The following is a 52389-nucleotide window of genomic DNA, read 5'->3' on the forward strand; positions in this document are numbered from 1 at the left end:
AGACAGGCGGCGGCACGGTCATTACAGACCAGTCCCATATCACAACCGGCGTTTAAGGCCGCTTGAATGCGGGCATCGGCACCACCTGCCACACAGGCGGCCTGCATGCTTAAATCATCCGAGAACAGCACGCCATCAAAATTCAGCTGTTGACGTAGCACGGTCTGAATCCAGTACGGAGAGAAACCGGCCGGGTTCGGATCGACCTGATCATAAATTACATGCGCAGGCATTAGGGCATCCAGTTGGGCTTGCAGCTGGATAAAGCTTTGCATGTCTTTTTGCTGAATCTCTGCATAAGAACGTGAATCAATCGCAGCGGCCACATGCGAATCGGCCTTGACCGAGCCATGACCGGGGAAATGCTTGCCGGTGGTGGCCATACCAGCGCGCTGCATGCCACTTAAGAAGGCGCGTGCCAGTACGATAATATCGTCCATATTGCGGGCAAAACTGCGGTCGCCAATGACATCGCTGATGTCATTTAAATCCAGCACCGGGGCAAAACTGAAATCAATACCGACCGCTAATACTTCGGTGGCCATCAGCCAGCCGCACTGTTCAGCCAGCTCGACCGCCAGTTCCGGCTGCTGCTGATACAGCTCGCCAAAACGACCCATGGCCGGCAGTAGGGTGAAACCCTGTTTTAAACGCTGCACCCGGCCGCCTTCCTGATCGACTGCAATTAAAATATCCGGACGTACCTGACGCATATGATCGGTCAGGGCGCGTACCTGCCGCGGTGATTCGATATTTCGACCAAATAAAATGACGCCACCGACTTGCGGAGCTTGTAAGAGTTGAATATCTTCTTGAGTAAGTGCTGTGCCAGCGATGTCGAGCATCAATGCGCCAATCATATCGGTTCCGGATTCAAATTTTTATCGAAAAACAATACCTGAATTCTGCAATGATTTGCTACATTTTGTCAGCACAGAATATGATAAAACTACACGACATAAACAGATTAAGTTGTTTAAGATTTTGAATCTGCTTGATTCGTCGCTAAGCAACCTTGTACTACTGGTCGAAAACCAAGGAAATACACATTATTTATGAAACTTCAAACGATAGCTTGTGCAGTTGCCGTGGCAACTGGGGGATTCTTCTTTAGTCACGCAATCAACGAAGCCATTGCTGCCAATAATACTGCTGCTGTTTCCAATACCATTGTTCCAACCCGGGAACAGGCCTTGGTGTCACGCCAGTTAGCGACCTTGGTTGACCGTCAGCATTACCTGAACCAGCGTTTAGACAGCAACACTTCCAATCGCATTTTTGATTTTTACATCGATAGTCTGGACCCGGAGCACACCTTGTTCCTGGCCGATGAAGTCGAACAGTACAAGAAAAAATATGGCGCCAATTTTGGAGCCGCCTTAAAAGCCGGTGATTTATCGGGCCCGTATCAGATTCATGCGCATTATCGTGAACGCATGCAGGCCTTTTATCAGTTTATGCTGGCCGAGCTGAAAAAACCGCAGAATTTAAAACAGCCGAATGTCACCATTGAGCTGGATCGTGAAAAAGCGCCGTTCTTTAAGACCCAGGCCGAGCAGCGTGCCCACTGGCAAAAAATGCTGGTGTCCCAGCTGATTAACCTGACCATCAGCAAAGAAGAAGAGCAGGCCAAACAAAAAGCCCTCAAGGAAAATCCAGAACTGGCCAATGGGCAAGATTTATCCGGCCCGGAAGATATGACGCCGGTGGAAACCCTGACCAAGCGTTATACTCGTCAGCTGGAACGCATGAGCCGTCTGAAAAGCGACGATGTGCTGGACAAAACCTTAAATGCGATGATGCTGACCTATGATCCGCACAGCAACTATTTCCCGCCTGTTGATGCAATGGAGCTGAACCGTCAGACCACCTTGCAGCTGGAAGGGATTGGGGTGTCGATTCGTCCGGATCGCAGCAATGAAGATTACACCAAGATTGAAACCATTGTTGAAGGCGGACCGGCGAGTAAATCTGGTCAGGTCAAATCTGGCGACCGGATTATTGGTGTCGGTCAGGATGGCGAGAAAATTGTGGATGTGATTGGCTGGCCAAGCAATGAAGTGGTCGGTCTGATTCGCGGTAAACGTGGCACCAAAGTGACCTTGCGTTTACTCGGTCCGGGTGCCTCGATGAGTCAGGCACGTACCGTGACGTTGGTACGTGACATTATTCAGGAAGAAGATGCCGGGGTGCGTAACCGAACCGTGCAAATTCAACGTGATGGCAAAACCTATACCTATGGCGTGATTGAAATTCCATCATTTTATCTGAACTATCGGGCGCGCCGTGCCGGGGTGGAATACCGTTCGGTATCGGAAGACACCAACAATGCCTTGAAAACGCTGGCTGCCAAAAATGTCGACGGGATTATTGTCGATTTACGCAATAACCCGGGCGGCTCACTTGAAGAGGTGGCACGTATGCTGGGTCAGGTGATTAAATCGGGTCCGGTAGTACAAATCCGTGATGGCAATGGCAACGTGAGCGTGTTTGAAGACAATGATGGCGGTGAACAGACCTATGCTGGCCCGCTAGCAGTCCTGATTAACCTGGCTTCGGCTTCTGCCAGCGAGATTTATTCAGCCGCGATTCAGGATTATGAGCGCGGTATTGTGATTGGTAGCACAACCACCGGTAAAGGGACAGCACAGGTGCAGCTGGATACCTTGGCCTATGGTCAGGCCACGCTCACCCAGCGTAAGTTCTACCGGATTACCGGCGGCAGTACCCAGAACAAAGGGGTGATTCCGGACATTAAACTGGTAGATATCTACAATGAAGAATTTGGTGAGCGTAAGGCCAAGAATGCGCTGAAGTGGGATACCATTGCCACCGCACCATTTAAACGTGAGGGTGTGGTGCAGTCTTATGTGCCGCAACTGGCCAAATCTTCGCAGACCCGGGTCAGTATTGATCCGCAGTTCAAGTATCTGACTGAGCGTAAAAATATTGCCAAACAGGCAGAAGAGCGCAAAACGGCGGTGCTGGATTTAGATCAGCGCCGTGCCGAGCTGATTGAGCTGGAGCGTAAAACCTTAGCCGCTGAAAACGTACGTCGTCAGGCGACCGGTTTGGCGCCGTATCCAAACTGGGAAAGCTATCAGGCCTCACTGGAAGCGCAAGCCGAGTCACGGGCCAAAATGAAAGCCAACCAGCGTCCACCACTGCCGGAAGAAGAAGTCTTTGTGAGCGAAGCGGCCAATGTGTTACTGGATTATAGTCAGTTACAATCAGGCACAGCCAAATAAGACCTTGGATGTGAGAAAAAGGCCGGTAGATGTACTGGCCTTTTTTGATGCTTTTGAGTTGAATAACTCAAGATCCAGATGAGCCGGCAAATCAACATAAAAAATGACGGTTTTCAGGGCGGAAAAACCGCATTTAGGCTTGACCTCAATGCGATAGTATAAGATTCTAGTTTGAGTTTTAATTCCTTGTTTTATTGTTATCTTTTAAAGCGGCAAATTCATGAGTATTTAGCGTTGAGTATAGTAACAACAAAAAAATAACCTATACGGAAGCTTTTTATGGTTCATATTCATTATGACTTTAGCCTGGTGGTAGGTTCAATTGCGGTTGCAATTCTGGCCAGTTATCTGGCTATTTCAACCCAGCAGTTCCTGCTCGGGGGAATCCGCCAGAAATCTGAAAAAGCCATGCTCTTGCTCAGTGGCCTATGCCTTGGCGTTGCTATTTGGGGTATGCATTTTGTCGGGATGCTGGCTTGCCAGTTGCCGGCCAATTACGCATTTAATCTGCCGCTAACCATTTTTTCTGGCGTTATTGCCTTTATTGCTTCCACCTTTGCCATCTGGCTGACCACCAAACCCACCCTGCCTTTTGCCCGTCTGATGATTGGGGCGGTGTTAATGGGACTCGGCATTTCCGGCATGCACTATACCGGTATGCTGGGCATGGTCGTAGAGAATCATCGGACCTATTATGATCCGCTACTGGTGGTGTTTTCGGTGCTCATTGCCATTAGTGGTTCCGGCCTGACCTTCTGGCTGGCGTTTCGTTTTAAAAATACCTTGCTTTACCATCGTCACTATAAGGTGATGATTGCCATTATGATGTCGCTGGCCATTGTCGGGATGCATTATACCGGCATGGCCTCGGTGTCTTACTATCCGATTGATACAGAACGTCTGGATGCGATTTATAAAACCGGTAATGGCATCTTGCTGTTTACCGTGATTTTTGTGACCAGTCTGGTGATGGTTGCCGCCTTTAGTGTGGCCGTGCTGGAGCAGCGTCTGGAAGAACGTAACCGCCAGCTGTCGCTGGTTAACCGTGAGCTGGCCAATCAGGCGGTGCAGGACAATCTGACCAAATTACCGAACCGTTTATATCTGGCTGAATATGCGCATTTGCTGTTTAGCGCCCAGCGCATCAATCAGCAGAATGTCGCGTTTTTATATATTGATCTGGACCGTTTTAAGGCGGTGAATGATGTATTTGGCCATCATGTTGGTGATCAGTTGCTGATTCAGCTGACCACACGACTGCATCAGCAGCTGAAATCGCAGGAAAAATTATTAAGAATTGGCGGTGATGAGTTCTTGCTGGTGTTGGAGCAGGCCACGGTTGAGGATGCGATTCAGGCGGCAGAAAATGTGCTGCACAGTGTACAGGAGAGTTTCCTGATTGCCGGCAAGAGTATTAATATTTCGGCCAGTATTGGTATTGCCATGTACCCGGAGCACGGCAACAACCTGCAAGATGTACTGATGAATGCCGATGCCGCCATGCTGACTTCAAAATATCAGGGCCGTAACACCTATTCGGTGTTTAATTACAGCATTGACCAGCAGGAAACCAAAAGCCAGACCAAGCTGTTAAATGATTTATATAAAGCTGTCGATGAACAGCAGTTTATTCTGTTTTACCAGCCCAAATTTACCACCAGCACCCAGCAGATTTGTGGCGTTGAAGCATTAATTCGCTGGATGCATCCGGTGCATGGTCTGCTGACCCCGAATATGTTTATTAAAGGTGCGGAGAAGTCCGGCCTGATTATCCAGATGGGCTATTGGGCCCTCGAGCAGGCCTGCAAACAGATTCAGCAATGGGAACAGCAGGGACTGAAGCTGTTTCCATTGGCAGTCAATCTGTCGGCGGTGCAGTTCGAGCATAAACATTTGTTTAGTACCTTGGAAACCTTATTCTGCCGTTATGCGATTGACCCGAGTCATCTCATGATTGAAATTACCGAAACCACTGCCATGCATCATGTGGAATCGAGTATTCGCAGTTTTAGGCGCTTAAGAGAAATGGGCGTGAAACTGGCGATTGATGATTTTGGCACGGGCCATTCCAGTTTCCTGTATTTAAAAGACCTGCCGGTGGATGAGCTGAAAATTGACCGCGCATTTATTAAAGACCTGTATCGCGATTCCAAAGAAGAAATGATTCTGGAAAGTATTATCCAGCTGGCGACCAAACTGGGATTGACGGTTACCGCAGAAGGGGTGGAAACGCCATTACAGGCCGAAATTCTGGCGCGTTTGGGTTGTCAGCAATTACAAGGTTATTTGCTGTCGATGCCGGTTGAGGTCGAGCGTTTGGAAGACTTGCCGCAAGTACAAAATGAAATTATCGGGTCTGATTGAGGTACTGTTTTTAGATAGCCAGATGTTAAAAAAATCACGGTCGATGTTGCAAGAAAAAATGGTTTAAAAATGGATGTCAAGTGACATCCATTTACCTCACATATTAAAACGATAACGAAGTGCGAGCTGCGCATTCAGTGGGTCGCCCATCATATTGGAATCGTTCCCTTCACCATGTCCTGAGACAAAATAATCACGGTCAAACAGGTTGTTCAGATTTAGTGTTACATCATACTGCGCGGTCTGATAACCCAGCGCGGCATTGAAAACCGCATAGCCCGGCAAGACATTTTTATTGTCCGGCGCACTGAAGCGGGAGGATTCTGCCCGGCCACCCACGGCTGCAAACCAGTGCTCATCCAGTTGATACTTTAACCAGAGATTGGCGCTGTTTTTTGGGCGTTAACGCGGCCTGTTTGCCAGCCAGACCGATGGTCGATTTTTCAATTTTTCCATCCATATAGGCATAACCCGCCAACAGGGATAATTGATCGCTGAGCTGACCGGTCAAGGACACTTCAACGCCTTGCGTGCTTTGTTCCCCAGCCAGCATCGCCAGCGGCGGATTACTGTCCGGAATTTTATTTTGGATATTGCTCTGCGTCATTTCAAATACGGCCAGGGTCATATTCAGCCGATCATTGATGTCCCATTTGGTCCCGACTTCCAGGTTTCTGGTTTTGGTTGGTTTCAGGTCGGCACTGTTGCTATAAAACACGAATGAATCTGCAAGTAGCTGAAACGACTGATTATAGGCGGCATATAAGGATAAATTTTTGGTCGGTTGATAGACCACGCCCAGGCGAGGGGAGAGGGTCTGGTCATCGCGCTGGATGCTGCTGTTATTTTTCTGATCATGCCTGTATTGGGAAAGATGATCATAACGTACCCCGGCTCAAAACCTTGAGCTGTTCATTCAGGCTGATCAGGTCTTGTACATAGACGGCATAATTTTCAAATTCGCTGGCGGTATTGACTCTTGGAGTGGCGGAGGTATCGACCGGTGACCAGTGCGGCAAGACCGGATCATACAAATCGGTCGTGGCTTTTGACCCTAACCAGAATATTTCATCTTTGTGCTGCTGGCTGTATTCCGTGCCGATTAAGGTGTCGTGTTTGATTTGACCAGTATGAAAGACGCCAGATAATTCATTCTGCAAGAAGATGCCATCTTCATCGCGCATGCGTTTAATCTGGCTGAGCGTGACCTGATCTGCTGCTGGACTGGCGTTGCTGTATTCCCGGTCCAAGGCATAATTATAATGCCGGGCGACACCGCGATATTTCAGCTGATCATTGAACTGATGTTCTAGCGTAACCGTCTGGCTGGACACTTCAGTATCGACATTGCCTACATCTTTTGCGTTGGATGCGCCATAGAATGTTTTTGGATTGGTACGTACCGGTTTACCGGTCAGCGGGTCCATGGGAAAGCCCTGATCGGCCAAACGGTCATCGTGCAGGTAATCGGCTTGCAAGAGCAGAGTGGTTCGATCTGAAATATCCCATTGCACAGACGGTGCTACAGTTTCCCGATTGACGAAACTCTGATTGCGATAGCCATCTGAGTGTTCAAGCGCACCGGTCAGACGGACTTTGAGCTGGTCATTGAGAGCATCGGCAAAATCAAGTTCGGCACGTTTTTGCCCCAGGCTGCTGCCGATCAGGCTGATTTCATGCAGTGCTTCATCCAGGGGTTTCTTATTGATCCGGTTGATCAGACCACCTGCTGAACCCCGGCCATATAACACCGAGCCGGGCCCTTTTAGCACTTCCACCCGTTCTACATTTGACAGATCACGATAATACAGCGCGTCATCGCGTACCCCATCGACATACTGATCGGAAATGGCTGAAAAGCCGCGAATCATGACCTGATCACGCTGGCCATCTCCGACACTAAAACTTAAACCGGTCACATTCTGCAATGCGCCTTGCAGGGAGGTCACATTCTGTTCTTTTAAGACTTGTTGAGGAACCTCATTCACAATTTGAGGAATATCTTTCAGTTGTGCCATACCTTTGCTGGCGGTGGAGGCTTGCTCTTGTGCCATACCTTTGCTGGCGGTGGAGGCTTGCTCTACTTGCGTTTTCAGGCTAAGGCTTGCCTGTGCCGAAGAGTTGAGTGTGGGTAAAGTCACAGCATTGGCTGTTTCGTTGGCATAGGCTTGCGCTGTCATCAAGCTGAGTGAAGACAGCAAAAAAAGAGAAGATTTCATAACATGCTCTGGATGGACCCCGAAAAAAGTGCATGCAGTGTGGGGAATAAATAGCCTGCCGTAAATGATATTGAATATCACTCTCTATTGATAGTAATTATTATTTAATTGGCTTTAATGAGATATTTAAATCAAAAATATCCGCAGAGAGGATGCTGATTTTTCCTGATTTTTCCAAATGATAAAGAAATATGGGGAGTTCTGTTCTGCGGTGAAAAGCCTAAGTCTTTTAAAACTAAATAGATGGTGATTTTGAAAACTTTTATCGCAAAGTCGCGATCTCCAGATACTTTTATTTTCCACTTAAAATTTAAACCGATTCCGGCCCAAGTGCTCTAATGATTGTTGGCTGAAATCTGCTACAATTGCGCCAATTTTAAGTTATCCCTTCACGGCTTGGATTCACATGAAAATGTGTGTCGCAAACTGTGTATATATTGAAGATTTCCCTTATGTTTAAAGATCAACTCGCGAAAGAAGTCGCGGCGCGCAGGACCTTTGCGATTATTTCCCACCCCGATGCCGGTAAAACCACCATGACAGAAAAACTGCTGTTATGGGGGCAGGCGATTCAGGTGGCGGGAATGGTGAAAAGCCGTAAATCGGATCGGGCGGCGACCTCGGACTGGATGGAAATGGAAAAAGAGCGTGGGATTTCGATTACCACCTCGGTCATGCAGTTCCCGTATAAAGACAAGATGATCAACCTGCTCGATACCCCGGGGCACGAAGACTTCTCGGAAGATACCTACCGGACCTTAACCGCGGTAGACTCGGCACTTATGGTGATTGACGGGGCCAAAGGTGTCGAAGACCGGACCATCAAACTGATGGAGGTGTGTCGTATGCGTGACACGCCAATTATCTCTTTCGTCAACAAAATGGACCGTGAAATCCGTGAGCCTTTAGAGCTGCTGGATGAAATTGAAAACGTCCTGAAAATTAAATGTGTACCAATTACCTGGCCGCTGGGCACCGGGCGTGATTTTGCCGGCGTGTTTAACCTGCTGGAAGAAAAGTTTTACGTGTATAAAGCTGGTTTTGGTTCAACCATTCCTGAAATTGAAGTGCGTGATGGCTATGACCATGCTGACCTGCGTGAAAAAGTCGGTGAACTGGCCTGGGCGGCATTTGAAGAATCTTTAGAACTGGTGCAAATGGCCAATGAACCGTTAGATCGTGCAGAATTCCTGGCAGGTCGTCAAACTCCGGTACTGTTTGGAACTGCACTGGGTAACTTTGGTGTTGACCATGTCCTGAATGCTTTTAGCGACTATGCACCGCCGCCAAAAGCGCATCCGACTCAAGACCGTGTGGTCGAAGCGACTGAAGAAGGTTTCACGGGCTTTGTCTTTAAAATCCAAGCCAATATGGACCCGAAACACCGTGACCGGATTGCCTTTATGCGGATCTGTTCAGGCAAATATGAAAAAGGCCTGAAGATGAAGCATGTGCGTATTGGTAAAGACGTGCGTATTTCTGATGCTTTAACCTTCCTGGCCGGTGACCGTCAGCATCTGGAAGAAGCATGGCCGGGCGATATTATTGGTCTGCACAACCACGGTACCATCCAGATTGGTGATACCTTCACCTCGGGCGAAAACTTGCAGTTTACCGGTATTCCACACTTCGCACCGGAAATGTTCCGCCGTGTACGTTTAAAAGATCCGCTAAAATCGAAGCAGCTGCAAAAAGGCTTAAAAGAGCTGTCGGAAGAAGGGGCGACCCAGGTATTTATGCCGCAAAACAGCAATGACCTGATCGTGGGTGCGGTGGGTGTGTTGCAGTTTGAAGTGGTGGCCTATCGTCTGAAAGAAGAATACAAGGTCGATTGTATTTATGAGCCGGTCAGCATCAACACGGTACGCTGGGTATCTTGTGAAGATGAGAAGAAATTCAACGAGTTCAAGAAAAAAGCCCATGACCAGTTATCGGTGGATGGTGGCGGTCATCTGACTTATCTGGCGCCAAGCCGCGTTAATTTGCAGTTGATGCAGGAGCGTTATCCGGACATCGTGTTCCGTAACACCCGCGAACACTAAAGGGTCATCGCCGTTAAAACAGCTTCTTCGTGAAGCTGTTTTTCTAGGATGGGGAAAATTTCAGGAAGAGAGATTAACAATGCAAACAAGAATCAGTTTTATCGCTTGTGCCGTGCTGGCACTGTCTTTGGGGGGCTGCGACTCATCTTCCCAGAACAATGAATCGGCTGAAGATGCACGTCCTGAAAAAAATATCTTCCAGCAGGAAAAGGCTGAGGTGCTGCCATTCCTGCAGATTAAGCAGCAGCCGGCAGAGATTGCTTTGCCATTTTGTGAAAAGAAAAACTGTATTGATCTGGATATTCAAACCATTCAGACACAGGATCCATGGCTGAACCAGTGGATTGCCAAAAGTCAGGCCAAGGTGATTCAGGACCAGATCGGGCTGAAACAGGACATGAGCCTGCAGCAGGCGGTGAATGCCTATGTGAAAAAATCTGATGCCTGGCAGGCCGAGTTTGCCAAAAATCCGGCCTATGAACTGGCGCTGTATACCCGGCTGGCCTATCAGCGTAACCAGTATGTGTTATTGCAGATAGGGGTGGATAGTCATCAGGAAACGGTAAAAGTTAAAGAGCGTTATTATTTTTTCGTGGCTGATCGTCAACAGCAGCAGGCTTTAACCGCACTGGATATTATTCAGCCCGAGCAGCAAACCGCGATGCATGCAATCGTGCAGCAGGCCTATCAGCAATGGCTGAAAGAACAGAGTACAGAGGTGCAAAATACCGCACCGAAAACCCTATATTGGGGACAGGCCGACTGGTTCTTTGATCATGAAGGCATGGGGCTGCATTATCGCACCCATGAAATTGTGAAAGATGGAACACAGCTTGATATTTACTTAACGAAAGCACAAACTCAACAAGTTGTAAAAGCTGAAATTTATTCGCGCATGTTTTAATAATTAGAACATCCGCTTTGAATCTGGGATGCACAAAAGGCAATAAAGGTTATTCAATGTTAAAGCAAAAAACAGCATGGGTGATGAGTGTCTTGGCCGTGTCCATGGCATTGACCGCATGTCAGCCCAAAAATAATGAACCGAAACAGGAACAGCAGGCGCAGGCCGCAGAAGTTGAACAGCAGGCGCTAAAACTGATTGGCGAGCCGGAAAAGCTGCAGCTGAACTTGCCGGAATGTGAAGGTAAAAACTGCCCGGAGCTTTCTGTTGAGCGTTTACAGAGTAACCAGCCTTTTGTCGATGAGCAGATTGATCAGTACATTCTCAAAGAACTGAACCAGACCCTGGAAATTGCCCCGGCAGATAAACCTCTGAATGTTGAATCACCGGCCTCTGCGGCAGAGCCAGCTTCCTCGGCACAGGCACTAACGCAAATTCCAACGCCAAAACAGAAACTGGAACAGCAGGTGCAGCCCTTTATTGCGGCCTTCTTGAGTCTGGATCAGGAAATCAAGGCGCTGAGTGCCAATCATCAGATTAGCCTGATGATTAAACCAAAAATTTTAAACTCGGAAGGGCCGCTGGCCACCGTGGTGGTAAATAGCAGCAGCTATCTGGGCGGCGCACATGGCGCTACCGCACAAACCTATTTTAATTTTGATCTGGAGCAGAAAAAGCAGGTCAAACTGGCTGACATCTTGCAGCCGCAGCAACGAGCTGCATTGGAAGCTGCCGCCTATGACGCCTTTAAACAATGGGTGGTAGACAGCAAACTGGCCAATAATGTTGCCGAATATGAGCAGGCCTGGAAATTCAAGCTGTCGGATAATTTCTATCTGGGGCAGCAAGGCCTGATTCTGCAATATGCCGAATATGAAATTGGACCGTATGTGGTCGGTTTGCCACGGCTGATGATTCCTTATGCAGAGCTGCAGCAGGTGCTGAAAAAACCATATTTGCCGGCACCTGAAGCGCCAGCCAGCGAAGCCACTACAGCAGCTGCGTCCAGCGCTGACGCGAAAACCATCTAATGGCATTGGCACTGTTTGATACCCATACCCACTTTGATGTGGCGGATTTTGATGCCGATCGGGAGCAACTGGCCTATCAGGCGAAGCAGGCGGGTGTCGAACAGCTGATTTTAATTGGCTTTGTGCAGTCGCGTTTTCAGCAGTTACTGAATACCCATCAATGGCTGAACCGTTTAAGCCAGGCGCCGCGAAGCCATCTGGCACCGGGATTACATCCGTTTTATATCGAGCAGCATCAGCCGCAACATCTGCTGGATGTAGAACAGTTATTGCGTAAACAGGACTGTGTTGCGGTTGGTGAAATTGGCCTGGATACCTTTTTAAAGCAGCATAAACAGCCCGAGCTGTATCAGAAACAGCAGAAGTATTTTACCGCCCAGCTGGAGCTGGCACACCAGTTTCAGCGTCCGGTATTGCTACATATTCGTAAATCCCATGCCGATGTGCTGGCGCTGCTAAAACAGCAGAATTTTAGCTATGGCGGAATTGCCCATGCCTTTAGTGGCGGTGTTGAAGAAGCCAAAGCCTTTATCAAACTGGGTTTTAAAATTGGCGTGACCGGACAAATTACCAATCCGAATGCCAAGAAACTGCATCGGGTGGTGCAGGAATTAGGCCCAGAACATCTGGTGCTTGAAACCGATTGTCCGGATATGACACCGCTGTGCTGCCAGTCCTCGACCGAGCAGCGCACCCGCAATACGCCGGCCAATTTGCCTTATGTACTTGAAGGGCTGGCGCAAAGCCTGCAGATGGAGCAGACAGCACTGGCTGAGATGATCTGGCAGAATTCGTTACAGGCTTTACATCTGGCCTAAAATTTAAATCTCTCGCTGCTGTTGCACCATGCAAAAATCCTCCAATCTCACACGCCATGTGAAAAAACCGTTAAAATAAGCCCTTCTGTATAAGATTTGATTGTGCAATGACTGAACTGCTCCAAGATGATGAATATGACCGCCGTTTTGCCGGTGTTGCCAAAATTTATGGTGAGGACAGCTTTCAGTATTATGCCAACAGTCATGTCATGGTGATTGGTATCGGCGGGGTCGGTTCCTGGGCGGTTGAAGCCTTGGCACGAACTGGTATTGGTGAGCTGACCCTGGTGGATATGGATGTGGTGGCCGCTTCCAACATCAACCGGCAATTACCGGCCATGAGCAGCACTTTGGGCCATGAAAAAATTGAAATTATGGCCGAGCGTTGCCGTGCTATTAATCCACGCATCAAGATCAACCTGATTGATGATTACCTGACCCCGGACAATGTCAAAGACCTGCTGGTGCATACGCCCGATGTGGTGCTGGACTGTATTGATGATGTCAAAGCCAAGCTGGCGCTGATGCTGTATTGCCGCTTTAATAAAGTGCCGCTGATTGTGTCCGGCGGTGCCGGCGGTAAACTCGATCCGCTGAAAATTCGTGTGGCCGATTTATCTAAAACCGAACAGGACCCGATGCTGGCCAAACTGCGTGCCCAGTTGCGTAGCAAAGGCATCTGTAAAAAGCCGAAAGAGAAGTTCGGGATTACCTGCATCTATTCAATTGATAATCCGTTTTCCAGTGCTGATGTCTGTGCCAGTGCCGGGCTGCGCTGTGGTGGCTATGGTTCGGCGGTAGTGGTTACTTCCAGTTTTGCGATGGTGGCCGTGGCCGAAGTTCTGAAAAAACTCGATCAGCTAAAAGCCAAACAGGCATAATCCGGTTACGATCTGATTCTAAAAAAAGCCCTCAATTGAGGGCTTTTTGTTGATCTTTTAAGGCTGAACAGCGTGTTCCTGCAGATAGTTTTCAGTACGCTGCATCGCGGCCTGAATATTCTGAATGGCCACTTCCACATCTTTTAAGGTTTTGGCATTACCACCACTTAGCGCCTGACGCCATTTGCGTGCGCCCGGCAAGTTTTGGAACAGGCCCAGAATATGACGGGTGATAATCGACAGTGGTGCACCTTCAGCCACGCGCTGTGCGATATATGGCATCATCTGCTGCATAATCTCGAAACGGTCTGGGAGGGGCAGATTCCAGAAATGTCCCAGCTCGGCCAGTAAATACGGATTGTGATAGGCTTCGCGGCCAATCATCACCCCATCGACATGCTGTAAATGCGCCTGTGTTTCTGCCAGGGTTTTAATGCCGCCGTTAATTTCAATGATCAGCTCCGGGCGATCCTGCTTTAAACGATAGACATCTTCATAGCGTAAAGGCGGCACTTCACGGTTTTCTTTGGGTGATAGGCCTTGTAGCAGCGCAATGCGGGCATGCACGATAAAATTATTGCAGCCGGTTTTGGCAACGGTATCGACGAAATGCAGCATTTCTTCATACGAATGCATGTCATCAATCCCGATCCGGTGTTTAACCGTCACTGGAATATCCACCGCATGGCGCATTTCTGCAATACATTCTGCCACCAGATCAGGCTCGGCCATCAGGCAGGCACCAATTTTATTGTTCTGCACGCGGTCACTTGGGCAGCCGACATTCAGGTTAACTTCATCATAGCCCCAGTCTTGCGCCATTTTGCTACAAGTGGCCAGATCTTGAGGATTGGAACCGCCCAATTGCAGCACAATTGGATGTTCTTCCTGATTAAAGTCCAGATGGCGTTTGGCATCACCATGAATAATGGCACCAGTGGTGACCATTTCTGTGTATAAAATCACGTTTGGGTTAAACAGGCGCGCAAAGAAACGATAATCCCGGGTGGTCCAGTCCATCATGGGGGCCACGGAAATTCTTGGCAGTTGGATATTTTCAAGCGTATTTACATTTGACATTCAACAGCAAACCTTGCAACGACGGGAAACAAAACTGAGGCGCTATTCGCACAGATCGGGCAGCACAAGGCAGAGGGTTTTACTCACATCCACCGGGCGTGCAGGGGCGAGATAGTAGCACAAAATCCGGCTGACGAAAAAAGATTGTTGTTGGCTGTCCGAAGGTGGGAGGGTGAATATCCATATTTTAGCTTGCTGCTATTTTAACTGTTATATTGTTAAAATATAAATTATAATTATTGATATTAAGTTTAAGTTATTTTATAAATTAAATGAATACTCCCGAAAATGATCTTTAAATTCAATTAGAATATATAATCAAAATACATATATAATCTTCCCAGCTAGAATAAAAATAATAAAATTAATTCACTGGAAAAATTGATAATCAATTCACAAATTATAGTTATTCTTTGATTTGTTTAAAAAAATATGTAATTCCAATGTAACAAGAAGCATTTTTCTTGCAAAATACCTATTAAATACTACATAAAATTACGCAAAATCCTTCAATATTACTATATTCAGAATAATAAATGGATGATCGTATGCCCCAGTATATTAAACTTGCTGAAATAATCTATAGAAATGTCGAGCAAAATAAGGACTTTAGAGGAGATATTATCAATGATTTAAATATGTTAATGATTGAGCTGCGTGCTGAAATCAAAAAAACACGTCTTAAATTATTGGTCAATTGCATCGACTTTAATGAGCTGATGGTCAACCCTTTATATGCCAACGAGCTGAAACTGGACTTGAGCATTGTGCCGAAAAGCAGCAATAAAGAAGAGTTTATACTCTGGTTGGCGACATTTATTCAGAAAATTACCGTTGATGAAGATCAGCCGAAGACCCCAAAGGGAAAGAAGATCAAAGTGCCCTTAATGAGCTTAGAACCGCTGGATATTGCAGCCCCTCCACAGATCTCGAGTGACAAGGAGCTGGAGCGGTATCAAACGGCGCAGATTGCAGATTAAGGTGAGAGGAAAGCACTATGTACATCAAGTTTTAATCTGAATCTCATCCATCTATTCAAACAAAAGGGAAGCCATTGGCTTCCCTTTTGTTGGTTTGGCTTGTATGAGTGCAGAACAATTAAGCCGGAATAGATTCTGCAATGGCTTCACGTGCCCAGACCCGGTTGTGACGAATCGCTTCTTTAAAGCCTTCCGCCACATTCTGGAAACTGGCATCGCTAAATACGCCTTCATCTGCCGGCAATCGCAGATGTTCCAGCAGCTCGGCTTTATCCCCTAACAGTACCACCGGTTTTAAATGTTTATAGGCTTCAATCACATAATGGCAGGCCACCCCATCGCGCTTAAAGGCATCCAGATTGTTGCCATCCAGCACAATCACTGCATCATACAGCACTGAGGGTTCGGCCTGCTGCATCCCATCAGATGGAATCATGTCATCTTCAATGGTGGTGGTTGGGGCAGGGGTGGGTGTCAGAAAATCCAGCATCACATTTTCTTTTAAGGCCCATTGATGAATCGGCTCAATATTGTCGGTGGCGGCATGGGGATGTACCAGTACCGCGATTTTACGGCCTTCAATATTCGGCGGTAAAAATGCCGTCATGGATAACTTGGCTGAGGTTTTTTCCTCGGGTAGATCAGGCGGCAGCTGGCTTTCATCTAGTGCAATGCCGAGTTTATCGGCGACCATTTTGGCCAGATTGGCATCAATATTGGCCAGCATATTGTGCACCACACGCTCACGGATAGGTTTGCGCTGCACTTTACTCAGCTCAAAGACATAGGCATCGACCACGTGTTTCTGTTCAGGCAGGCTCAGGCTTTTGAAATACAGACGCACCTGCGAAAAGTGATCGCTAAAGGATGGACTGCGCTGACGGATTTTATGCCCGTCAATGCGTTCTTGATAGCTTTCAAAACCGCCACCTTTGGCCGCGGGTGGGGTTTCTCGTGGCCAGTCATTGTCAATCGAGTTGGGTTGATACGCCGCCTGACCGCGATGAACCCGGCTTTGATGGATGCCATCGCGCTGGTTATTGTGAAACGGACACACGGCCTGGTTAATTGGCAGCTGATGGAAATTTGGACCCCCTAAACGGCTGAGCTGGGTGTCGGTATAGGAGAAAATCCGCGCCTGCAGCAGTGGGTCATTGGTGAAGTCGATTCCCGGCACAATATGCGCCGGACAGAAGGCGACCTGTTCGGTTTCATCAAAGAAATTGTCAATATTGCGGTTGAGCACCATCCGGCCAATCGGAATGACCGGTACCAGTTCTTCTGGAATCAGCTTGGTCGGATCAAGCAGGTCAAAGTCAAAGCTCATTTCATCTTCCTGCTCCACAATCTGTACGCCCAGTTCCCATTCCGGGTAGAAACCGTTTTCGATGGCCTGATACAAATCGCGGCGATGATAATCCGGATCTTTACCGGCAATTTTCTGTGCTTCATCCCAGACTAAGGCGGCCATGCCCTGTTTCGGGGTCCAGTGGAATTTCACAAAAACCGATTTATTTTCGGCATTAATAAAACGATAGGTATGTACGCCAAAGCCCTGCATACTGCGGAAGTTTTTCGGAATACCACGGTCGGAAATGGCCCAGATCACCGCATGTGAGGTTTCTGGCACCAGCGAAACAAAGTCCCAAAAGGTGTCATGTGCACTGGCACCGGTCGGAATTTCGGTATCTGGTTCCGGCTTTAAGGCATGCACAAAATCCGGGAATTTCATGCCATCTTGGATAAAGAACACCGGGGCATTGTTGCAGACCATGTCATAAATGCCTTCTTGGGTATAGAACTTGATGGCAAAGCCGCGAATATCACGTACCGTATCTGCCGAGCCGCGCGGCCCCTGTACCGTCGAGAAACGTACAAAGACTGGTGTTTTATGCTCTGGGGTGGTCAGAAAATGGGCTTTGGTATATTTTTCATTGCCCGGATAGGCTTCAAAATAACCATGCGCACCGGTGCCACGCGCATGCACAATACGCTCCGGAATCCGTTCATGGTCAAAGTGGGTCATTTTTTCATGAAAAATAAAATCTTCGAGCAGGGTGGCCCCGCGAATACCGGCTCTGAGGCTGTTCTGGTTATCGGCAATTTTAACGCCCTGATTGGTAGTGAGCGCCTGTTGTGTCGCATCACTGCGATACGGGTCTAATTGGACGGATTTATCATTACTGTTCTGTCGGTTTGCCGCATCTGCACCGGCCATTTCACTCGGTTGTTGATCTTTTTTCATTGTTGCTGTTCTCCGTAATTAACTTTTATGATTCATTGGGTCGAGCGCCTGCGACAGCGCCGGAAAAAGGGCCTGGCTGTATTGCTGGGTACACCAGCGTCCGGCATCGCTGGCAGATTTATGCGGGGCCAAATAAGGCAATAGCTGCCGGATTTTGTCGTTAAAAGATGATGCCTGGGCGTATTTGAGCTGAATCTCTTCCAGCTCCAGCTCGGCCATATAATTAAAATAATCGCTGGTTTTAAAATGGTCTGATGTACTTTGCAGCGCAGATGGGGCAGGATGCTGTGCTGCGGCATCTCCCAGAATCCAGTCATAAATAAACTGCTGTTCGGTACGGTTAAACAGCCCGAACATCTGGCTTTCCTGCTGATGAATCAGACGCCAGAATTTACTCTGCTCCGGGTCCTGACCTAAACGGATCCAGTCGGTTTCCAGCAGCTGCTGGATAAAACCATCCACGCCTTCGACGGTTTCCAGCCATTGGTTGATGCTGCGGTTGGTAAAAATACATTTATTGTCATGAATGAATTTGCCCATCAGGGCTTTATGCTGGAAAATTTTCTGGATAATGTCGTGCAGATGCAGCCGCTGCAGGATTTTTTCTTCGTTCATGCCTTGCTGGCTTAAGGCATAGCCCAGCTGAATCAGGCGCAGATATTGAGCCTGCTGTTTTTCGTCCGGGGCCAGACTGGCAATGGCATGTAGCACGGGCGTATGCCGTGATGTTGAACGCTGCTGTGGCTGAAAACAGCGGGTGTGAATACCGAGTTCTTTTAGTTCATGCGCAATGATCAGCTGATGCAGCGAGCACAGGTGTTTGCCAATATGAAACCCTAAGGTCAAAGGCATGAAATCGGTAGGGCAGTACGCCAGTGCCAGCTGAATTGCAGCCTGATGAAAATAGCCATCGTCCAGACCGAGTACAAAGTTATCTAGCTGCAGGGTTTCAAGCAGTGCATTGAACTGATACAGCTGATGCTGCTGCGTGTGACCATAGGCCAGAGCTTGCAGATACAGCTGAATCAGCTCGGTATAGCGCCGGTCATCCCAGTGCTGGCTAAAACTGTAGAGCCAGGCTGCCTGCGCACGCTGGGTCGGGGCAATCTTGATCAGAAACTCATAAGCATCGGACAGGCAGTGAAAATATTCGCGTGGCTGTCCCCAGGCACGGCGCTTTAAATAATATTCAAATTCGAGCTGGGCTTGCTGTTCATGCTGGATCATCCAGTGCTCCAGCTGATCCAGCTGGCGAGGGAAATCGGGTAGGGCCAACGGCAGGGTTTCAATTTCATGTTTTAAACTGAACAGGGCTTTTTGTTGTTTGGCGGTGGGAGCAATATCGGCATCTAAATAAAAGGACACCAGATCAAAATAGGTTTCAGGCACATCATTGAGTATGTCTAATAATCTTTGTTTGACGACCGTTGGCATTATTCTGCTCCATGATTTAACCCTAGAAAACAGTAATCTAGTTGGCTGTAAACTTAAGCCTGAGTTGTGTGCCTTCATGTAAAGTATGTATATGGGCAATTAACCTATAGGTATAAAAATCAGAGGGTTATACTTTTAGTTTTAAAAAAATAAATGAAATGTTACTTTTCAGAAAAAAGCACTGAAAAAGAGCTATGTTTAAATCGGAAGGAATAATTATATTCAGGATGGGTATAAATGAATAAATGCTGCCAGTTACTTGCCAAAAAGAAATTAAAAGTCACCTTTATTGAAAGTGCTTCGGCAGGGTATCTGGCCTATCGTTTTTCATTAAATAAAAATTCAGGCGATATTTTAAATGGCAGCTTGGTTTGTTATGACGCCAATTTAAAAGTCAGTATTTTAAAAATTTCAAAGAAATTCCTGGAAAAATACTCTCCTGAATCTGCCGAAGTGACAGAACAGCTGGTTTTAAAAGCCAAACAGATCATTGATTCTGATATTTTTGTTGGCTGTACCGGTTTATTAAAACGTGGTGGCTCTGAAACTAAGGAAAAACCGGTCGGAACATTTTTTTACTGTATTTCGTATCAGAATAAACTGCATCATTATCGCTGTGTATTTAATGGCACCAAAAAGAAAAAACTGGAACAGCTGTCGCGGGCAATTAGTCAGAGTATTATTGAAGTAGTCAAGCAAAAATAATAGGGATATATAAATCAAATAGACAACCCAAAATAGAAAATCTGCAGAGATAAAACCCTTAGATATAAAAAAGTTATAGGTCATAATGACCTATAACTCTGAACCGTATTAGAACCAGACTGAGGGCAATCTAGTTTCTATCCCAGGCATCTTTAATCGCGTGCTTGGCCTGTTCCCATTTTAAGCGAGAATCTGCTTTGAACTCTTCCCAGCGCTGTTTCAGGTCGCCTTCAGAACTTTCAAAGTCGCGATCTGTGCCATATTCACTGCGGGCACGTGTACCGAGGTCATAAGCAGAAGATAAGTCCCGATCATAATCAATATCTGGGATATCTCTTTTAAAATCACTGTAGTAAGGACGGTCTGCATGGTTGTCACGCCAGTACCCATGTGGATCATTTGCATTGTTGACCATGATCATCTCCTTCGATTATTTATAATAAAAATAAGTGAAAAACAAAAAATGGTTTTACATATCTTCATCATCTAAGAGATTGTTTTGCTGCTGCGCATTCTGGTTATGGCGTTGTTGACCATATTGCTGCGGTTGTTGCTGTTGCTGCTGGCGGTTTTGTTGCTGGCCAGGCTGTTGCTGTTGTTGGCGCAGCTGATCCTGTTGCTGATCATTTTGCTGGCGCTGTTGCTGGTTTTGTTGTTGCTGCTGGTTGCCCTGATGTTGAGGCTGTTGCTGCTGTTGATCTTGCTGGCGTTGCTGATTGCCTTGTTGCTGGTTATTTTGCTGTTGTTGAGGTTGCTGTTGCTGCAGACGGTCTTGTTGCTGCTGCTGATTGCCTTGCTGTTGAGGCTGCTGTTGCTGTTGGTTTGAACCATTGTTTTGATTTTGCATTTGAACACCTCTTTTATAGATATCGACGCTATCGCTAGCGCGCTGAAATCATCTGAGAAAAACAGATAGCTTCTTTTTAACATGAAACATCTCATGAAAAACCCTGGCTCTGTTACATCTTATTTAGTTGTAAGCGGTGATTTTAAGCCGGCATTTTTAATTGGCTGTCCTACATAGGATTTTTAAGAATGTAATCTTTTGTGTAATTACATTTTTCGTGATTTTATATATAACTTTACATTTCTTTATTTTAAGTAGCTGCTAGATAAAATGTGTTTTAAATATATTTTAAGCTTTCAGATTTTTTATTTATTTTATTTAAATAAAAGGAAAATACTCAGATTTATTTTTGCTGGAAAATAGACGGGTAATAAATAAATTGAAGGATCAAAAGGTTGAGACAAAATAAAAAAACCATTACATTGATGCAGTAAGACAAGAAAAAGGATAACAAAGATGCTGGTGGTTGAGGAAATTTACCGCAGTAAAAAGAATGAAAATTCGGTGCATTTTAATCTGAAAATACAGCGCAGCCTGAGCTGGTTTAAAAAAGCCCTGAGTCTGGATCAGGAGTTGGATTTCAAGTTTATGAGTTTATGGATTGCCTTTCAGGCCATTTACCGTGAAGATGCGGCCAGTCCATCCGCTGCGCAGTTACAGCAGTTTTTTCAGCTTCTGCACCAGCAGGATGAAACCCGAAAAATTGATTATGTGTTATGGGAAAAATACCAGCAGCAGATTCAGGCTCTGTTGGCACATCCCTATACCCATCCGGAATTCTGGGCCTATCAGCATTTACAGCTCACGCGCGATGAATGGCAGCAGCGCGCTGCCCAAGAGCAGATTGATCTGCAACAGACCTTGCAAAATAAACAGTCGGTGGCCTTGCTAATGGCGGTGTTTAAACGTTTTGACAGTCTGCGTCACCAGTTTGCCAGCGGCGGTGCCAACTATAACAGCCTGCTAAACCGTGACATTCTGGCTGGGGCAACCAGTATTTTTGCTGCCTTAATTCCATCCTTTATTCAGATTCTGCTGGAATATCCGGCCAGTATTGATTCGGCCCAGCCACATTATCCGATGGTGCAGGTGTCTTAAACCTGTCTGCACGATTTATACAGTTTTAAGCCAGTTGCTGGCGGCGCAGATGTTGCTGATCTAACCAGGCAAAACAGGCCGAGCAGAGCACCAGGGTTAAACCAACCAGACAGCTCATGCTCCAGCCACCATGATGCCAGGCGTAAATGCCCAGTGCCGAACCGCAGGCGCCGCCAATAAAATAGCTGGTCATATAGACTGCATTCAGGCGTGATTTGGCATCGGGGCGTAAATGGAAAATCACGTTCTGGTTGCTGGTATGCACACTGGCCAGACCTAAGTTAATTAGGCCAAAACCAATAATATAGCTCCATAAATACTGCGCGCCGAAATACAGGAAACTCCAGCTGACCGCCAATAAAGAGAGGCCGGCCCAGGTGATCAGTTTGCCATGGCCACGGTCGGCAATTTTGCCAATTTTTTTGGTAGAGAGTGCGCCGAATACCCCAATTAAGGTGACTAAACCGACGGCCACATCTGGCAGACCAAAAGAGGAGCCAAGTAACACTGCAATGGTGGAAAACAGCACGCTCATGGCGGCAAAGGCACTGGCACCAATCAGGGCGCGATAGACCAGCCGTTTTTCCTGGCGGATCAGTTGCAGCATCGAATGCAGGATTTTGCCATAGGCCATGCGCACCGTCGGAATATGTGGCAAGCGTTTTTTCAGAATAATCGCCAGTCCCATCATCAACACGCCACTGATAATATAAATCAGCTGCCAGCCATATAAATTGGATAACAGTCCGGCCAGACTGGTCGACAGTAAAATCCCAACCAGTAAACCACTCATCAGCAGCCCGACCACTTCGCCCATTTTCTCCGGCTTGACCGACATGGTGGCAAACGGAATCAGAATCTGCGCGGCCACGGAAAATAGTCCGGTCATGATGGTGCCAATCCAGAGCATTGGCAGATTCACTGAAAAAGCACATAGAAACAGGCCAAACGCGGCCAGAAACATCAGCAGTGGAATGAATTTGGTTTTATTGACGGTATCGCCAACCGGCACAATAAATAACAGCCCCAGCGCATAGGACACCTGGGCAAACGTCACTGTGAGCGCGACTTGGGATTCCGGCACCTGAAAATAAGTATGAATCGAGTTAATCAGCGGCTGGCAATAATAGTTGGCCCCTGCACATAGACCACAAGCCAGCGCCATAAGCCAGAGCAGGGTTTTATCCTGACTAATATCGGGAGAGGTATTCATACAAGGTCCAGTTCAGGTTAATTCATTCAATCGCATCTTCGGTAATATTCAGCATGACGGCCAAAGACCACCATTTGCAACATTCTTTTTGCACGTGCGAGATACATGCGTAGCAGTCCGGAACAGGCTGAGCTGACTGATCATGGATCAGGCCATCAGCTTTTTCTTGGACAGGCTAATCATCATCACCCCAATGATATTGAGGGCGCAACCCAGCCATTGCCAGGCATTTAAATATTCATCTAAAAACAGGGTGGCCAGCACAATGGTCAGAATCGGGCCGATAGAGGCGATCATGGCCGAATGAGCGGCTCCCAGGCGTTCGATACTTTGCATTAATAAAATGGTTGGCAACACCGTGACCAGAATACCCAGTCCAATGCCATAGGCATAGACGCTGCCCGGTAATTGACTCAGCCGTTGCAGTGGCTCCGGTACGGCCAGCAGATAATGCAGTAAGGTGCCGAAACAGGCCACACTTAGCGCCAGGCCGGTAAAATTCCAGCTGCCAAATTTCTGGATCAGCCGCGGCGTCACCAGTAAATAGGCGGCAAAAGCCACCGCACTGGCAAATACCAGACTGGCACCAAGCCAGAAGGAATGGCCATCTGGCATGTTTTGCTGTTCTTGTAACATCACCAGTACCGTTCCACCATAACTGAGCAGCAAGGCCAGTATCGTTTTCAGGCTTAAGCGCTGCTTGTAGATCAGGCTGCTGGCTAGAACGGTTAAGGTGGGATACAGAAACAGGATAATCCGTTCCAGTGAGGCGCTAATAAACATGAGCCCCAGAAAGTCGAGCCAGCTGGCAAAATAATAGCCGAGCAGCCCGGCAGCCACGAGCAGTATCCATTCGCGCAGCTGAATCTGGGTATTGCGATGCCGGTTAAACCAGCAGATCAGCAGGAAAAACGGCAGTGCGCTGGCCATCCGCAGGGTCATTAAGGTGGTGGCATCCACCAGAGGTGAAAGTGCGTAGGCTTGCTTGATAAAAATAGCTTTGGTGCTAAATAAAAAGGCCGCGCATAGTGCAAACAGTGAACCTAACTGCGTTCTGGTCAAGGAAATGGACATATTCAGAGCAATTTAATCAATAGAGTAGGTGTCACCAGATTTTCATGTGTTGAGTATAAGCTGTCTGCTCGAAGAAATGAATGTGTAAAGATAGGCTTTATTCTCATTTTATGAAAATTTTAAGATGGTTTATTTCAGGCAAAGATCTATTGATGTCTTGCGGGCAATTGTTGCACAAAAATAGTGCAAAATACGCAAATTTAAGCAGTTGCACTGCTTTATTCATCATCAGGCAAAATGATCAATAAAAAAACTTTTAATTTTTTATCGCGCTTTTACCGCCAGATGTATAGGTTAAGGCCAGATCAGCGGGCAGGAAATCATTTAGCCAATCGGTGCATTTGCCGCAGGATTTACTTTTCTGCCCGAACATTGGGCAGTTTTGACCAATTTATCCCGGATTCTTCTGTGATTAAGATGTCATTTCAGCCAATCATGAACTGGATGTTCATTTTTTGCTGCGAAAAAGCCGTTCATTATTGGTATTTATCAGCCTGTTGTAAGCCGGCTCTACACGATAAGATTTGTCAAAACAATCAATTTTAAGGAAAGAAAAAACAGAACAGGACGTAATTCGCTGTAAAAAGTCAGGAGCTGTGCTGAAAATTTATACATATTATTTCCAGATCAGGGCCATGAAGAATATAAAGCCAAACTGATCAATTATATCTGCCACCCTTCTTTTTATGAATCATCAGTTCAAAATATGGGTATTTATTAAATAAATATTGGGTGGTAATTTAAAAAAGTTCAATTAGAATCCAAAAATTCAACAAGAACATAACCTGAGGGGAAGCATCGTTTTGGCGATGTTTACTTAAGAAAAATTAGCTTGAGGAACGCTCATGCAGATCGGAATCCCAACCGAAACTGTCGTCGGTGAAAATCGTGTCGCTGCAACGCCAGAGACAGTAAAAAAGTTGATCAACGCGGGTCATAGCGTGGTTATTGAACGTGGTGCAGGCTTAAAAGCTGCCTATATCGATAGCGCCTATGAGCACGTGGGTGCCAAAATTACGGATGATGCCTATACCGGCAGTCAAATAATTTTGAAAGTTCGCGCACCGAAAGGTGAGGAAATTCAAAAACTTGCTCCTAACTCTACCGTGGTGGCAATGTTTGACCCATACCGCAATACTGAACTTGACCAATTTGCTGCACAGCAGGTGTCTGCATTTGCCCTGGAATTATTGCCACGAACTTTGTCCCGTGCGCAAAACATGGATGTGCTGTCCTCACAAGCCAACCTGGCCGGTTATAAATCGGTATTGCTGGCTGCAGCTGAATACCAGCGTATGTTCCCGATGCTGATGACCGCAGCAGGGACAGTCAAACCTGCCCGTGTCGTGATCATGGGGGTGGGTGTTGCCGGCTTGCAAGCGATTGCGACCGCAAAACGTCTGGGTGCGGTGGTGGAAGCCACTGACCTGCGTCCAACTGCCAAAGATCAGGTTGAATCTCTGGGCGGGAAATGGCTAGACGTGCCGATGTCTGAAGAAGAACAGCAAAAAGCTGCTGATGCCGCCAAAAACGGCTATGGCTGGATGCCGGGCGAACAGTACATCAAAGATCAGGCCATTATTGTCGATAAAGCCGTTTCCAATGCTGACATCGTGATTACCACAGCGTTGTTACCAGGTCGTGATGCACCGCGTTTAATCAAGGCGGAAACTGTGGCCAAGATGAAACCGGGTTCAGTCATTCTGGATATGGCGGTAGAAACGGGTGGTAACGTTGAAGGTTCTCAATGCGGTGAAACCGTGGTGACCGACAACGGCGTGAAAATTCTCGGTGTACCGAATATTCCATCAACGGTCTCTACTGAAGCATCGGCGCTGTATGCACGTAATGTGCTGAATTTTGTGGAAACCCTTTTTGATAGCGAAAAGAACTTTGCCATCAGTCAGGACGATGAAATTCAAAAAGCCCTACTGGTTACGCACGGCGGCCAAGTGCTGTTGAAACGAGGTTAAGGAGAACAGTCATGGTTGAAACAATTACAATTTTTGTCCTGGCCATTTTCGTAGGTTACTACGTGGTTTGGGGGGTTACACCTGCATTGCATACGCCACTGATGGCAGTAACCAATGCGTTGTCTTCGATCATTATCGTGGGGGCGATGATTCAAACGGTTGGCTTGCCTGTGTTAGGTGTGGATGCCAATGTGCAGTTTCAGAGCATTAATGTGGTGAGCGTACTTGGTGCGATTGCAGTATTCCTGGCCAGTATTAATATTTTCGGTGGCTTCGCAGTGACTGCGCGTATGCTGGAAATGTTTAAACCAAAACAAAAGAAAAAAGAGGGCTAATTGATGGAATTTATTCGAGACTATGCGGATTGGTTCTACCTGATTGGGGCTGTCCTCTTTATTTTAACTTTACGAGGCCTGTCTGGGCCAAAAACGGCGATTGCTGGTAACCGTTACGGCATGATCGCCATGGCGATTGCCGTATTGACTACCTTCTTTGTGGCGGATCATCCGGTTATCTGGATGATTGTGGGGGCGATGATTCTGGGTGCCATTGTCGGGATTGCCCGTGCGCGTACCGTACCGATGACGCAAATGCCAGAAACCGTAGCACTGATGCACTCACTGGTCGGTCTGGCAGCGGTGTTAATTGCAATTGCAGCGATTATTCATAACAACAAGCTGGTTGAACTGGGTCCAGAGCTGTTGGCAGCCAATGGCGTCAGCTTCCATGAAATGAGCAAAGTGCATTTGTTTGAATTGTTCGTGGGCTGTTTTGTTGGTGCGATTACCTTTACTGCATCGGTATTTGCTTACGGTAAACTGGCAGCGAAAAAATGGGCCAAGACCATTTCGGGTGGCTGGGTTAAACCGGTTCAGGCACTGATTTTCATTGCCATGCTGGGCTTTGGGATTCACTTCTTCTTAAGCGGTAGCATGACCTCGTTCTGGGCCATGACCGCACTGGCTTTAGCCTTTGGCTGGGTCTGGATTGCCCCAGTCGGTGGTGGCGACATGCCGGTGGTGGTATCACTGCTCAACTCCTTCTCGGGCTGGGCGGCAGCAGGGATTGGTTTTACCTTGGAAAACAACATGCTGATTGTGGCGGGTTCACTGGTTGGTTCATCAGGTGCAATTCTGTCGTACATCATGTGTAAAGCCATGAACCGTTCAATCATCAACGTTTTGTTTGGTGGTGCGATGGGTGGGGCGGCAGCGCCTACCGCAGGTGCGGGTGAGCAGGTACAGCGTAACTACCGTTCAGGTTCTGCAGATGATGCTGGCTTCTTAATGTCCAATGCGGACAGTGTGGTGATTGTGCCGGGTTATGGTATGGCACAAGGCCGTGCGCAAAATGCGGTGAAAGAACTGGCCAACTTGCTGAAAGAGCAGGGTGTAACGGTGCGTTTTGCGATTCACCCGGTGGCGGGTCGTATGCCAGGTCACATGAACGTCTTGCTTGCTGAAGCCGACGTGCCGTATGAAGACATTCTGGAAATGGACGAGATTAACTCGGACTTCCCGGCAACGGATGTGGTATTGGTGATAGGTGCCAACGACGTAGTCAACCCGGCAGCCAAAGACGATCCAAACTCGCCAATTTACGGTATGCCAATTCTGGAAGCACATAAAGCACGTACCATTATGGTGATCAAGCGCTCAATGGCGACTGGTTATGCAGGTCTGGACAATGACCTGTTCTATAACGACAAGACTATGATGGTCTTCGGTGATGCCAAGAAAGTGGTTGAAGACATGACCAAAGCGATTAACGGTACGGGTCACTAAGACGTCCGATACCCGCGTTCAAAATCCCCCTCGATTGAGGGGGATTTTTTAATATCTGTGACTAAATAGAATCTTTTATTACATACGATTCAATCTTTGGGTTGGGGGGAGATCGAGAAGCACTGCCGAGAGGTTTAAGTTCAGCTATTGGGAAGTGGAAAAATCAGTCGGTGTCTGGATTCAGCTGTGACCAGCTCTTATTTTGACCCAATAAAAAAGCGACCTTCAGGTCGCTTTTTGGGAAATCTTAGTTTACAGATTCAGGTGCTGTACGCCATAAGCTTTCTAGGTCGTAGAACTTACGGGCAGTTGGAAGCATGACATGTACCACCACGATACCCAGATCAATCAAGATCCATTCAGCATCGCGTTCACCTTCCATACCAATCGGGCGGAAGCCTGCTTTACGTGCTTCTTCAGCAACGTTATCAGCAAGAGATTTAACATGACGGGTTGAGGTGCCGCTAGCAATCACAATAGCATCTGCAACATTGCTGATGCTGCTAACATCCAGCTCAACAATTTCTTTGGCTTTTACATCTTCAAGGGCATCGCGCACAACTTGCAGGCAAGCGTGTACGTCATTGTTTGGGGAAGTCATTGCGAGATCGTGAGAATTAGAAGCGCCGGGCGATGGTTCTAAATTCATAAAGGGTATAATTTCCTGACAATTATTCATTGTCTAATATAGCGGCTTTGAGCCTAAATTTCAAATCTATGACAGTGCCGAATTATTGATATTCGGCAAAGTATTTGTTTTTCCACGCAAAGGAATTTGCTGAATCTTTGCTCGGTCGATATTCCGCCGCCACATAGCCTGCATAGTCACTGTGTTTGAGCCAGTCAAACACTTCCGCAAAGGCAATATCGCCGGTATCCGGTTCATGACGACCCGGGCAGTCGGCAAACTGGATATGGCCAATCTGTTGGATATTCTCGATCAGTCCTTCCAGTACGTTTTCACCCATCATGGCCATGTGATAGCAGTCATACTGCATTTTTAGCGCCGGATGTTGCACCGCTTCAAGCATCTCTTGGGCCTGGGCAATGTTCTGTACTAAAAAGCGCGGCATGTCGGTGCCATTAATCATTTCCATTACCGGCTGGATCTGCTGGCTGCTAAGCATATGGCTGGCCATTTTCAGGTTCTCGGCCAGTGTTCTGAGGCAAGGCAGCAGATCGGCATCCTGAGGCTGTTTACCAGCCAGAATATTGACACTTGGCACTTTGAGTGCAACCGCGTATTCAATGGCCTGTTCAACGGCATGACGAAACTCGATTTCCTTGCCCGGCACACCGGCCAGCCCGTTGCCGCCTTGCATTAAATCTCCGGCCGGAACATTAATCAGGCACAGCGTCAGTTCATGCAAGGTTAGCTGGCTTTGAATCTGCGCAATGCTCAGTTCATACGGAAACTGGATTTCAACATGCTGGAAGCCGTGTTGTCTGGCCAGTGCAAAGCGCTCAAGTAGCGGCACTTCAGTAAAAATCATAGAAAGATTTACGGCAAGTTTCGTCATAAACAATGTCCTGCATTCCCTGTGCAAAGGGTGAAATTAAGTGGTCTGTTCCACCTGTTGAATGACCGTGGATAAATCTGCTTCCGCAAAGCCTTTGGCCTGATGCGCTTGCAGTTGTTGCAAAGCCTGCTGTGCCACCGGAATATTCAGCTGATAATGCGCGGCCAGGGTCAGGGCATTGTTCAGGTCTTTAGACAGGGTCTGGACTTTCCACTGCACCGGTTCAAAGCTATGACTGGCCATGCGCGGGGTTAGAATCTGAAATGGTTTGGAGTCAGCAAATCCACCAGCCAGTGCAGGTGCCAGTAAAGTGGTGTCTACCCCAGCTTGAGCTGCAAGCGCGACAGCTTCGGCAATCAGGGTACTGTTGGCTGCGACAATCAGCTGGTTGCAGATTTTGGTGGCCTGTCCGGTGCCACTGGCCCCCATACGGGTCACGCGCTGTGAGAGCACATTATAAATCAGGGTTAATTTTTCAATGGTGGCGGCATCACCGCCGGCAAAGATCACCAGGGTGCCTTGTTCTGCGCCCGCTGTACCGCCCGACACCGGTGAATCAATCCACTCCACCTGCTGACGGGCTGCCTGTTCGGCCAATGCCAGGGTTTTATCCACAGACAGGCTGGAGAAATCCACAATCACCTGCTTGGCCTGCAAATGCGGCTGAATCTGCTCAAAGACCGCTTGGACTGCATTGTCATCAGCCAGGCAGCTTAAAATTACCGGATATTGACCAATCTTTTCTAGGGCCAGCGCTTCAGCGCCCATGTCCAGCAGTTCCTCACAGGCAGCAGCAGTGCGGTTCCAGACGGCGACCCGAAAACCGGCATGAATCAGACGTGCTGCCATGCGTGTGCCCATTAAGCCCATACCCAGAAAGGCGATGGGCGTATTGCGATCAAAACTCATGCTTCTCTTCCCGATCTTGATGCTCTGTGCTTAGTTAAATTGACGCGGTAAAAAACTGGTGTCAGGTTGCTTGTCTTTTTTACGCGCCAGTTGACTGTTTTTGCCAAGCAGTAATTTCAGCTGCCAGATTTTTTCCAGACGTAAGGATTTTTGTGGATTATGTTCCATGGCATCTAGCACCTGTTTGGCCGCAGCCAGCGCATCCGGAGAACGCTGCGCCAGTTCCTGCGCCAGAATCTGGGCATGATCCAGTGGTGTGTCACTTAAGTGGGTGACTAAGCCAATTTCTTTGGCATATTGTGCTTCAAAAATGCGGGCAGTGAGGGTCAGTTCTTTGGCCAGGTCCAGGCCAATCAGGCCTTTTAAAGAGCGGCTCAGACCCATATCCGGTACCAGCCCCCAGCGGCTTTCCATAATTGACATCTGGGTTTTAGGATGGGCAATACGAATATCTGCTGCCAGTGCCAGTTGCATCCCCGCTCCAAAACAGTAACCTTCAATCGCAGCAATCACAGGGACGGGCAATTCCTGCCAGATCAGAAAGGCTTTTTGAAACAGGCTCTGGCCGGGTTTGAGTAATTCCCAGGCGGCAAAGGCACGATTTTGCGGATTGTTTAAATCGGCCAGATCAATACCGGCACTAAACACTTCGGCTTCACCAGTCAGAATGACGCAGCGCAAGCTACGGTCTTTTTTTAGCTGCCTGGCAGTTTTGACCAGCTGTTTTAATAATGCAAAGCTCATGGCATTGCGTTTTTCCGGGCGATTCAGTCGCACAATGGCAATGCCGTTATTTTTTTCTACCTGTACTATGGTCATGGTCTAAACTCTTATTTTTCCTCTGTTGAGCATAGCATGCAGATACGCATGATACATGACAGGGCAGTCACATCCATCTTTCAACACCCTGACTTTAGTCGAGTCAGACTACTGCGTGTGCTTGTTTAGAATCTGCTCGGCGGCATGTTCAACCTGAGCAATCACGGCTTGTAATTCATCAAAGCGTCTTAGCACTTCCTGAATAAAGGCATCATCGGCTTTACGGCGTTCTTTACGTAAGGTCGAAACAAACTGCTCAAAAGAACCGGTGGCTTCCTGCAGGCTTGGGGTGCCGACATAACGGGTGGCGCCATACAGGCGATGCAGCACATGCTCCAGTTGCGGGAAATCTTCCAGTTCAATCAGCTGCTGCATTTCATGCAGTTCGGTGGCAAAGCTGTCGAGCAGCATACGCAGCAGATCCAGTGCCAGATCTTCCTTGTTGGCGGCCAGCATCAGGCTTTGCTGCCAGTCAAGAACCAGCGGATCAAGCGCTTCAATCACCACGGCTTTTTCCACTGCCGGCACCTTGTTAAAGTTTTCAGTGGTCCAGTGGGTCAGAATCTGGATGATCTGTTCAATCTGGATTGGCTTGGTGACGTAATCATCCATGCCGACCTTCAGCAGATTCTGTTTTTCATCGGCCAGCGCATGTGCAGTCAGGGCGATAATTGGCAGGCGTTTATGCTTGTCGAGGGTGGACTCCAGCGAGCGGATGGCGCGGGTGGTATCAATCCCGGACATCACCGGCATCTGAATATCCATAAACACCAGATCAAACGGTTTGGCATCCTGTTCAATCCGCTCTTGCAGGATATTCAGGGCTTCCTGACCGCTCAGCGCTTTGGTGGTGGTGACATTCAGTTCACCTAACAAGGCTTCTAAAACAATCAGGTTTGGCAAGTGGTCATCTACCGCCAGCACATGCAGCCCCTGTCCATCAAAGACTTCGGTGCCTGTATCTTCAAACGGATTTTCATTGTTCAGTAACTGAATCAGCGCGCCACGGCTTAAAGGCTGATACAGCGGGCGGGTGCGATATTCATTCAGCATGCTTGGATCAAGCGCCATCTGGTAGCCGTAAATGGCCAGATTGCCCTGATAGCGGCTGCGAATTTCTTTCAGTAAGGCTTCGGTGTCACCGCTATGATCGACAATTAACCAGGTGTCTTCTTCCGGTGTAGACAGGTGATTGAGTCGGCTGAATAAGTCCAGAATCGAAGTGGTTTCGGTATGCTGGACCTGATAATTTTCCAGATAGTGACGCAGCACATTGGCGGTTGCCGGATGCGCCAGATAGGATACCACATGCTTGTTGGCAAAGCGTGGGTGCACAATAATTTCATCTTCATCAATGCTGAATACGGCAGTAAACCAGAAGGTCGAGCCTTTTTCAGTCGGTGCGCGTTCCTGGTTGTCTTCAAAGCCAATCTGGCCCTGCATTAAATGTACCAGCTGCTTGGAAATCGCCAGACCCAGACCGGTCCCGCCAAACTGACGGGTCACAGAAGCATCGCCTTGCGAGAAGGATTCAAACAGTTTTTTCCGGTCGGTGCCGCTTAAACCAATACCGCTGTCCTGCACGCTAAAATGAATCATGCTCTGACCGATATCTTCATGTTCAATGCGCGCACGTACAATAATTTCACCATCCGGGGTGAATTTAATGGCATTGGAAATCAGGTTGGTCAGCACCTGCTTAAAGCGCAGGGCATCGCCAATCACATGCTTTGGCACGTTGTCAGCATAATAAAAGGCCATCGCAATCTGCTTCTGCGCGGCCAGCGGCGACAGCATGTCCATTACATCATAAATGGCTTCTTCCAGATCAAAAGGTGCGGTTTCCAGTTCCAGTTTGCCGGCATCAATTTTCGAGAAATCCAGTACATCGTTAATCAGCGCCAGCAGATGCGCCGAGGATTTGCGAATGGTTTGCAGATACAGGTTCTGCTCATTGCTGAGATTACCCTGGCGCAGTAATAAATGGATAAAGCCATCAATACTGTTCAGCGGAGTACGTAATTCATGGCTGATATTGGCCAGGAAGACCGATTTGGACTGGTTGGCTGAAATCGCCTGGTCACGTGCCTGACGGTAAGTAATGTTCTGGACTTCCAAGGTATCTAGGGTGCGGCGCAAGTCATCTTCGGTCTGTTCGGTATGTTCTTTTAGTTCCAGAAAGCTGAAATGCAGACGCTTGACCACATTGGCAATATCACGCTGCAATAAACGCAGCTCGCCGGTACTGTTAATTACCATGTGCTGATCTAGCGTGTCGGCATTCAGGCGTTGCAGTTGCATACGGATTTCGTACATTGGCGCAATCCAGCGGCGCGAATAGAAATTTAGACACAGCAACAGAAGCATCAGGGTCAGCAGGCCGGTGGTAATCAGCACGGTCATGACCCGATAACGGGCAATTTCCAGGGGTTGATTGTCTAGTTCGATTAGCAGCCAGGCATACTGGCTCTGGCTTTCATCAATACGTAAACCATAGACATGGCTGTCTTTATGCTGAATGGGGCCAAAGAAGGCGGCATCGCGCGGAAAACTGGGCCAGCCGGCCTGATCTTGATAGCCCATACTCAGGCGACTACGGCCTTGGGAATCAATAATGGCAGTCCGAAGTAAATGCTTTTCATTGAGCAGGTTTTGCATATAGCTGCGCGCCTGCTCATATTGCCAGGGAAAGGTGTTGAGCTGCTGCAAGGCCACTTCAGACAGCATTTCATAGCGGGTTAAAATCGCAATCGCCATCTGCTTTTGCTGGGCGCGCGCTGCATTCGAGGTTTCGGTCAGAACCAGTCCTGCACCGACTGCCGCCAGCACCATAATGGGCACAAATATCAGGGCAATCAGTTGCCCATAAGCATGATTTAAATGTAGGCGCTTAAATAACTTTTTATTGATATTTGACATGGTTAAAGCAGTTTATTCGTTCTGCCGAGCAGTTTAGCACGCTTTATTTTAAAACTGACTGTGCTTTAAGCACTTTCACGAAAAAGCTGGTGAAAAGAGTGCAGGCGGGTGGTTTTTTTCATACAATATGCGCACCTAGAGAAAGGTGCAAATAATGAGTAATACCACCCCTGATTTCCAAGCCGATGAATTTCTATTAGATCATTATGTGGGCAAAACGCCATTGGTACGCTTGCAGCGTCTTGCAAGTCATACCCAAGCCACGGTGTTGGCCAAATTGGAAGGCAACAATCCGGCAGGTTCAGTCAAAGACCGCCCAGCGTATAACATGATTATGCAGGCGGAAAAGCGCGGTCAGATCAAACCGGGTGATACCTTGATTGAAGCCACCAGCGGAAATACGGGGATTGCACTGGCCATGGTGGCTGCCATGCGTGGTTATCAGATGAAGCTGATCATGCCGAACAACATGAGTCAGGAACGTAAAGATGCCATGCGTGCCTATGGTGCCGAACTGATTGAAGTGACCAAAGAACAGGGCATGGAAGGAGCGCGTGATCTGGCCCTGCAAATGCAGGCCGAAGGTAAAGGTCTGGTACTGAACCAGTTTGGTAATCCGGACAATGTCGAAGCGCATTACCTGACCACCGGGCCGGAAATCTGGCAGCAAACTGGCGGTAAAATTACCCACTTTGTCAGCTCGATGGGGACCACCGGTACCATTATGGGGGTATCCAAATACCTGAAAGAAATGAATCCGGATATTCAGATTGTTGGGTTACAGCCTTCAGATGGTTCCAGCATTGCCGGTATTCGCCGCTGGCCGGAAGAATATTTACCGACCATTTTTGATCGTAGTCGTGTCGACCGGATTATTGATATTCCGCAAATTGAAGCCGAGCGGACCATGCGTAAACTGGCACAAAAAGAAGGTATCAGTGCCGGGACGTCATCGGGTGGTGCGGTCTGGGCTTCGCTGAAACTGGCAGAAGAAAACCCGGGTGCGGTGATTGTCTGTATTATCTGCGACCGGGGTGACCGTTATTTATCGACCGGTTTATTTTCAGTTCAAGATCCTGAATAAACCACTGTCAAGCTGTAGAGAAAATTATGCGTCTACCGGTGTTGGTATTTGATATTGAAACATGGACCGACCTGAAGTCGGGGGCGCATCTGTATGGTCTGGATTTGCCGGAGGCAGATCTGGAGCAGGCACTGATGAAGCTGCGCCGTCAGGAATCAGGTATGGATTTTCAGCGTTTGCCGCTGCATGAAATTGTCTGTATTTCCGGCCTGTGGATTGATGAAACCGGCTTAATGACCCTGTTTTCTTTTAGCCGGGAACAGTATACCGAAGCCGAAATCCTGAAAAAATTTCTGTCGATTTTTGACAAGCGTCATCCGACTCTGGTGAGCTGGAACGGTTCGCAGTTTGATTTGCCGGTGATTTTATATCGTGCCATGTATCATGGCCTGTCTGCGCCAAGTCTGTTTGATCAGGGCGAAATTGACACGCAAAAGCGCTATAATAACTACCAGAACCGCTATCATCAGCGGCATATTGACTTGATGGATGTGATGGCCATGTTTAATGGCCGGAATTTCCAGAAACTGGATGATATGGCGCATCTGCTGGGTTTTCCGGGTAAACGCGGTGAAGCCGGTTATCATGTGCCGGAATATATCCGCGCCGGTGAATGGCTCAAACTCACCAGCTATTGTGAAGGTGATGTGCTGAATACCTGGCTGATCTATCTGCGCTGGCTCTTGCTGAAAGGGCAGTTGCAGCTGGATGATCATCGCCTGTGGGTTCAGACCACCATCCAGTATTTATCCAGCCTGCCACAGCATGGCGAGTTCCTCGCAGCCTGGCGCCAGAATGCACAAGCCACATACTTTACTGCTGCAGACTTCCCATCTTCCACACTTTAGGTGCTCATGAAACATCGTCCATCCGCTCGTCCAGCTCAACCCCTGATCCATACCTTTCAGGTTGAGTCGCTGTCCCATGAAGGGCGCGGGATTGCACACTATGGTTCACAGCCTGAACATCCGCAGGATAAACACGGCAAGAAGGTGTTTATTCAGGGTGCCTTGCCGGGTGAAACAGTCAAAGCACGGATTCATCATGTCACCAAACGGTTAGAAGAAGCCGACTGTATCGAACTGTTATCTGCACCTGCCGAGATGCGGGTCGAGCCGCCGTGTCCGTATTTTGGTGTCTGTGGCGGCTGCAATATGCAGCATATCCAGCTGGATGAGCAGATTCGTTTAAAACAGGATGTACTCAAGTCGCACCTGCAGCATTTTGCAGGCATTCAACCGGATGAATGGCTGACACCGTTACGTTCAACCCGGGAGGATTATCGCCGCCGTGCCCGGATTGGAGTACGCTATTTCCCAAATAAAGACAAACTGGTGGTTGGTTTCCGGGAACGCCAGAGCAACCGGCTGACCTCAATTGACCGCTGTCTGATTCTGGACCGTGAACTCGGTTCAATCACCCGCCTGAAACAACTACTCCAAAGTCTAAAAGGCAAAGCTGACATTGGTCATGTAGAATTGGCGATGGGTGACACGGAAATTGCCCTGTTGGTCCGGCATACGGAAAAATTATCTGAGTCAGATGTCAACCAACTGCTCAAATTTGCGTTACAGAAACAATGGCAACTGTATCTGCAGCCTGCGGGACCAGACAGTGTGCAACGTGTAGATCAACCTGATCAGGCCATGCGTCTGCATTATGCACTGCCGGAATTTGAGCTGAAATTTGCTTTCCATCCGCTGGATTTTACCCAGGTAAATTCCACCGTGAATCCGCAAATGGTCAAGCTGGCATGTGATTTGCTTCAGTTGCAGGCAGGTGAGCGTGTGCTGGATCTTTTTTGTGGATTAGGCAATTTCTCTTTACCTTTGGCGCGCTGTGTCGGCGAAAGTGGTACGGTGGTTGGCGTGGAAGGTTCAGATGAAATGGTGCATCGTGGTGCGGAAAATGCCCAGCTGAACGGGTTAACTCAGGTGAAATTCTTTTCACAAGATTTAACAAAAGATTTTTCGCATCATTCTTGGGCAAATCAAGGATTTGATGCATTATTGATTGACCCTCCGCGCTCCGGTGCCGAGGAAGTCATGCATTATGTGCCCAAATTTGGTGCGGCAAGAATCGTTTATGTGTCATGTAATCCGGCTACACTTGCAAGGGATGCGGGGATGCTGGTGCAACAGGGCTATCGTTTAAGCAAAGCCGGGGTGATGGATATGTTTAGCCATACCGGTCATGTAGAATCGATTGCCTTATTTGAGCAAGAAAAATCAATAAACGATTTATAGAAAATGAAGTATATAGAGGTAGGAGTAGGGTATGGTCACAGTACGTGAACAACTTCCTGGACGATTAAACGAATTGTCTGAGGAAACGACTGTAGAACATGCCGAGCAAGCACGACAGGATCTGGCAGAATGGCTGGACCGGGTTCGTGACATCTTAGATGGGGCAGCATTAGCAAAACTCGAAGAAGTTGCCACCTATACGTTACAAAAAGAGCTGGAAACGACAGTCAAGCACCGGTCCAATACCTTGTATACCGGAATTGAAATGGCCGATATTCTGGCGCATTTGCATGTCGATGAAGATACCTTGTCGGCTGCCATGCTGTACCGCAGTGTGCGTGAAGGGGTGATGACCCTGGAAGAAGTGCGTGAGCATTTCGGTGACAGCGTACATACCCTGGTCAAAGGCACCCTGTCGATGGGTAAGCTGTCCGAGCTGATTGAAAAGAATAAACGGCTGGAAGATCACTTCAATAACAACCAGCGCGAGCATCTGACCGGTATCTACAAAATGCTGATTTCGGTCACTGAAGATGTGCGTGTGGTGCTGATCAAGCTGGCTGAACGTACTTATGCCTTACGTGAACTGACCACAGCGTCCAAAGAGCGTCAGGAGCGGGTGGCGCGTGAAATTCTGACCATTTACTCGCCGCTGGCGCACCGTCTGGGCATTGCCCAGTTAAAATGGGAGCTGGAAGATCTGGCTTTTCGTTATCTGGCGCCGGACCGTTATAAAGAAATTGCGTCTTTACTGAATGAAAAGCGGCTAGAACGTGAGCAATATATCCAGTTTGTGATTGATAAGCTCAAGAGTGAACTGGCGGCGCATGGCATTGAGTCGGAAATTACCGGCCGGGTCAAACACATTTATTCGATTTATCGAAAAATGAAGAGCAAAGACCTGAGCTTCGACCAGCTCTATGACATTCGTGCAGTGCGGGTACTGGTCAAAACCATTCCGGAATGTTATCACTCGCTCGGTATCGTACATCAGCTGTGGCGGCATATTCCGCATCAGTTTGATGACTACATTACCAATCCGAAAGCCAATGGTTATCGCTCGCTACATACTGCAGTGATTGCTGAAAACAAGTCGCTGGAAGTGCAAATCCGTACCATGGAAATGCATGAAGAAGCAGAACTTGGCGTGTGTTCGCACTTTAACTATAAAGAAGGCAGCAAAACCACCGATCATTCCTTCAATCATCGTTTGCATTCTTTGCGTGCGGTGCTGGAACATTATCAGGAACGTAATGATGCCAGTGCGCATAAGTCCTATGATGAAACTGAAAACTTCGAGCAGCTGCAAGAGTTTGAAGATTTTGAAAAGATTTATGTGTTTAGCCGCGATGGGGATATTAAAGAATTACCGCGTGGCTCGACCGTGCTGGACTTTGCCTACCATGTACATACCGAAGTCGGTAACAAGTGTTATGCCGCGCGGGTCAATCAGCGTTATGTGCCGCTGACCTATACCTTAAAAACCGGTGAACAGGTCGAAATTCTGACCAAGAAAGACCGTGAACCAAACCGTGACTGGCTGGTGAACTCACTTGGTTATATCAAGACTGCGCGGGCGCGTGACAAGTTACGCCACTGGTTCAGACAGCAGGACCGCAGCAAGAATCTGGAAATTGGCCGTGATATTCTGAATAAGGAATTGTCGCGTCTGGCGATTCACCCGAAAAGTATCGACTTGAATGATTACTGCAATCACTTTAATGTCAAACTCGGTGAAGACATTCTGATTGGTCTGGTCAATGGTGAAATCAGCCTGCATGCGCTGATTAACCAGGTTAACCGGCATATGCATCTGGATCAGGATGAACCGGAACTGGTATTAAAACCGACCCTGAATCCGCGTGCCAGCCATACCTTGTCGGCGCATGGCATTCTGATTGATGGTTTGGATAACGTCGAGCTGCATATTGCCCAGTGCTGTCAGCCGGTACATGGTGAATCCATTGCCGGCTATATCACCCTGAATCGCGGCGTGAGTATCCATAAGGTGGCCTGTCCGGATTATGTACGCATGATCAGCCAGGAGCCGGAACGTGCGGTGGAAGCCGACTGGGAAATGCAGCCAACCCGTGGTCAAAGCGTGCAGATTGTGGTGGAAGCCTATGATCGCCGTGGTCTGTTGAAAGACCTGACCCAGGTGATTTTCTCTGATCAGATTAATATTCGTCAGGTGAATACCATTTCCGAAAATGATGGTATTGCCAATATGAAGCTGTTAATTGAAGTCAAAGGTCTGGCGCAACTGTCACGTCTGCTGGCACGTTTGGAGCAGCAGCCGGGGATTATCAGCGCACGTCGTTTGGTACAGGGCAATTAAACTTTCTTTCTTATCTTTGAAAAAACCAGTGATCTTGATCGCTGGTTTTTGTTTAGGCAGGGAATGCGTCCACATATGAGCGCACAGATCATTTTAGAATTGGCCCGTCTGGCACAGATTGCACCGCAGCAGCCGGCGCTGGAGCGTAAAGCGTACATCCAGCAGCAGAAGCAGGCCATTTATGCTTTTCGTAACCAGCGCCTATCGGCCTATTTAAACGCGCCAATCTGCTCGGAAGATTTTACCCGTACTGCATATGGCAAGCCATTTTTACCCGCGTATCCGCAGCTGGCCCTGAATCATAGTCACAGCCGTCAGCACTATGCACTGGCCTATAGCGAGCAGCTGCAAGATGTTGGGGTGGATGTTGAAGATCTGGATCGCAAGGTGCGCTTTGAAAGTCTGGCCAGGCACATATTTCATCCGGCTGAATGGGAATTATGGCAGGCTTATGGCCAGGAGACAGATTACTGGTTTAAGGTCTGGACCACCAAGGAAGCCGTCCTGAAAGCATCAGGGCTGGGTATTCGCATGAGTCTGAATCAGCTGAATAGCGGGGTTCATCCGCATCAGCAGGGTGGGTTTTGTCATCATGAGGGCCTGGGTACATTTGCCTATCAGCATCTGAAGATTGGTGGCTGTATGCTGACCGTGGCCTGGCGTTCTGAACGCTCCTGCAAGGGATTTCAGTTTCCTAAGCTGCAACTGATTCGCCATTAAAAAAGCCCATCCGGAGATGGGCTTTTATGGGTACAGAAAGGAAAAGAATTAAGGAATTTCTTCCTCTTCAAATTCCGGCTTCACCTGCACAATAAAGTCTTGACGGTTCAGACCACGCCACAGTGCAAAGGCGGTACCAATATAAATCGAAGAATAGGTTCCGACAAAGACACCGACAAACATGGCAATCGAGAACCATTTCAGGCCATCACCACCCATCAGCATCATCGCCACCACCACCAGTAACAGCGTCATCGAGGTGTGGATGGTACGACGTAAGGTTTCGGTTAAGGCAATATTGACCACTTCCAGCGGCGAAGCGCCACGAATTTTACGGAAGTTTTCACGAATACGGTCCGAGACTACAATGTTATCGTTGAGCGAGAAGCCGATAATTGCCAGCAGGGCTGCCAAAACGGTCAGGTCAAATGGCCATTGCATCATCGCAAAAATACCCACCGTCACGATAATATCGTGGAACAGGGACAGTACCGCACCTATCGCCAGTTTGAACTCGAAGCGGATGGTGACATAAATCAGCATCAGGATCAGCGCCAGTGCCACGGCACCTGCAGAACGCACATATAGCTCGTTACCGACCTGACCGCCGACCACATCGACCTTGGTCACATCGGCGCTGTTGCCCGGCAATTGTGCCGCTGCGGTAATGGTCTGGGTCAGGTCTTCGACTTCAATCTCGTCCTGCACCGGCATACGCACCATCAGGTCACGTTCAGAACCCAGGGTCTGTACCACCGGATCACGGAAACCGGCCTGCGTCAGGGCAGAAGAGACATCGCTGGCTTTCACCGGATTGCTGTAGTTCAGCTCTGCGGCAATACCGCCGGTAAAGTCCAGACCCAGATTTAAGCCTTTGGTGGCAATAAAGAAGATGCTGGCCACGGTTAAAATGATCGAAAGCAATGCCGCCGGCAACGCAATCTTCATAAACGGAATGACGCGCTCATCATCCGGACGGCCGTATTTTTTCGGATTCAGTTGAGTATTCTCAGTCATCATCGATCTCCTTAAATGCTCAACTTTTTCAGGTTACGGCGTTTGCCATAAATGATCTGTACAATCGCACGGGTTACGGTAATGGCCGTAAACATCGAGCAGACAATACCAATCATTAGGGTCACGGCGAAGCCTTTAATCGGACCGGTACCAATCGCGAACAGAATGAACGCCACCAGGAAGGTGGTTAAGTTCGAGTCGAAAATGGTGTTATAGGCCCGGTCATAACCGGCTACGATGGCCTGTTTGGGTGAGGCCCCCCATTTGATCTCTTCCCGTATCCGCTCACAGATCAGGACGTTGGCATCGACCGCCATACCAATGGTAATCACGATACCGGCAATACCTGGCAAGGTTAAAGAAGCACCAATCCATGACATCACTGTCAGGATCATCGCCAGGTTAAATACCAGCGCGAAGTTGGCAATCACACCAAACAGACGGAAGAACACCACCATCCAGATCGCAACCAGAATAAAACCGATCTGGGTCGAGGTTACGCCCTTGTCGATATTTTCCTGACCCAGACTAGGACCAATCACACGTTCTTCAACGAAGTACATTGGCGCAGCCAGGGCACCGGCACGTAACATCAGTGCCAGTTCAGCCGCTTCTTGCGGTGAATCCAGACCGGTAATCCGGAACTGTGAACCTAATACCGCCTGAATGGTTGCGGCGTTAATCACGACTGATTCGGTGTATGGGGTACGCACTTCAGTCTGGACGCCGGTTTCCGGATCAGTTACATAGCTGATGCGCTGCTTGTTTTCAATGAACAGTACCGCCATACGTTTGCCGACCGCATTACGGGTCGCGTCTGCCATCAGCTTGCCGCCTGCAGAGTCGAGGGTAATGTTTACCTCGGCGCCGCCAGTATCCTGACTAAAGCCACTCGATGCATTCTGTACGCGCTCACCGGTTAAAATACGGCTACGGTTCAGCAGCAACTGACGGCCACTGTCGAGCGATTCAAAGGCAAAGGCTTCAGTGCCCGGTGGTAAGGTCTGGCTGCTGAGCTGACCGGTATACGGGTCAATATGCTGATCATTCAGATCAGAGACCAGACGGAATTCCAGATTCGCAGTACGACCCAGAACACGCTTGGCTTCAGCAGTATCCTGTACACCCGGCAATTCCACCACAATACGGTTGCTGCCTTGGGTTTGTACCAGCGCTTCGGCCACACCTAACTCGTTAATACGGTTACGTAGCGTGGTCAAGTTCTGGTTTACGGCATAGGATTCAATTTCCTGCTTGCGCGTGTCGGTATAGGTCAGGCGCAACATGGCACCATCTGTGGTGGCCAGTGCCTGCTGGTTAAACTCGTTGCCGTTACGGCGCAAGAAGTCCATTACGGCTGAGCGGTCGTCATTGTTGGCGAACTGCACGGTAATGGTGTTGTTATTCAAAGACAGGCTGTTGAATTTCAGCTTGTTGTCGCGCAGTTGGCGACGCAGGTCAGTCGCAGAGGTTTCCATGCGCTGGCTGATGGCCTTGTCCATATCCACTTCCAGCAGGAAGTGAACACCACCACGCAAGTCCAGACCCAGTTTCATTGGCTTGGCGCCAATTTTCTGTAGCCATTCAGGAGTGGTTGGCGCCAGGTTGAGGGCCACGACATAATCATCACCCAAGCCCTGACGTAATGCATCTTTGGCTTTAAGCTGTGCTTCGCTTGAGTCCAGACGCAACAGGGCTGCGTTATTGGTAAAGCTGTTGTCATGGCTGGCAATATTTTCTGATTTTAGAATTTGCTCTGCTTTTTGTACGATGCTTTGGTCAATTTGGGTACCGGCTTTGGCCCCAGAAATCTGAACCGCAGGTTCATCTGGATACAAACTTGGCAGGGCATATAATGTACTCACCACCAGAACCACAAGGATGAGTAGATATTTCCATGCTGGGTAACGCATTTAATTTTCTTCTTAAAATGAAAAAGTCGTGCGGGCGCACGACTAATTTTTGATTAAAGGTTGTTTAATGTGCCTTCAGGCAGAACTGAAATCACACTGGCACGCTGAATTTTTACTTCTACGCCGCGGTTCAGTTCAACCACTGCAAAATCACCTTCAAGTTTGGTGATTTTGCCCATCAGGCCACCAGCAAACACCACTTCGCTGCCTACGCCCAGGCTGTCGATCAGGGCACGGTGTTCTTTGGCACGTTTTGATTGCGGGCGCCAAATCAGGAAGTAGAAAATTGCAATAAATACTGCAATCATCAAAAGGTTAGCAACCATGCTTGGTTGTTGTGCAGCTTCACCTGCTGCGTGAGCAGTAGAAATAAAAAGGCTCATTTCATTTTCCTAAACTAAAAACTGGAATCAATAACATTGATAATAAATTGACTTGTTCTGCAATTTACCCTGTCTTTTTCTTCAGCGCAAATACTGAAAAGATTAATCTTGCGGACAAGGCGGCACATCCAGACCGCGACGGGCGTAAAAGTCCTGTACAAAGTCATCAAAAGTGCCATTGTCCAAGGCATTACGGATATCTTGGGTAAAGCGTTGGTAATAGCGCAGGTTATGGATGGTACCGAGCATTGAACCGAGCATCTCGCCGCATTTTTCCAGATGGAACAGGTAGGCGCGGGTAAAGTTCTTGCAGGTATAGCAGTCACAGTGCGGATCGAGCGGGCTCTGGTCATGACGGTATTTACTGTTACGAATCCGTACCAGACCATCGGTCACGAAATAATGACCATTACGGGCATTCCGGGTTGGCATTACGCAGTCAAACATATCCACCCCGCGGCGAATACCTTCCACGATATCTTCCGGTTTGCCGACACCCATCAGGTAACGCGGTTTATCTTCCGGCATTTTGTTCGGCAGATAATCCAGCACCTTGATCATTTCTTCTTTCGGTTCACCCACCGACAGACCGCCAATGGCATAGCCATCAAAACCGACTTCTAGCAGACCATTTAAAGATTCATCACGTAAATCTTCATACATCCCGCCCTGAATAATCCCGAACAGGGCATTTTTATTTTCAAGGACATTGTGATGATGTTCTTTACAGCGTTTGGCCCAGCGTAATGACAGCTGTAAAGATTTCTGTGCTTCTTCATGGGTCGCTGGATACGGCGTACATTCATCAAAAATCATGACGATGTCCGAGTTCAGAACCTTCTGGATTTCCATGGAAATTTCTGGAGAAAGGAATACTTTGGAGCCGTCAATCGGTGAACGGAAAGTCACGCCTTCTTCTTTAATCTTGCGCATGGCGCCCAGACTAAAGACCTGGAAACCGCCAGAATCGGTCAGAATCGGCTTGTCCCATTTCATGAATTCGTGCAGGCCACCATGTTCTTTAATGACATCCAGACCCGGACGCAAATACAGATGGAAGGTGTTGCCTAAAATAATTTGTGCTTGAATGTCTTCAATATCACGCGGGAGCATGCCCTTAACGGTGCCATAGGTTCCGACAGGCATAAACACAGGGGTTTCCACCACACCATGTTCAAGAGTTAAACGACCACGACGGGCGCGACCCGATTGGCCTAATTTTTCAAACTTCATACAGGTTCCAAATCAAGGCGAAAAAACAGTTCGCTGATTGTTTGCGCTAAAAGTTCATCATTTTCCTAGATTCTGCCGTGAATTGCTAGTTTTGATGCGTTTTCTTGGGTAAATATTGTGGAGGAAAATCATGGTAATTACATGGCATAAAACTGCTGAATCCGTTGCTGGATTTCATCTTTCGGGAGGGCAAACAGGCCCTGTTCATTACTGTCCATGGCGGCAATCGAGTGAATCAGACGCTGGATATACAGATTGCTGTCAATAAAGCCCGGTTCTAGCGTCAGCAAATAGGCGGCGTGGGCTATTTCCAGATAATCATAGGGTTCAATTTCCAGCAGCTGCGCCAGATCAATCAGCAGGTCTTTATCAATCTGTTGCAGTTTTATCGCCGGTGGATGGGATGAAGCATCCAGCAGAGCAGGGCGCTGTTGATGGGCCAGAAACTCTTCTAGTAAGGGGCCAGGCGCATTCAGTTGCCGCGCAGAGTCCGCTGCCATTTGTGGCTGTTTGGCCACCTGCATGAAAAACACCATTGAACTCAGGTCCAATCCATAGGCATTCGACAAGGCCTGCCGGGCTTGCTGAAATACATTCAGCAAAACCTGTAGGCGGTTCTGTTGCGTGGAATCATACTGCTGAGCCAGTGGATGCCCAAAAATATGACATTGCTGAAAGTAGTCTGTGAACAGGCGTTTAAACTGATTCAAATGCTGCTGATGTGGCTGGCTGCGATAGCGCCATTTCTGGACTGACCATTTGTCATGGTCTGACAGGTACTGAGCCGGATCTTCCTGCTCGCTAAACAGGCTGCGCCGGGTGGAAATGGCCAGATATTCAAAACCCAGATATTCATTCAGTACCAGGGCGCAGGCATAAATCTGGTCCTGTTCATACTGCTCATAAAGTTGAAAAAACTCGTGAATGAGTGCCGCTTGAAAGCTCTGCAGATGTTCTAACATGGTCGGGACTAACTTTTTTATTTTTAATCATGCTGTGGTAATGCCTGAGCTATTGTTGATATTTTGCTCAGTGTTCTGATTGTGACAAAGCGCAGCCAAATGTCAACCGGATGTCATCTGCGCGGGGAAAATCTCGCTGTAATCACGACAGGCGGTTTGACATTGAATCAAGAGGTCATCTTGGTTTTAAAAATTCGGGCGATACTCAAAGCCTTGCTGCATGCTTGGATCACGGAACGGGCGAATGGCTTTTTTGCCCAAAGTTAAGGTGTTAATGATGTTGTTTGGGAAAATCTGAATCTGGTTATTAAACAGCTCGACATTGCGGTTAAAAATGGTAATCGCAGCACCGACATTTTCATTCTGTTCTTCAATTTCGTGCATCATTTTTAAATAGATGTCATTGGCTTTCAGCTCAGGATAGTTCTCGACCACCACGTTTAGGTTGTGCAGCAGCTCTTTACTCAAGCGCTCAATATGTTGCAGCTGGGCGCTGTCGGTACTGTCCAGTTTCAGGTTTAATACGTTTTGGCGCAGTTCGGTTACTTTGGCCAGCGTGCCCTGTTCAAAACTGGAATATTGTTCTACCACAGGAATCAGCTGTTCCAGAATCTTGACTTTCTGGCGTTCGTAACTGGTGACATCGGCCCAGGCACGAATACTGGCATTGTGATAACGCACAATACTGTTGCGAATCAGAATCCCGATAATCAGCACGGCCAGAATGATAGCCAGAAAAATCATCAATCCCATAGAAATCTCCCCACGTCCAAATTTATAAAAGCTGCAGCAAATGGCGTTGTAATTGTTCTAGATACGGTAATTTAAATGTACGCAGATGTCCACGTAAAGCCGAAATATCCTGAATGGTTTTATAGTTGCTGCTGGCCTGAAACAGGTTCTGGCTACCTACATAGCACAGGATTTTCTGTTCAGGATGAAACAGCAGATCGCCGGGCTGCGCGTTCAGGAAATTGGCCAGTTTCAGCACCACCGCCGGAGTCAGCTGCCGGGCCATCTGGTGGGTATCGGTGCCATAGATGTTTAACTGCCGGTTAATCTGAATATCACTGGTATGCCACGGCTGGGTATAGGGGTAGGCAAAGCTTTTGCGCTGCGAGCTGAGCGCCAGTCCCTGTAACTCGACCCCAAAGACAATGGCACCCCACAGGAATTTTTCAATTTCTTTGAGCCGCATTTTGTTGCCATTCTGGTCTTGGACCTGAATTTCAGAGACATAGCGATATTCAAACAGCATCACCTGATGGGTCTGGCCCTGTTCATCCTGCCAGTGGGTCAGAGCATAGCGGCGAATGTCATTGCTGAGATTGCCTTGCTGGAACAGCGGAAACAGCTGTTTGATTTGCGCAATAAAACGGACCGGCTGGAAGATGATCTGTTCATGCCGGGGAATGCTGTTAAAGGCCAACTGATACTTGAGCGCCAGTGCCTGTTGCTCCAGTTCCTGAATGGCATTGGTGATTGGGCGGCTGGATTCATAACAGAGAAACGCACCAAAGATCAAAAGGCCTCCCAGCAGCAGACACAGCTGCAAGGCCCAGTGCGCAGGGGCCAGCCAGAACAGCAGGATCAGTATCAGGCCGATGATGCCAAGCAAAATTGGCAGCTTGTTTTCAAAACGCAGGCTGATCGGGGCATTCCAGGGATGCAGCCGGTCAAGCAGTTCCTGCTGGGATTTGGCTTGTGCACCAATTTCCCAGAGCCGGGCGAGATTATTCCACACCAGCTGATTCTTCTTGCGGCGAATATGAATGCTGTGCTGAATATTCTCGATTGGCATGGGACAGTGCTCTAGCTGTGGGCCTGATCAATCAGCATGGCATCGCCATAACTGAAAAAGCGGTAACGCTGAGCCACCGCATGTTGATAGGCACGCATGATATTTTCACGACTCGACAGGGCTGACACCAGCATCAGCAGGGTTGATTCAGGCAGGTGGAAGTTGGTGATTAGACGGTCTACCACTTTAAATTTATAGCCCGGATAAATGAAAATCTGGGTATCACCGGTCCAGGCGGCCAGTGTGCCACCGTGTGCCTGTGCTGCACTTTCGACCGCACGGGTGGCTGTGGTACCAACTGAAATGACTTTATTGCCACGTGCTTTGGCCTGCTGGATCATCTCCACAGCGGCGGCTGGTACATCACACCATTCGCTGTGCATGATATGGTTTTCAATATCAGTGGTGCGTACCGGCAGGAAGGTTCCGGCACCGACGTGCAAGGTTACAAAGGTTTTTTGAATACCTTTGGCTTCAAGCTTGGCCAGCAGTTCGGCATCAAAATGCAGGCTGGCAGTCGGGGCAGCGACACTGGCCAGTTTGGTCGGATCATTAAATACGGTTTGATAGCGTTCGGTATCAATCGCTTCTGCTTCACGGTTAAAGTACGGTGGAATAGGCAGGGCACCGTAGCGATCCAGCACCTCTAGAATGGGCTGGGAAAACTCGACAATAAACAGGTTCTCATGCCGGCCTTGTACCGTGACTTTCACTTCATCTGGACCAATGAAGAGTTCAGCACCAGCTTTTGGTGAATTGCTGGCTTTAATATGACAATGCGCAATAAACTGATCTTGCATACGTTCAACCAGCACTTCCACAGCGCCACCGGTAGCACGTTTACCTTTCAGGCGGGCTTTCATGACTTTGGTGTCATTTAAGACCAGCACATCACCAGCTTCAAGTAAATCGACAAGATCGGTAAATTGATGATCTTGATACTGACCTTCGGCATTGACATGCAGCAGGCGTGAGGCGCTGCGCTGTTCCAGCGGGTAACGGGCAATCAGTTCATCAGGGAGATCGAAATTAAAATCAGAAAGTTGCATGGTTAAATAAATGCGCAAAACAATAACAGGATTGGGCGTAGTATATGCGTTTTTTGGTTTTATCGCTGAAATTGCCTAATTATAAGACAAAAAAAATCGGGTTGATTTATTTTTAAACAAATATGGGAGGCGAGCGTTGACAAGCGGGTGAAACAGTTTATTATACGCATCAACACCTTCCCGAGGTGGTGAAATTGGTAGACGCGGCGGACTCAAAATCCGCTGTCAGAGATGACGTGTCGGTTCGAGTCCGACCCTCGGGACCACAGATTTTAAAGAACCCCAAGCATATTCAGACTTGGGGTTTTTTATTGCCTCAAATTTATGGATAGCTATCTCATATCGCTTTGTTATTCGATACTGTATTTACAATCAAAAAATAAATGACTAATCGAGTATTTTGATCAATCCTGATTGCATATTTTAAGTTTCCTCCATAGCCGGTAAGACTCTAGGAAAATTTGTCGATGTGTTTTCCCTGTTTGATGTGAGTCCTCTTTTAGTTGAAGATATTCTGCGTAGTCCATGGTGACAGATACTTGTTTGCTTTTGCCAATATTAATTTCAATTTTTTGCATATAACAGGTGCTTGTTCAAAACGAGTAATAAGCATAATTTAAAATTGTAATTTCTATTGTAGGTTATTGAATACCAATGAGTTCACGTACGTACGCATGAAATATTTAAAGAGGGAAAATAGGTATTGGTTCAGCTTGTAATGAGTAGTGAGATAAAAAAACCGGCGCCTTAGCACCGGTTTTTTTATGAGTTGACTAACAAAGGTCAGTCAAATCCAGTTTAAGCTTGTAATGAAGCCAGCGTTGCATTCAAGGTTTCGCTTGGACGCATCACGGCATTTACTTTCGCTTGATCTACCGCGTAGTAACCGCCGATATCTACTGATTTGCCTTGGACTTCTGCAAGTTCAGCCACGATTTTCTCTTCATTTGCAGCTAAAGCTTGTGCAAGTGGAGCAAATTTCGCTTTCAGTTCAGCATCTTCGTCTTGTGCAGCAAGTTCTTCTGCCCAGAATTTTGCCAGGTAGAAGTGGCTGCCACGGTTGTCCAGCTCGCCAGTACGACGTGATGGAGATTTGTCGTTGTCCAGCAGTTTGCCTGTTGCAGCATCTAAAGTCTTCGCCAGAAGTTTCGCTTTCGCGTTGTCTTCTTTAATGCCAAGCTCTTCTAGAGATACCGCCAGTGCCAGGAACTCACCTAAAGAATCCCAACGTAAGTGGTTTTCTTCAACCAGCTGTTGTACGTGTTTCGGCGCAGAACCACCAGCACCTGTTTCGTACATACCGCCACCAGCCATTAACGGTACGATTGACAGCATTTTCGCAGATGTACCCAGTTCCATAATCGGGAACAGGTCAGTCAGGTAGTCACGTAAGATGTTACCGGTTACAGAAATGGTATCCAGGCCACGAGCAACGCGCTCAAGCGTATAACGCATTGCACGGACTTGTGACATGATCTGGATGTCTAAACCGTCTGTATCGTGATCTTTCAGGTATTTTTGTACTTTCTTGATCAGTTCATTTTCGTGTGGACGGTACGGGTCTAACCAGAAGATGGCTGGCATACCAGAGTTACGTGCACGTGTAACAGCCAGTTTCACCCAGTCGCGGATTGGTGCGTCTTTCACCTGACACATACGCCAGATGTCGCCTTCTTCCACGTTTTGAGACATCAACACTTCACCTGTTTCCAGATCCGTGATGTTGGCAACACCCGCTTCAGGAATTTCGAAAGTCTTGTCGTGTGAACCGTATTCTTCCGCTTTTTGCGCCATCAGACCAACGTTAGGCACAGTACCCATGGTACGTGGGTCGAAGTTACCATTCCATTTACAGAAGTTGATCATTTCCTGGTAAATACGCGCGAAAGTCGATTCTGGCATTACTGCTTTACAGTCGTAAGGCTTGCCGTCAGCACCCCACATTTTACCGCCAGAACGGATCATTGCTGGCATAGATGCGTCAACAATTACGTCGTTCGGAGAGTGGAAGTTGGTGATACCTTTTGCAGAATCTACCATCGCCAGTGCAGGACGGTGTTCTTGACACGCGTGCAGGTCTTCGATGATTTCTTCACGTAAAGAAGTAGGCAAAGTTTCGATCTTCTCGTAAAGACCGGCCATACCATTATTGACATTAATGCCTAACTCGTCGAACAGTTTGCCATGTTTTTCGAAAGCATCTTTGTAGTAAATTTTCACACAGTGACCGAATACGATCGGGTGTGAAACTTTCATCATGGTCGCTTTTACGTGTAAAGAGAACAGGATGCCGGCTTCTTTACAGTCATCCAATTCTTTTTCATAGAAGTCGCAAAGCGCTTTTTTGCTCATGAACATCGAGTCGATGATTTCACCGTCTTGCAGCGCAACTTTTGGCTTCAGAACAATGGTTTCACCTGACTTGGTGATCAGTTCCATTTTCACGTTACGCGCGCGGTCTAAAGTCATGGACTTTTCGCCATGGTAGAAGTCGCCTTCGTCCATGTGAGAAACGTGAGTTTGTGACCACTGTTTCCACTCGCTCATTGAGTGCGGGTTTTTCTTCGCGTAGTTCTTTACTGCAGTTGGTGCGCGACGGTCAGAGTTACCTTCACGTAATACCGGGTTTACTGCAGAGCCCAGGCATTTGCCATAACGGGTCTTGATTGCCTTTTCTTCCTCAGTGGTCGGGTTTTCAGGGTAATCAGGAACCGCATAGCCTTTAGACTGAAGTTCTTTGATACATGCAGTCAACTGAGCAACAGAAGCACTGATGTTTGGAAGTTTGATGATGTTCGTATCTGGATCTTGTGTAAGACGACCTAGCTCTGCGAGGTTGTCAGTGACCTTTTGCTCGTCGGTGAGGTAGTCAGAAAATTCTGCGAGCACGCGTGCGGCCACGGAGATGTCACTTTTAACGATCTCTACGCCGGCCGGCTTAGTAAAGGTCTCAATAATCGGCAGCAGCGAATAAGTCGCCAGTAATGGCGCCTCGTCAGTCAGTGTGTAAATGATGGTTGACTTTCCACCAGCCATATATAGCCCCTTGCGTTGATTGAGTTTTGAGGGGGTGAAAGTGATGAATCAGCCCCTGCGAACCGGTTTGCTTAAGTAAAACCTTGAGAGTATCGACCCTCAAGCCTTTTCAGTCAACGTAATATCCGTGATAACGACATTTCGCTGAAAAATGATGCATTTTAATTCGTGATATTTGTGCCTGATTTGAATCCACACTTGCCTGTTTGGGTAAGAAAAACACTCAAAGAGCCGCCTTTTTTCCTTCAAACTCGATCATTCCATCCAGCACATCTGCGTATTAGATTTGAATGATTAACCTGATTTTTCAATACCAATAAGACAGATTGATCATGTGATGACGATTCACTGATCAGGCGGATATATTATCGTCCTCTGTACACGACAAAAATAGATAACTCATTGAAATAATGTCACAATAATTGTTTTCTAACGACGAATACTATGACACATCTCAATGAGTTATATCTTATCTTAAACAAATCTCTAAAATGGAACAA

General features: G+C 47.8%; 40 protein-coding genes, 1 tRNA gene and 1 pseudogene (1 of these 42 running past the window's edge). 19 read left to right on the top strand and 23 right to left on the bottom strand.

Annotated elements, in window-relative coordinates:
- On the bottom strand, positions 1-860 hold the 5' portion of the coding sequence (nagZ, locus tag FTT64_RS04455; RefSeq protein WP_016658574.1) for a beta-N-acetylhexosaminidase. It extends 163 nt beyond the left edge of the window; 860 of the gene's 1023 nt are visible here — the first part of the coding sequence; it begins with the start codon at positions 858-860; its stop codon lies beyond the left edge, outside the window.
- A 195-nt stretch (positions 861-1055) separates the two neighbouring features.
- Between nagZ and FTT64_RS04460 the strand changes: the two genes are divergently transcribed.
- Together FTT64_RS04460 and FTT64_RS04465 are read left to right on the top strand one after the other, a co-directional pair.
- Complete coding sequence (locus tag FTT64_RS04460; RefSeq protein WP_016658575.1) at positions 1056-3248, top strand: carboxy terminal-processing peptidase; 2193 nt, start codon at positions 1056-1058, stop codon at positions 3246-3248.
- Positions 3249-3527: 279 nt separating this feature from the next.
- Entirely contained in the window at positions 3528-5612 is a 2085-nt protein-coding gene (locus FTT64_RS04465; protein ID WP_180182028.1) for a bifunctional diguanylate cyclase/phosphodiesterase, read from the top strand.
- A gap of 96 nt (positions 5613-5708) precedes the next feature.
- On the opposite strand, the pseudogene FTT64_RS04470 reads toward FTT64_RS04465, so the two are convergent.
- Positions 5709-7831, bottom strand: a pseudogene (locus FTT64_RS04470) (TonB-dependent receptor).
- A 452-nt stretch (positions 7832-8283) separates the two neighbouring features.
- Here FTT64_RS04470 and FTT64_RS04475 point away from each other — a divergent pair.
- The 5 genes from FTT64_RS04475 to FTT64_RS04495 all read left to right on the top strand — a co-directional run bounded on the left by FTT64_RS04475 (position 8284) and on the right by FTT64_RS04495 (position 13507).
- Positions 8284-9873, top strand: coding sequence for a peptide chain release factor 3 (locus tag FTT64_RS04475; protein WP_005180132.1), 1590 nt, complete (start codon positions 8284-8286; stop codon positions 9871-9873).
- 79 nt (positions 9874-9952) lie between these two features.
- Complete coding sequence (locus FTT64_RS04480; RefSeq protein WP_180182027.1) at positions 9953-10777, top strand: hypothetical protein; 825 nt, start codon at positions 9953-9955, stop codon at positions 10775-10777.
- Positions 10778-10833: 56 nt separating this feature from the next.
- The gene (locus FTT64_RS04485) at positions 10834-11808 is read left to right on the top strand and encodes an RsiV family protein (protein WP_180182026.1); all 975 of its coding nucleotides are present in this window, start codon (positions 10834-10836) and stop codon (positions 11806-11808) included.
- Positions 11808-12626, top strand: coding sequence for a TatD family hydrolase (locus FTT64_RS04490; protein WP_104472030.1), 819 nt, complete (start codon positions 11808-11810; stop codon positions 12624-12626). The genes FTT64_RS04485 and FTT64_RS04490 overlap by 1 nt, the downstream gene beginning before the upstream one ends.
- Before the next feature lie 107 nt (positions 12627-12733).
- Positions 12734-13507 (top strand): ThiF family adenylyltransferase, encoded by a 774-nt coding sequence (locus FTT64_RS04495; RefSeq protein ID WP_180182025.1) that lies wholly within the window; start codon positions 12734-12736, stop codon positions 13505-13507.
- Between the two features lie 57 nt (positions 13508-13564).
- On the opposite strand, the gene dusA is transcribed toward FTT64_RS04495, so the two are convergent.
- Positions 13565-14587 carry a tRNA dihydrouridine(20/20a) synthase DusA gene (gene dusA, locus FTT64_RS04500; protein WP_104470083.1) on the bottom strand — a complete coding sequence of 341 codons (1023 nt, stop codon included), beginning with the start codon at positions 14585-14587 and terminating at the stop codon, positions 13565-13567.
- 548 nt (positions 14588-15135) lie between these two features.
- On the opposite strand from dusA, the gene FTT64_RS04505 reads away from it, so the two are divergent.
- On the top strand, positions 15136-15567 hold the full coding sequence (locus FTT64_RS04505; protein WP_168417105.1) for a hypothetical protein: 432 nt from the start codon (positions 15136-15138) through the stop codon (positions 15565-15567).
- A 118-nt stretch (positions 15568-15685) separates the two neighbouring features.
- On the opposite strand, the gene katE is transcribed toward FTT64_RS04505, so the two are convergent.
- Together katE and FTT64_RS04515 are read right to left on the bottom strand one after the other, a co-directional pair.
- On the bottom strand, positions 15686-17812 hold the full coding sequence (gene katE, locus FTT64_RS04510; RefSeq protein WP_005180115.1) for a catalase HPII: 2127 nt from the start codon (positions 17810-17812) through the stop codon (positions 15686-15688).
- Positions 17813-17830: 18 nt separating this feature from the next.
- Entirely contained in the window at positions 17831-19246 is a 1416-nt protein-coding gene (locus FTT64_RS04515) for a hypothetical protein (protein ID WP_180182024.1), read from the bottom strand.
- A gap of 237 nt (positions 19247-19483) precedes the next feature.
- Between FTT64_RS04515 and FTT64_RS04520 the strand changes: the two genes are divergently transcribed.
- Entirely contained in the window at positions 19484-19951 is a 468-nt protein-coding gene (locus FTT64_RS04520; RefSeq protein ID WP_160242814.1) for a CinA family protein, read from the top strand.
- 130 nt (positions 19952-20081) lie between these two features.
- On the opposite strand, the gene FTT64_RS04525 is transcribed toward FTT64_RS04520, so the two are convergent.
- Both FTT64_RS04525 and FTT64_RS04530 read right to left on the bottom strand, forming a co-directional pair.
- The gene (locus tag FTT64_RS04525; protein ID WP_180182023.1) at positions 20082-20366 is read right to left on the bottom strand and encodes a hypothetical protein; all 285 of its coding nucleotides are present in this window, start codon (positions 20364-20366) and stop codon (positions 20082-20084) included.
- Between the two features lie 54 nt (positions 20367-20420).
- Complete coding sequence (locus tag FTT64_RS04530) at positions 20421-20798, bottom strand: hypothetical protein (protein WP_005180110.1); 378 nt, start codon at positions 20796-20798, stop codon at positions 20421-20423.
- A 456-nt stretch (positions 20799-21254) separates the two neighbouring features.
- Here FTT64_RS04530 and FTT64_RS04535 point away from each other — a divergent pair, with 456 nt between their 5' ends.
- On the top strand, positions 21255-21896 hold the full coding sequence (locus FTT64_RS04535) for a hypothetical protein (protein ID WP_005180108.1): 642 nt from the start codon (positions 21255-21257) through the stop codon (positions 21894-21896).
- Positions 21897-21921: 25 nt separating this feature from the next.
- Here the strand turns inward: FTT64_RS04535 and FTT64_RS04540 are convergent, their stop codons facing one another.
- Positions 21922-23109, bottom strand: coding sequence for an MFS transporter (locus FTT64_RS04540; RefSeq protein WP_016658610.1), 1188 nt, complete (start codon positions 23107-23109; stop codon positions 21922-21924).
- Positions 23110-23256: 147 nt separating this feature from the next.
- Complete coding sequence (locus FTT64_RS04545) at positions 23257-24183, bottom strand: DMT family transporter (protein ID WP_005180104.1); 927 nt, start codon at positions 24181-24183, stop codon at positions 23257-23259.
- An 845-nt stretch (positions 24184-25028) separates the two neighbouring features.
- On the opposite strand from FTT64_RS04545, the gene FTT64_RS04550 reads away from it, so the two are divergent.
- From FTT64_RS04550 to FTT64_RS04560, 3 genes are read left to right on the top strand one after another with little or no spacing between them, the layout of a single operon-like run.
- Positions 25029-26156: a Re/Si-specific NAD(P)(+) transhydrogenase subunit alpha gene (locus FTT64_RS04550; protein WP_168370001.1), complete on the top strand. Its 1128-nt coding sequence runs from the start codon at positions 25029-25031 to the stop codon at positions 26154-26156.
- Between the two features lie 11 nt (positions 26157-26167).
- Complete coding sequence (locus FTT64_RS04555; protein WP_005180100.1) at positions 26168-26491, top strand: proton-translocating transhydrogenase family protein; 324 nt, start codon at positions 26168-26170, stop codon at positions 26489-26491.
- A 3-nt stretch (positions 26492-26494) separates the two neighbouring features.
- Positions 26495-27940 (top strand): NAD(P)(+) transhydrogenase (Re/Si-specific) subunit beta, encoded by a 1446-nt coding sequence (locus FTT64_RS04560; RefSeq protein WP_005180098.1) that lies wholly within the window; start codon positions 26495-26497, stop codon positions 27938-27940.
- Positions 27941-28187: 247 nt separating this feature from the next.
- Here FTT64_RS04560 and rsfS read toward each other — a convergent pair whose 3' ends face one another.
- The 5 genes from rsfS to FTT64_RS04585 all read right to left on the bottom strand — a co-directional run bounded on the left by rsfS (position 28188) and on the right by FTT64_RS04585 (position 34107).
- Positions 28188-28589, bottom strand: a complete 402-nt coding sequence (gene rsfS, locus FTT64_RS04565; protein WP_005180097.1) for a ribosome silencing factor — start codon at positions 28587-28589, stop codon at positions 28188-28190.
- An 82-nt stretch (positions 28590-28671) separates the two neighbouring features.
- Complete coding sequence (locus FTT64_RS04570; RefSeq protein ID WP_075167476.1) at positions 28672-29460, bottom strand: hydroxypyruvate isomerase family protein; 789 nt, start codon at positions 29458-29460, stop codon at positions 28672-28674.
- A 36-nt stretch (positions 29461-29496) separates the two neighbouring features.
- Positions 29497-30369: an NAD(P)-dependent oxidoreductase gene (locus FTT64_RS04575; RefSeq protein ID WP_104492339.1), complete on the bottom strand. Its 873-nt coding sequence runs from the start codon at positions 30367-30369 to the stop codon at positions 29497-29499.
- A gap of 30 nt (positions 30370-30399) precedes the next feature.
- Positions 30400-31188 (bottom strand): crotonase/enoyl-CoA hydratase family protein, encoded by a 789-nt coding sequence (locus FTT64_RS04580; protein ID WP_016658615.1) that lies wholly within the window; start codon positions 31186-31188, stop codon positions 30400-30402.
- A gap of 108 nt (positions 31189-31296) precedes the next feature.
- Entirely contained in the window at positions 31297-34107 is a 2811-nt protein-coding gene (locus FTT64_RS04585; RefSeq protein ID WP_180087767.1) for an ATP-binding protein, read from the bottom strand.
- A 154-nt stretch (positions 34108-34261) separates the two neighbouring features.
- Between FTT64_RS04585 and cysM the strand changes: the two genes are divergently transcribed.
- From cysM to FTT64_RS04610, 5 genes are all read left to right on the top strand, one after another.
- Entirely contained in the window at positions 34262-35191 is a 930-nt protein-coding gene (gene cysM / locus FTT64_RS04590) for a cysteine synthase CysM (protein ID WP_160240986.1), read from the top strand.
- Between the two features lie 26 nt (positions 35192-35217).
- The gene (locus tag FTT64_RS04595; protein WP_005180079.1) at positions 35218-36039 is read left to right on the top strand and encodes a 3'-5' exonuclease; all 822 of its coding nucleotides are present in this window, start codon (positions 35218-35220) and stop codon (positions 36037-36039) included.
- 6 nt (positions 36040-36045) lie between these two features.
- Positions 36046-37437: a 23S rRNA (uracil(1939)-C(5))-methyltransferase RlmD gene (gene rlmD, locus FTT64_RS04600; protein WP_005180076.1), complete on the top strand. Its 1392-nt coding sequence runs from the start codon at positions 36046-36048 to the stop codon at positions 37435-37437.
- Positions 37438-37468: 31 nt separating this feature from the next.
- The gene (locus tag FTT64_RS04605) at positions 37469-39775 is read left to right on the top strand and encodes a bifunctional (p)ppGpp synthetase/guanosine-3',5'-bis(diphosphate) 3'-pyrophosphohydrolase (protein WP_168380005.1); all 2307 of its coding nucleotides are present in this window, start codon (positions 37469-37471) and stop codon (positions 39773-39775) included.
- Positions 39776-39850: 75 nt separating this feature from the next.
- A complete protein-coding gene (locus tag FTT64_RS04610) occupies positions 39851-40495 on the top strand; it encodes a 4'-phosphopantetheinyl transferase superfamily protein (protein WP_180182022.1) in 645 nt (214 codons plus the stop codon).
- Between the two features lie 48 nt (positions 40496-40543).
- Here FTT64_RS04610 and secF read toward each other — a convergent pair whose 3' ends face one another.
- The 8 genes from secF to queA all read right to left on the bottom strand — a co-directional run bounded on the left by secF (position 40544) and on the right by queA (position 48853).
- A complete protein-coding gene (gene secF, locus FTT64_RS04615; protein WP_180061450.1) occupies positions 40544-41515 on the bottom strand; it encodes a protein translocase subunit SecF in 972 nt (323 codons plus the stop codon).
- Positions 41516-41523: 8 nt separating this feature from the next.
- On the bottom strand, positions 41524-43425 hold the full coding sequence (secD, locus tag FTT64_RS04620) for a protein translocase subunit SecD (protein WP_016658621.1): 1902 nt from the start codon (positions 43423-43425) through the stop codon (positions 41524-41526).
- A gap of 53 nt (positions 43426-43478) precedes the next feature.
- Entirely contained in the window at positions 43479-43808 is a 330-nt protein-coding gene (gene yajC / locus FTT64_RS04625) for a preprotein translocase subunit YajC (RefSeq protein WP_005180065.1), read from the bottom strand.
- A gap of 102 nt (positions 43809-43910) precedes the next feature.
- Positions 43911-45041, bottom strand: a complete 1131-nt coding sequence (gene tgt / locus FTT64_RS04630; RefSeq protein WP_045796613.1) for a tRNA guanosine(34) transglycosylase Tgt — start codon at positions 45039-45041, stop codon at positions 43911-43913.
- Positions 45042-45178: 137 nt separating this feature from the next.
- Entirely contained in the window at positions 45179-46003 is an 825-nt protein-coding gene (locus FTT64_RS04635; protein ID WP_180061449.1) for a DUF4303 domain-containing protein, read from the bottom strand.
- A gap of 186 nt (positions 46004-46189) precedes the next feature.
- Positions 46190-46756 carry a LemA family protein gene (locus FTT64_RS04640; RefSeq protein WP_180061448.1) on the bottom strand — a complete coding sequence of 189 codons (567 nt, stop codon included), beginning with the start codon at positions 46754-46756 and terminating at the stop codon, positions 46190-46192.
- Between the two features lie 22 nt (positions 46757-46778).
- Complete coding sequence (locus FTT64_RS04645) at positions 46779-47804, bottom strand: hypothetical protein (protein WP_104487901.1); 1026 nt, start codon at positions 47802-47804, stop codon at positions 46779-46781.
- Between the two features lie 11 nt (positions 47805-47815).
- A complete protein-coding gene (gene queA, locus FTT64_RS04650; protein ID WP_168382661.1) occupies positions 47816-48853 on the bottom strand; it encodes a tRNA preQ1(34) S-adenosylmethionine ribosyltransferase-isomerase QueA in 1038 nt (345 codons plus the stop codon).
- Positions 48854-49032: 179 nt separating this feature from the next.
- On the opposite strand from queA, the gene FTT64_RS04655 reads away from it, so the two are divergent.
- Positions 49033-49119, top strand: a tRNA-Leu gene (locus tag FTT64_RS04655).
- Between the two features lie 532 nt (positions 49120-49651).
- On the opposite strand, the gene FTT64_RS04660 is transcribed toward FTT64_RS04655, so the two are convergent.
- The gene (locus FTT64_RS04660; RefSeq protein WP_005180056.1) at positions 49652-51889 is read right to left on the bottom strand and encodes an NADP-dependent isocitrate dehydrogenase; all 2238 of its coding nucleotides are present in this window, start codon (positions 51887-51889) and stop codon (positions 49652-49654) included.
- Between the last annotated feature and the right edge of the window lie 500 nt (positions 51890-52389).

Origin of the sequence: Acinetobacter sp. Q186-3 (genome assembly GCF_013420655.1) — a bacterium.
GTDB lineage: Bacteria > Pseudomonadota > Gammaproteobacteria > Pseudomonadales > Moraxellaceae > Acinetobacter > Acinetobacter indicus.

Bases quoted from the DNA above. Each gene is read 5' to 3' on its own strand.
- rsfS (WP_005180097.1), bottom strand. From the start codon at position 28,589: ATGAATTTAGAACCATCGCCCGGCGCTTCTAATTCTCACGATCTCGCA.
- katE (WP_005180115.1), bottom strand. From the start codon at position 17,812: ATGAAAAAAGATCAACAACCGAGTGAAATGGCCGGTGCAGATGCGGCA.
- FTT64_RS04645 (WP_104487901.1), bottom strand. From the start codon at position 47,804: ATGCCAATCGAGAATATTCAGCACAGCATTCATATTCGCCGCAAGAAG.
- FTT64_RS04580 (WP_016658615.1), bottom strand. From the start codon at position 31,188: ATGACCATAGTACAGGTAGAAAAAAATAACGGCATTGCCATTGTGCGA.
- secD (WP_016658621.1), bottom strand. From the start codon at position 43,425: ATGCGTTACCCAGCATGGAAATATCTACTCATCCTTGTGGTTCTGGTG.
- FTT64_RS04480 (WP_180182027.1), top strand. From the start codon at position 9,953: ATGCAAACAAGAATCAGTTTTATCGCTTGTGCCGTGCTGGCACTGTCT.
- FTT64_RS04570 (WP_075167476.1), bottom strand. From the start codon at position 29,460: ATGACGAAACTTGCCGTAAATCTTTCTATGATTTTTACTGAAGTGCCG.
- FTT64_RS04460 (WP_016658575.1), top strand. From the start codon at position 1,056: ATGAAACTTCAAACGATAGCTTGTGCAGTTGCCGTGGCAACTGGGGGA.
- FTT64_RS04475 (WP_005180132.1), top strand. From the start codon at position 8,284: ATGTTTAAAGATCAACTCGCGAAAGAAGTCGCGGCGCGCAGGACCTTT.
- FTT64_RS04465 (WP_180182028.1), top strand. From the start codon at position 3,528: ATGGTTCATATTCATTATGACTTTAGCCTGGTGGTAGGTTCAATTGCG.
- FTT64_RS04530 (WP_005180110.1), bottom strand. From the start codon at position 20,798: ATGCAAAATCAAAACAATGGTTCAAACCAACAGCAACAGCAGCCTCAA.
- FTT64_RS04555 (WP_005180100.1), top strand. From the start codon at position 26,168: ATGGTTGAAACAATTACAATTTTTGTCCTGGCCATTTTCGTAGGTTAC.
- FTT64_RS04490 (WP_104472030.1), top strand. From the start codon at position 11,808: ATGGCATTGGCACTGTTTGATACCCATACCCACTTTGATGTGGCGGAT.
- FTT64_RS04525 (WP_180182023.1), bottom strand. From the start codon at position 20,366: ATGGTCAACAATGCAAATGATCCACATGGGTACTGGCGTGACAACCAT.
- FTT64_RS04540 (WP_016658610.1), bottom strand. From the start codon at position 23,109: ATGAATACCTCTCCCGATATTAGTCAGGATAAAACCCTGCTCTGGCTT.
- queA (WP_168382661.1), bottom strand. From the start codon at position 48,853: ATGCAACTTTCTGATTTTAATTTCGATCTCCCTGATGAACTGATTGCC.
- FTT64_RS04605 (WP_168380005.1), top strand. From the start codon at position 37,469: ATGGTCACAGTACGTGAACAACTTCCTGGACGATTAAACGAATTGTCT.
- FTT64_RS04515 (WP_180182024.1), bottom strand. From the start codon at position 19,246: ATGCCAACGGTCGTCAAACAAAGATTATTAGACATACTCAATGATGTG.
- FTT64_RS04505 (WP_168417105.1), top strand. From the start codon at position 15,136: ATGCCCCAGTATATTAAACTTGCTGAAATAATCTATAGAAATGTCGAG.
- FTT64_RS04640 (WP_180061448.1), bottom strand. From the start codon at position 46,756: ATGGGATTGATGATTTTTCTGGCTATCATTCTGGCCGTGCTGATTATC.
- FTT64_RS04635 (WP_180061449.1), bottom strand. From the start codon at position 46,003: ATGTTAGAACATCTGCAGAGCTTTCAAGCGGCACTCATTCACGAGTTT.
- FTT64_RS04550 (WP_168370001.1), top strand. From the start codon at position 25,029: ATGCAGATCGGAATCCCAACCGAAACTGTCGTCGGTGAAAATCGTGTC.
- FTT64_RS04560 (WP_005180098.1), top strand. From the start codon at position 26,495: ATGGAATTTATTCGAGACTATGCGGATTGGTTCTACCTGATTGGGGCT.
- yajC (WP_005180065.1), bottom strand. From the start codon at position 43,808: ATGAGCCTTTTTATTTCTACTGCTCACGCAGCAGGTGAAGCTGCACAA.
- FTT64_RS04535 (WP_005180108.1), top strand. From the start codon at position 21,255: ATGCTGGTGGTTGAGGAAATTTACCGCAGTAAAAAGAATGAAAATTCG.
- FTT64_RS04495 (WP_180182025.1), top strand. From the start codon at position 12,734: ATGACTGAACTGCTCCAAGATGATGAATATGACCGCCGTTTTGCCGGT.
- cysM (WP_160240986.1), top strand. From the start codon at position 34,262: ATGAGTAATACCACCCCTGATTTCCAAGCCGATGAATTTCTATTAGAT.
- FTT64_RS04545 (WP_005180104.1), bottom strand. From the start codon at position 24,183: ATGTCCATTTCCTTGACCAGAACGCAGTTAGGTTCACTGTTTGCACTA.
- FTT64_RS04585 (WP_180087767.1), bottom strand. From the start codon at position 34,107: ATGTCAAATATCAATAAAAAGTTATTTAAGCGCCTACATTTAAATCAT.
- FTT64_RS04575 (WP_104492339.1), bottom strand. From the start codon at position 30,369: ATGAGTTTTGATCGCAATACGCCCATCGCCTTTCTGGGTATGGGCTTA.
- dusA (WP_104470083.1), bottom strand. From the start codon at position 14,587: ATGTCAAATGTAAATACGCTTGAAAATATCCAACTGCCAAGAATTTCC.
- FTT64_RS04485 (WP_180182026.1), top strand. From the start codon at position 10,834: ATGTTAAAGCAAAAAACAGCATGGGTGATGAGTGTCTTGGCCGTGTCC.
- FTT64_RS04520 (WP_160242814.1), top strand. From the start codon at position 19,484: ATGAATAAATGCTGCCAGTTACTTGCCAAAAAGAAATTAAAAGTCACC.
- FTT64_RS04610 (WP_180182022.1), top strand. From the start codon at position 39,851: ATGAGCGCACAGATCATTTTAGAATTGGCCCGTCTGGCACAGATTGCA.
- FTT64_RS04660 (WP_005180056.1), bottom strand. From the start codon at position 51,889: ATGGCTGGTGGAAAGTCAACCATCATTTACACACTGACTGACGAGGCG.
- rlmD (WP_005180076.1), top strand. From the start codon at position 36,046: ATGAAACATCGTCCATCCGCTCGTCCAGCTCAACCCCTGATCCATACC.
- FTT64_RS04595 (WP_005180079.1), top strand. From the start codon at position 35,218: ATGCGTCTACCGGTGTTGGTATTTGATATTGAAACATGGACCGACCTG.
- tgt (WP_045796613.1), bottom strand. From the start codon at position 45,041: ATGAAGTTTGAAAAATTAGGCCAATCGGGTCGCGCCCGTCGTGGTCGT.
- secF (WP_180061450.1), bottom strand. From the start codon at position 41,515: ATGATGACTGAGAATACTCAACTGAATCCGAAAAAATACGGCCGTCCG.